This window comes from Corynebacterium gottingense (assembly GCF_003693265.1).
GTDB lineage: Bacteria > Actinomycetota > Actinomycetes > Mycobacteriales > Mycobacteriaceae > Corynebacterium > Corynebacterium gottingense.
In genome coordinates this window covers 1-56,950 of record NZ_RDRE01000004.1, presented here as the reverse complement: position 1 = coordinate 56,950, position 56,950 = coordinate 1, and the positions used below count along the sequence as shown (strand labels likewise).

At 61.9% G+C, this 56,950-nt stretch carries 53 protein-coding genes and 1 pseudogene (1 of these 54 cut by a window edge); 32 read left to right on the top strand and 22 right to left on the bottom strand.

From position 1 onward, the window contains the following. Positions 1–696: the 3' portion of a pyridoxal kinase gene (gene pdxY / locus EAW56_RS03770; RefSeq protein ID WP_122085166.1), read on the top strand. 150 nt of this gene lie to the left of the window's left edge; 696 of the gene's 846 nt are visible here — the last part of the coding sequence; the start codon falls outside the window, past its left edge; its stop codon occupies positions 694–696. Here the strand turns inward: pdxY and fmdA are convergent. Together fmdA and EAW56_RS03760 are read right to left on the bottom strand one after the other, a co-directional pair. Next, a complete protein-coding gene (gene fmdA / locus EAW56_RS03765; protein ID WP_095275496.1) occupies positions 693–1,946 on the bottom strand; it encodes a formamidase in 1,254 nt (417 codons plus the stop codon). The genes pdxY and fmdA overlap by 4 nt on opposite strands. 8 nt (positions 1,947–1,954) lie before the next feature. Further along, entirely contained in the window at positions 1,955–2,242 is a 288-nt protein-coding gene (locus EAW56_RS03760; RefSeq protein WP_122085164.1) for an FmdB family zinc ribbon protein, read from the bottom strand. Positions 2,243–2,371: 129 nt separating this feature from the next. Here EAW56_RS03760 and EAW56_RS03755 point away from each other — a divergent pair, with 129 nt between their 5' ends. The 4 genes from EAW56_RS03755 to EAW56_RS03740 are packed head-to-tail and all read left to right on the top strand — an operon-like array spanning position 2,372 to position 6,704. After that, positions 2,372–4,156 carry an ABC-ATPase domain-containing protein gene (locus tag EAW56_RS03755; RefSeq protein ID WP_279629692.1) on the top strand — a complete coding sequence of 595 codons (1,785 nt, stop codon included), beginning with the start codon at positions 2,372–2,374 and terminating at the stop codon, positions 4,154–4,156. Between the two features lie 11 nt (positions 4,157–4,167). After that, positions 4,168–5,178, top strand: coding sequence for a GTPase Era (gene era, locus EAW56_RS03750; protein ID WP_122085162.1), 1,011 nt, complete (start codon positions 4,168–4,170; stop codon positions 5,176–5,178). Continuing rightward, positions 5,168–5,950, top strand: coding sequence for a DNA repair protein RecO (gene recO, locus EAW56_RS03745; RefSeq protein ID WP_122085160.1), 783 nt, complete (start codon positions 5,168–5,170; stop codon positions 5,948–5,950). Before era ends, recO begins: the two co-directional genes overlap by 11 nt. A gap of 7 nt (positions 5,951–5,957) precedes the next feature. After that, positions 5,958–6,704: an isoprenyl transferase gene (locus EAW56_RS03740; RefSeq protein WP_095547371.1), complete on the top strand. Its 747-nt coding sequence runs from the start codon at positions 5,958–5,960 to the stop codon at positions 6,702–6,704. A 2-nt stretch (positions 6,705–6,706) separates the two neighbouring features. On the opposite strand, the gene EAW56_RS03735 is transcribed toward EAW56_RS03740, so the two are convergent. Together EAW56_RS03735 and EAW56_RS03730 are read right to left on the bottom strand one after the other, a co-directional pair. Beyond that, positions 6,707–7,156, bottom strand: a complete 450-nt coding sequence (locus tag EAW56_RS03735) for a Fur family transcriptional regulator (RefSeq protein ID WP_095275502.1) — start codon at positions 7,154–7,156, stop codon at positions 6,707–6,709. Positions 7,157–7,176: 20 nt separating this feature from the next. Beyond that, on the bottom strand, positions 7,177–7,692 hold the full coding sequence (locus EAW56_RS03730; protein ID WP_244213343.1) for an ArsR/SmtB family transcription factor: 516 nt from the start codon (positions 7,690–7,692) through the stop codon (positions 7,177–7,179). Between the two features lie 199 nt (positions 7,693–7,891). Between EAW56_RS03730 and EAW56_RS03725 the strand changes: the two genes are divergently transcribed. Genes EAW56_RS03725 through EAW56_RS03715 form a run of 3 tightly spaced genes read left to right on the top strand, consistent with a single transcriptional unit; the run spans position 7,892 to position 10,211 of the window. Beyond that, positions 7,892–9,274, top strand: a complete 1,383-nt coding sequence (locus tag EAW56_RS03725) for a glycine--tRNA ligase (RefSeq protein WP_122085158.1) — start codon at positions 7,892–7,894, stop codon at positions 9,272–9,274. A 5-nt stretch (positions 9,275–9,279) separates the two neighbouring features. Beyond that, positions 9,280–9,786 (top strand): hypothetical protein, encoded by a 507-nt coding sequence (locus EAW56_RS03720; RefSeq protein ID WP_095275504.1) that lies wholly within the window; start codon positions 9,280–9,282, stop codon positions 9,784–9,786. Then, on the top strand, positions 9,783–10,211 hold the full coding sequence (locus tag EAW56_RS03715; protein WP_095275505.1) for a hypothetical protein: 429 nt from the start codon (positions 9,783–9,785) through the stop codon (positions 10,209–10,211). Before EAW56_RS03720 ends, EAW56_RS03715 begins: the two co-directional genes overlap by 4 nt. Before the next feature lie 7 nt (positions 10,212–10,218). Here the strand turns inward: EAW56_RS03715 and EAW56_RS12660 are convergent, their stop codons facing one another. Both EAW56_RS12660 and EAW56_RS03710 read right to left on the bottom strand, forming a co-directional pair. Continuing rightward, on the bottom strand, positions 10,219–10,386 hold the full coding sequence (locus tag EAW56_RS12660; protein WP_158221617.1) for a hypothetical protein: 168 nt from the start codon (positions 10,384–10,386) through the stop codon (positions 10,219–10,221). 140 nt (positions 10,387–10,526) lie between these two features. After that, entirely contained in the window at positions 10,527–12,548 is a 2,022-nt protein-coding gene (locus EAW56_RS03710) for a TPM domain-containing protein (protein WP_122085156.1), read from the bottom strand. A 56-nt stretch (positions 12,549–12,604) separates the two neighbouring features. Here EAW56_RS03710 and EAW56_RS03705 point away from each other — a divergent pair, with 56 nt between their 5' ends. After that, positions 12,605–13,876, top strand: a complete 1,272-nt coding sequence (locus EAW56_RS03705; RefSeq protein WP_122085154.1) for a deoxyguanosinetriphosphate triphosphohydrolase — start codon at positions 12,605–12,607, stop codon at positions 13,874–13,876. Positions 13,877–13,882: 6 nt separating this feature from the next. Here the strand turns inward: EAW56_RS03705 and EAW56_RS03700 are convergent, their stop codons facing one another. The 4 genes from EAW56_RS03700 to EAW56_RS03685 form a co-directional block, all read right to left on the bottom strand. Next, positions 13,883–14,812 (bottom strand): ArsA family ATPase, encoded by a 930-nt coding sequence (locus tag EAW56_RS03700; RefSeq protein WP_208636482.1) that lies wholly within the window; start codon positions 14,810–14,812, stop codon positions 13,883–13,885. Further along, positions 14,803–15,057, bottom strand: a complete 255-nt coding sequence (locus EAW56_RS03695) for a cory-CC-star protein (RefSeq protein ID WP_095275508.1) — start codon at positions 15,055–15,057, stop codon at positions 14,803–14,805. The genes EAW56_RS03700 and EAW56_RS03695 overlap by 10 nt, the downstream gene beginning before the upstream one ends. Next, entirely contained in the window at positions 15,044–16,729 is a 1,686-nt protein-coding gene (locus EAW56_RS03690; protein WP_122085152.1) for a carbon starvation CstA family protein, read from the bottom strand. The genes EAW56_RS03695 and EAW56_RS03690 overlap by 14 nt, the downstream gene beginning before the upstream one ends. A gap of 109 nt (positions 16,730–16,838) precedes the next feature. Further along, entirely contained in the window at positions 16,839–18,074 is a 1,236-nt protein-coding gene (locus EAW56_RS03685; protein WP_122085150.1) for an esterase-like activity of phytase family protein, read from the bottom strand. A gap of 144 nt (positions 18,075–18,218) precedes the next feature. Here EAW56_RS03685 and EAW56_RS03680 point away from each other — a divergent pair, with 144 nt between their 5' ends. After that, entirely contained in the window at positions 18,219–19,070 is an 852-nt protein-coding gene (locus EAW56_RS03680; protein ID WP_122085148.1) for a hypothetical protein, read from the top strand. Here the strand turns inward: EAW56_RS03680 and EAW56_RS03675 are convergent, their stop codons facing one another. Further along, entirely contained in the window at positions 19,071–19,334 is a 264-nt protein-coding gene (locus tag EAW56_RS03675; protein ID WP_095535455.1) for a hypothetical protein, read from the bottom strand. Beyond that, the gene (locus tag EAW56_RS03670; RefSeq protein ID WP_122085146.1) at positions 19,327–19,728 is read right to left on the bottom strand and encodes a guanyl-specific ribonuclease; all 402 of its coding nucleotides are present in this window, start codon (positions 19,726–19,728) and stop codon (positions 19,327–19,329) included. Before EAW56_RS03670 ends, EAW56_RS03675 begins: the two co-directional genes overlap by 8 nt. A 23-nt stretch (positions 19,729–19,751) precedes the next feature. On the opposite strand from EAW56_RS03670, the gene dnaG reads away from it, so the two are divergent. The 3 genes from dnaG to EAW56_RS03655 all read left to right on the top strand — a co-directional run bounded on the left by dnaG (position 19,752) and on the right by EAW56_RS03655 (position 23,395). Further along, entirely contained in the window at positions 19,752–21,644 is a 1,893-nt protein-coding gene (gene dnaG / locus EAW56_RS03665; RefSeq protein WP_122085144.1) for a DNA primase, read from the top strand. 108 nt (positions 21,645–21,752) lie between these two features. After that, positions 21,753–22,811: an HNH endonuclease signature motif containing protein gene (locus tag EAW56_RS03660; RefSeq protein ID WP_147453250.1), complete on the top strand. Its 1,059-nt coding sequence runs from the start codon at positions 21,753–21,755 to the stop codon at positions 22,809–22,811. 101 nt (positions 22,812–22,912) lie between these two features. Further along, entirely contained in the window at positions 22,913–23,395 is a 483-nt protein-coding gene (locus EAW56_RS03655) for a hypothetical protein (RefSeq protein WP_122085140.1), read from the top strand. A gap of 68 nt (positions 23,396–23,463) precedes the next feature. Here the strand turns inward: EAW56_RS03655 and EAW56_RS03650 are convergent, their stop codons facing one another. After that, positions 23,464–24,099: an 8-oxoguanine DNA glycosylase OGG fold protein gene (locus tag EAW56_RS03650; RefSeq protein WP_122085138.1), complete on the bottom strand. Its 636-nt coding sequence runs from the start codon at positions 24,097–24,099 to the stop codon at positions 23,464–23,466. A 43-nt stretch (positions 24,100–24,142) separates the two neighbouring features. Between EAW56_RS03650 and EAW56_RS03645 the strand changes: the two genes are divergently transcribed. Then, a complete protein-coding gene (locus EAW56_RS03645) occupies positions 24,143–24,745 on the top strand; it encodes a MazG nucleotide pyrophosphohydrolase domain-containing protein (RefSeq protein ID WP_122085136.1) in 603 nt (200 codons plus the stop codon). A 6-nt stretch (positions 24,746–24,751) separates the two neighbouring features. Here the strand turns inward: EAW56_RS03645 and EAW56_RS03640 are convergent, their stop codons facing one another. After that, positions 24,752–25,189 carry a hypothetical protein gene (locus EAW56_RS03640; protein ID WP_233125598.1) on the bottom strand — a complete coding sequence of 146 codons (438 nt, stop codon included), beginning with the start codon at positions 25,187–25,189 and terminating at the stop codon, positions 24,752–24,754. 161 nt (positions 25,190–25,350) lie between these two features. Here EAW56_RS03640 and EAW56_RS03635 point away from each other — a divergent pair, with 161 nt between their 5' ends. The 7 genes from EAW56_RS03635 (at position 25,351) to EAW56_RS03600 (ending at position 32,800) form a co-directional block, all read left to right on the top strand. Continuing rightward, positions 25,351–26,163 carry a lytic transglycosylase domain-containing protein gene (locus EAW56_RS03635; RefSeq protein WP_244213342.1) on the top strand — a complete coding sequence of 271 codons (813 nt, stop codon included), beginning with the start codon at positions 25,351–25,353 and terminating at the stop codon, positions 26,161–26,163. A 132-nt stretch (positions 26,164–26,295) separates the two neighbouring features. Beyond that, positions 26,296–27,573: a phosphopyruvate hydratase gene (gene eno / locus EAW56_RS03630; protein ID WP_095537285.1), complete on the top strand. Its 1,278-nt coding sequence runs from the start codon at positions 26,296–26,298 to the stop codon at positions 27,571–27,573. A gap of 164 nt (positions 27,574–27,737) precedes the next feature. Beyond that, entirely contained in the window at positions 27,738–29,867 is a 2,130-nt protein-coding gene (locus tag EAW56_RS03620; protein WP_147453249.1) for a CAP domain-containing protein, read from the top strand. A 12-nt stretch (positions 29,868–29,879) separates the two neighbouring features. Next, positions 29,880–30,491: a hypothetical protein gene (locus EAW56_RS03615; RefSeq protein WP_122085129.1), complete on the top strand. Its 612-nt coding sequence runs from the start codon at positions 29,880–29,882 to the stop codon at positions 30,489–30,491. Between the two features lie 54 nt (positions 30,492–30,545). Further along, entirely contained in the window at positions 30,546–31,226 is a 681-nt protein-coding gene (locus tag EAW56_RS03610; RefSeq protein WP_122085127.1) for an FtsB family cell division protein, read from the top strand. Positions 31,227–31,277: 51 nt separating this feature from the next. Beyond that, positions 31,278–31,847 carry a DUF501 domain-containing protein gene (locus EAW56_RS03605; RefSeq protein WP_095535472.1) on the top strand — a complete coding sequence of 190 codons (570 nt, stop codon included), beginning with the start codon at positions 31,278–31,280 and terminating at the stop codon, positions 31,845–31,847. Beyond that, positions 31,844–32,800, top strand: coding sequence for a Ppx/GppA phosphatase family protein (locus EAW56_RS03600; RefSeq protein WP_415528560.1), 957 nt, complete (start codon positions 31,844–31,846; stop codon positions 32,798–32,800). The genes EAW56_RS03605 and EAW56_RS03600 overlap by 4 nt, the downstream gene beginning before the upstream one ends. 5 nt (positions 32,801–32,805) lie before the next feature. On the opposite strand, the gene EAW56_RS03595 is transcribed toward EAW56_RS03600, so the two are convergent. Continuing rightward, positions 32,806–33,078, bottom strand: a complete 273-nt coding sequence (locus tag EAW56_RS03595) for a hypothetical protein (RefSeq protein ID WP_095537277.1) — start codon at positions 33,076–33,078, stop codon at positions 32,806–32,808. Between the two features lie 126 nt (positions 33,079–33,204). Here EAW56_RS03595 and wecB point away from each other — a divergent pair, with 126 nt between their 5' ends. From wecB to EAW56_RS03570, 5 genes are all read left to right on the top strand, one after another. Then, positions 33,205–34,347: a non-hydrolyzing UDP-N-acetylglucosamine 2-epimerase gene (gene wecB, locus EAW56_RS03590; protein WP_122085125.1), complete on the top strand. Its 1,143-nt coding sequence runs from the start codon at positions 33,205–33,207 to the stop codon at positions 34,345–34,347. Between the two features lie 118 nt (positions 34,348–34,465). Next, positions 34,466–35,728, top strand: coding sequence for a UDP-N-acetyl-D-mannosamine dehydrogenase (gene wecC / locus EAW56_RS03585; protein ID WP_122085123.1), 1,263 nt, complete (start codon positions 34,466–34,468; stop codon positions 35,726–35,728). 166 nt (positions 35,729–35,894) lie between these two features. Beyond that, positions 35,895–37,208 carry a glycosyltransferase family 4 protein gene (locus tag EAW56_RS03580; RefSeq protein ID WP_122085121.1) on the top strand — a complete coding sequence of 438 codons (1,314 nt, stop codon included), beginning with the start codon at positions 35,895–35,897 and terminating at the stop codon, positions 37,206–37,208. A gap of 52 nt (positions 37,209–37,260) precedes the next feature. Then, positions 37,261–38,625, top strand: coding sequence for a glycosyltransferase family 4 protein (locus tag EAW56_RS03575; RefSeq protein ID WP_167457385.1), 1,365 nt, complete (start codon positions 37,261–37,263; stop codon positions 38,623–38,625). Positions 38,626–38,736: 111 nt separating this feature from the next. Further along, entirely contained in the window at positions 38,737–40,548 is a 1,812-nt protein-coding gene (locus tag EAW56_RS03570) for a glycosyltransferase family protein (RefSeq protein WP_244213341.1), read from the top strand. An 8-nt stretch (positions 40,549–40,556) separates the two neighbouring features. Here the strand turns inward: EAW56_RS03570 and EAW56_RS03565 are convergent, their stop codons facing one another. Then, the gene (locus EAW56_RS03565) at positions 40,557–41,384 is read right to left on the bottom strand and encodes an ABC transporter ATP-binding protein (RefSeq protein ID WP_244213340.1); all 828 of its coding nucleotides are present in this window, start codon (positions 41,382–41,384) and stop codon (positions 40,557–40,559) included. Then, positions 41,374–42,309, bottom strand: coding sequence for an ABC transporter permease (locus EAW56_RS03560; protein WP_122085116.1), 936 nt, complete (start codon positions 42,307–42,309; stop codon positions 41,374–41,376). The genes EAW56_RS03565 and EAW56_RS03560 overlap by 11 nt, the downstream gene beginning before the upstream one ends. Before the next feature lie 124 nt (positions 42,310–42,433). Between EAW56_RS03560 and EAW56_RS12530 the strand changes: the two genes are divergently transcribed. Next, positions 42,434–43,195 (top strand): DUF6270 domain-containing protein, encoded by a 762-nt coding sequence (locus tag EAW56_RS12530; protein WP_147453248.1) that lies wholly within the window; start codon positions 42,434–42,436, stop codon positions 43,193–43,195. 20 nt (positions 43,196–43,215) lie between these two features. Further along, positions 43,216–44,769, top strand: a complete 1,554-nt coding sequence (locus EAW56_RS12525; RefSeq protein ID WP_147453247.1) for a hypothetical protein — start codon at positions 43,216–43,218, stop codon at positions 44,767–44,769. On the opposite strand, the gene EAW56_RS12520 is transcribed toward EAW56_RS12525, so the two are convergent. From EAW56_RS12520 to EAW56_RS12655, 3 genes are all read right to left on the bottom strand, one after another. Further along, entirely contained in the window at positions 44,766–45,809 is a 1,044-nt protein-coding gene (locus EAW56_RS12520; RefSeq protein WP_133065198.1) for a hypothetical protein, read from the bottom strand. The two genes, EAW56_RS12525 and EAW56_RS12520, sit on opposite strands and share 4 nt — an antisense overlap. 90 nt (positions 45,810–45,899) lie before the next feature. Beyond that, the gene (locus EAW56_RS03545) at positions 45,900–48,545 is read right to left on the bottom strand and encodes a glycosyltransferase family 2 protein (RefSeq protein WP_167457384.1); all 2,646 of its coding nucleotides are present in this window, start codon (positions 48,543–48,545) and stop codon (positions 45,900–45,902) included. 1 nt (position 48,546) lies between these two features. Then, positions 48,547–48,855, bottom strand: a complete 309-nt coding sequence (locus tag EAW56_RS12655; protein WP_167457383.1) for a hypothetical protein — start codon at positions 48,853–48,855, stop codon at positions 48,547–48,549. A 282-nt stretch (positions 48,856–49,137) separates the two neighbouring features. Between EAW56_RS12655 and EAW56_RS03540 the strand changes: the two genes are divergently transcribed. Beyond that, on the top strand, positions 49,138–50,325 hold the full coding sequence (locus tag EAW56_RS03540) for a glycosyltransferase (protein WP_095275536.1): 1,188 nt from the start codon (positions 49,138–49,140) through the stop codon (positions 50,323–50,325). 38 nt (positions 50,326–50,363) lie between these two features. Here EAW56_RS03540 and EAW56_RS03535 read toward each other — a convergent pair whose 3' ends face one another. Beyond that, the gene (locus tag EAW56_RS03535) at positions 50,364–51,635 is read right to left on the bottom strand and encodes a hypothetical protein (RefSeq protein ID WP_122085111.1); all 1,272 of its coding nucleotides are present in this window, start codon (positions 51,633–51,635) and stop codon (positions 50,364–50,366) included. A gap of 715 nt (positions 51,636–52,350) precedes the next feature. Here EAW56_RS03535 and EAW56_RS03530 point away from each other — a divergent pair. The 3 genes from EAW56_RS03530 to EAW56_RS03520 all read left to right on the top strand — a co-directional run bounded on the left by EAW56_RS03530 (position 52,351) and on the right by EAW56_RS03520 (position 56,280). Continuing rightward, positions 52,351–54,528: a glycosyltransferase family 2 protein gene (locus EAW56_RS03530; RefSeq protein WP_122085108.1), complete on the top strand. Its 2,178-nt coding sequence runs from the start codon at positions 52,351–52,353 to the stop codon at positions 54,526–54,528. A gap of 65 nt (positions 54,529–54,593) precedes the next feature. Further along, positions 54,594–55,208, top strand: a complete 615-nt coding sequence (locus EAW56_RS03525) for a hypothetical protein (RefSeq protein WP_147453245.1) — start codon at positions 54,594–54,596, stop codon at positions 55,206–55,208. Continuing rightward, positions 55,195–56,280 carry a glycosyltransferase gene (locus EAW56_RS03520; RefSeq protein ID WP_122085104.1) on the top strand — a complete coding sequence of 362 codons (1,086 nt, stop codon included), beginning with the start codon at positions 55,195–55,197 and terminating at the stop codon, positions 56,278–56,280. The genes EAW56_RS03525 and EAW56_RS03520 overlap by 14 nt, the downstream gene beginning before the upstream one ends. 264 nt (positions 56,281–56,544) lie before the next feature. Here the strand turns inward: EAW56_RS03520 and EAW56_RS03515 are convergent. Then, a pseudogene (locus tag EAW56_RS03515) lies at positions 56,545–56,739 on the bottom strand (transposase); the annotation flags it as partial. Positions 56,740–56,950 lie beyond the last annotated feature (211 nt).

The following is a 56,950-nucleotide window of genomic DNA, read 5'->3' as shown; positions in this document are numbered from 1 at the left end:
CCCGTGCTGGGCGCTGACAACGTGCGCGAGATCCTGCGCGGCATGGAGTTCGCTTTCCCGCAGGTAGACCTGTTTGTCAGCGGGTACCTCGGCACTGCCGAGATGGCGGAGGTGGTGCGCGACGCCGTCGTGGCAATCAAGGAGGCCAACCCGCAGGCGCGCTACGTGTGCGACCCGGTGATTGGTAACTCGGAGGTCGGCTCGTTTGTCAGCGCGGACATCCCCGATGTGTATACGGAGACGCTCATCCCGCTTGCCGACGCCATCACGCCCAACCAGTGGGAGCTCTCGCTGCTGACCGGCCGGCGCCTCGACCCGGGCGACGCTGCGTACGCCGCGGACGCGGAGTACGCGGAGTACACCGAGGCGCTGGCGGACGCCGCGCGGTCGCTGTGCAGCAACGCGCTCATCACCTCGGTGGAGACGGGCAACCCGGAGACGATTGGGATGGTCGACGTGGCGTCGACAAGCGTCCTGCGCACGGACGCCCCGCGGCTCGGCGGCAACATTGTTGGTGCGGGTGACCTAGCGACGGCGCTGTACGCCGCGCTCATCGACGTCGCGCCGCAGCAGCGCCTCGACCACCTCGCCGGGACGATGGGCGCGATGGTGCGCGCGGTGCGCGAGCGCGGGCTCGACGAGCTGCCGCTCGTTGAGCTGCAGGAGTGCATCGTCGACCCCGCACGTACCGCCTAGGCGAAGGACGAGCGCGGCGCGCCGATGCCCGGGTCGATGCGCGGCGGCTCACCGGCGCCGGGGCGGATGTCAATGTCAAAGATTTCCGTCGGCAGGTACACCGTGGCGCACGCGTTCGGAATGTCCACCACACCGGAGAAGCGGCCCTCGATCGGCGCCGCGCCCAGCAGCAGGTAGGCCTGCTCCGGGGACCAGCCGAACGTGGTGAGGTAATCAATGGCGTGGAGGCACGCGCGCTGGTACGCCAGCTGGGAATCCAGGTAGCGCTGCTCGCCCTCGAGCGTGACGGAGGTGCCGGAGAACGCGAGCCACTGGCTGTACTGCGGCTCGACGTTGCCCGGCATGAAGATGGCGTTTTCGGTCACGCCGTACTTGGCCATGCCGTCCTTGATCACGTCGACGTGGAAGTCGATGAAGCCGCCCATCTCGATGCCGCCGCAGAACGTGATCTCGCCGTCGCCCTGGGAGAAGTGCAGGTCGCCGACGGAGAAGTTCGCGCCGTCGACGTAGACGGGGTAGAACACACGCGTGCCCTTGGACAGGTTCTTGATGTCCTGGTTGCCGCCGTTTTCGCGCGGCGGGGCGGTGCGGGCGCCCTCGCCGGCGACGCGGTCGAAGTCAGCGCCGGTGAGCGAGCCGAGGATGGCGTGGTCCGGCTCCGGCGGCAGCGCGAGCGGAGGGACGCGCTCCGGGTCGGTGGCGATGAGCGCGGCCTCGCGCTGGTTCCACTTGCCCAGCAGCTCGTGGGACGGGGCGGTGCCCATGAGGCCCGGGTGGATGATGCCGGTGAAGCTCACGCCCGGGATGTGGCGCGAGGTCGCGGTCTGGCCGGTGAAGTCCCACACGGCCTTGTACGCGTCGGGGAACTGGTCGGTGAGGAAGCTGCCGCCGTTCTTCTTGGCAAAGATGCCAGTGTAGCCCCAGCCCTGGCCGGCGAGCGGGCCCTCCTCCTGCGGGATCGGCCCCACGTCCAGGATGTCCACAACCAGCAGGTCGCCCGGCTTCGCGCCTTCGATGCGGAACGGGCCGGACAGCGCGTGGACCTTGTTCAGCGGCGCGTCGCGGATGTCGTCGGCGCTGTCGTCGTTGTGGATGTCGCCGTCGAACCACTCGCGGCAGTCAACGCGGAAGGTGTCACCGGGCTGCACCGTCTGGATCGCCGGGATGTCGGGGTGCCAGCGGTTGTGGCCGACGGTCTCCTGATCCGGGAACGGCTTGGCGGAATCGAGTGGGAAAAGATTCTTCGGCATGCTGCCTCCTAAGGCTTCGGAAGTTTGGCGTGTTGCGGGTTGTGCGAGACCGGGGTGGCGCGCCGGTTGCCGGCACGCGGGACCGAGTTCACGACCGCGGGTTCGTATGCGCTCTTCTGCGTTGCCTCCACCAGCTGGGCCTTTCGCTTATCGACGCTTCCCACAGCCGGTGCACTAATCACCCTCGTCGCCTCCTCGCCGCAGTCCTTGCAGTCCGTCGTGCGCGACTGGGAGGACATGGGAAGAAGCCGCTCGGTGGTGTGGCCGGTTGGGCAACGAAATTCATAGAAAGGCATCTGCTTCACTTTCTTTTTCAGCAGTGGGTTCAAGCACAAAAGCACGGCCAGTGTAACGCATACCGAGTAGGGGTACGCGGACACCGGCCGCCGATCGGGGGTGGCGCGTCCCCGACTACGGTGGCGGGCATGGCACAGCAACGCAGACACCGGAACCACCGAACCGACGCGCGGAGCTCGCGCCCCGCACAGCGGCGCGGCACCATCGACCAGCTGGATCGGATGTGCCGCGACATCGACGGCGCCGGCTACGGCGCGTACAAGAAGCTCGCGGGCGAGTACGAGGGCGGCGAGTTCCGCCTGGTGGTGGACAAGGTGCAGTCGGACCCGTTCGCGTCGCCGTCGAAAATCCGCGTCATCGTGCCGCGCGATGCGCTCGATTTGGGTGGCGAGTTCACCGCGACGCGCGGCGACCGCATCGCCGTCGCCGACGTGCTGGCGCGCGAGGCTGCGGCACTCCTGCGCTCCGGCGGCGCGCCCGGCCGCGGAGGGGGAAGCGGCAAATCCAACACCATCAGCATCGGGGCGCTCGGCCAGGAGGTCCTCGAGCGCACCAACGTGCTGGTGGGGGAGCGCGACGTAGAATTCCGCCTGCTCGTCGGGCTGCCCGCGCGCGGGCGGCGGGTGCTGGGCAAACAGGCGGCGCAGCTGCTCACGCAGGACGTCCCCCAGCTCGTGCAGCGGGCGGCGGCGGTGTCGCGCCAAGCCCTGGAAGACGCGGTGTGGCTGCTCCGGGACCAGGAGGCGCTCCGCGCCGAACTGCCGGGCCGCGGGCTCGTCGCGTTCGTCGCCGACGGCGCGAACCTTCCCCGGAAGTCGGGCGCGAGCGACCTGCCGCTCGACGGCGGCGTCCCGTTCCGCAGTCCGGAGCCGCTGCGTGTCACGTTCGACCTGCCTAGCGGCCGCACCGTCACCGGGATGGGCGTCCCGGAGGGGCTCACCGTCATCGTCGGCGGCGGCTACCACGGCAAGTCCACGCTGCTGCGCGCACTTGAGCGCGGCGTGTACCCGCACACGCTCGGCGACGGCCGCGAGTTTGCCATCACCCGCGCCGACGCCGTGACGGTGCGTGCGGAGGACGGCCGCCCGGTGACGTCGCAGGACATCTCCACGTTCATTGCCAACCTGCCCAACGGCGCCGACACCGCGCACTTTTCCACCGCCAACGCCTCCGGCTCCACGTCCCAAGCAGCCAACGTTATCGAGGCTCTCCAGGCGAGTGCGAGCACGTTGCTTATCGACGAAGACACCTCCGCCACCAACTTCATGATCAGAGACACCGTGATGGCGGAGCTCATCGCCGCCGACCGCGAACCGATCACGCCGTTCAGCGCGCGCGTCCGCGGGCTCTACGAGGCACTCGGCGTGTCGACGGTGCTGGTCGCCGGCGGCTCCGGCGCGTACTTGGGGCTCGCGGACACCGTGATCGCCCTGGACGCCTACGTGCCGAGCGACGTGACAGAACGGGCCCACGAGGTCGGGCGCGGGCACGCGCCCGCGCAGCTGCCGGTCACACCGGAGATGTTCGCGCCGGATGCCCGCACGCTGTCGGGCCCGACCTTTGTCTCCGGCGGCTCAAGCGGCTCAAGCGGCGGGCGGCGCCGCGGGCCGAAGGCGCGGGGGCAGGACACCATCAGCGTGGGCAAGAGCGACATCGACATGTCCTTCCTGCCGCAGCTGGCCGGGGCACCGCAAACGGCGGCGATCGCCGCCGCGCTGGAGCGGCTGGACGAGTGGTGCGGCCGCGGCGGGGCACCGGTGGCGGTGGGCGTCGAGAAGCTGCTCGGCGAGCTCGAGTCCGGCGGGCTCGCGGCACTCGTGCCGGGGCGCGCGCACCCGGGGCACCTCACGGCGCCGCGGCGGTTTGAGATCCTGGCCGCGGTGAACAGGTACCGGGGGCTTCGCACCGGGTAGGATTACGCGCCATGAGCACTTTCTTCCCCGACGAGGCCGACCTGCCAGACGACGCGCGCGCCGATACCACCGGTGGCACGGACGCGGCGCCCCGCTCGACCGTGCCCGGCTTCACCGACACGCCGGAGGGCTTCCGCTCCGGATTCGTCAGCTTCGTCGGCCGGCCCAACACCGGCAAGTCCACGCTGACCAACGCGCTCGTGGGCGAGAAAGTGGCCATCATGGCGGACCAGCCGGAGACGACGCGCCGGCCGATCCGCGGCATCGTGAACCGGGAGGACGCGCAGGTCATCATCGTGGACACGCCCGGCATGCACCGCCCGCGGACGCTGCTCGGCGAGCGGCTCAACGACGTGGTCAAGGACACCTTCGCAGACGTCGACGTCATCGGGTTCACCGTGCCCGCGGACGAGAAGATCGGCCCCGGCGACCGTTTCATCCTGGACCAGATCCGCCGCATGAAGCCGAACACGCCGATCGTTGGCATTGTGACCAAGTTGGACAAGGCATCGCGCGATATGGTCGGCGGGCGCCTGCTCGCGCTGCACGAGCTGCTCGGCGGTGACTGCGAGGTGGTGCCGGTCTCCGCCACGGACGGCGTGCAGACGGACGTGCTGATGGACATCCTGGTTGGCCAGCTGCCGGAGGGCCCGCGCTTCTACCCGGTCGGCGACGTCACCGACGAGGACCTCGAGGCGCGCATCGCCGAGCTGATCCGTGAGGAGGCGCTGCAGGGGCTTCGCGACGAACTGCCGCACTCCGTAGCCGTCCAGATCGATGAGATGGTGCCGGACCCGGACAACCCGAACCGCACCATGATCTACGCCGTGATCTACCTCGAGCGCCCCGGGCAGCGCCGGATCCTGGAGGGGCCAAACGGCCGTCGCCTGTCCGGGATCACCCACCGCTCGCGCCAGCAGATCATAGACCTGGTAGGCCACAACGTGTACCTTGACCTGCGCCTGAAGGTGCTGAAGAACTGGCAGCAGGACCCGAAGGCGCTGGGCCGCCTTGGCTTCTAAGGCGACTCGGCCTACTCGGTCTTCGAGGCCTTCGCGCCCGGGCCGCCCGTCCTGGCGCGACCGCGCGTTCGTCGTCCGCACCTACGACTTCGGCGAGGCCGACCGCGTCGTCGTCCTGCTCACGCGCTCCCACGGCCTGGTCCGCGGCGTGGCCAAGGGCGTGCGCAAGGCGCGCTCCCGGTTCGGCTCCCGCCTGCAGCCCTTCGTCGACTTGGACGTACAGATCTACCCGGGCAAGGGATTGTCTACAATCACCGCCGCCGATACCGTGGCCTACCACGGCGCGCGCATCATCGAGGACTTCGAGCGCTACGCCGCGGCGTGCGCGATCCTGGAGGCGGCGGACAAACTCGCGTACGAGGAGGCGGACCCCGAGCTGTTCGACCTGGTCAAGGACGGCATCCGCCAGCTACAGACGACGGAGGCGCCGACGCAGGTCCTCGACGCGTTCATCCTGCGCGCCACCGACCACGCCGGCTGGGGGCTGTCGCTGTACAACTGCGCGAACTGCGAGAAGCCTGGCCCGCACCGGGCGTTCAACGCCGCCGTGGGCGGGGCGGTGTGCACGAACTGCCGCCCGCCGGGGTCGATGACGGTGGCGGAGGAAACCCTGCACGCGATGTGGCTGCTCGCGCGGGGCTATGAGTACACGCCAGACTCGGCGACAGCGGAGTCGACGGTGGAGGCGCAGGTGCACCGCGCGGCGACCGCGCACCTGCAGTACCACCTGGAGTCCGGGTTGAAGAGTTTGCGAATGATGGAACAGGCATAATAAGGGCATGACTTTGCGCCAGATCGATCCGGAATTCATCCCCCGCCACATCGCACTCGTGATGGACGGCAACGGCCGTTGGGCGCAGCAGCGCGGCATGAAGCGCACCGAGGGGCACAAGCGCGGCGAGGCAGTGCTCATGGACTGCGTCGATGCCTGCATCGAGATGGGCACGGTCGAGTGGCTGTCGGCCTACGCGTTTTCTACGGAAAACTGGCGCCGCGCGGCGTCCGAGGTCCGCTTCATCCTCGGTTTTTCCCGCGACGTGCTGCACCGCCAGCGCGACGAGCTGAACGAGAAGAACGTCCGCATCGTCTGGGCCGGTCGGCGCCCGCGCCTGTGGCGTTCGGTGCTGCGCGAGCTGGAAGCGGCCGAGGAGCTGACCCAGGACAACACCGGACTGACGCTCGCGATGTGCATCAATTACGGCGGCAGGGCAGAGATTATCGACGGCGCACGCCAGCTCGCCACTGACGCTCGTGACGGCAAGATCCGCCCGCAGGACATCAACGAGCAGACGTTTTCCAAGTACCTCTACCGGCCCGACATGCCGGACGTGGACTTGTTCCTGCGCCCCAGCGGCGAGCAGCGCACCTCGAACTTCCTGCTCTGGCAGTCGGCCTACGCGGAGATGGTCTACCAGGACAAGCTGTTCCCGGACTTTACCAAGGACGACCTGTTCGAGGCGGTCTACGAGTACGCCAAGCGCGACCGGCGCTTCGGCGGCGCGGTGGATAAGTTCGCGGAGAAGTAAGGCTACGCGTTGGCGTCGAGAAGCTTCCTGCACTCGGCGCAGATGCCGTAGATCTCGGCGTCGTGGGCGACGAGCTGGTAGCCAAACGAGTTCGCGGTTTCGCGCGCCCAGGCCTCGATGGGCCCGCCGTCGATCTCCTCGCTGCAGCCGCACTTCGTGCACACGAGGTGATGGTGGTGGTGCTCGGTGATGCAGTGGCGGAAGAGCGTCTCGCCGTCGGCGTTCTGGAGCACGTCGACGGCGTCGATCTCCGCGAGCGACTGCAGCGTGCGATACACGGTGGTCAGGCCGACCTTCTCTCCACGCGCATCCAGCTCGGCGTGGATTTCTTTGGCGGTGGCAAACTTATCGACGTCGCGCAGCGTCTCCACCACCGCCGTGCGCTGGCGCGTCATGCGCGCTCCGAGTTTGGGGATGGGCTCCTTCGGCGTCCTCTGGTGCTGCTGTGCCATACTTATCTACGGTAGCGCGGCTACTCCACCGGCTGCCGCGGGGTCTGCGGAACGATCCCGGGGTCCGCGGTGGGAGCCACGGTGGGGGACATCGTTGGTGGGGCCACGATCGCCGCGCCCATGCCGGCGCCCACGCCGGGGGAGGTAGGCGCGTCGCTGTCCCCGCCGTGCTCGCGTTCGCTGCGCTTCTCGGCCAGATCGTCGCGCTCGGCGTTCGCTTCCTCTGCCTCCTTGGTCACCCGGGTGGCGGCCCGGGAGAGCGCGAAGATGACATCTCCGGCCTCCGGCACCACAAGGCTGTAGATCACCTCGCGGCCGGAGCGCGAGGAGGTGACCAGCCCGGCGGACTTGAGCACGCGGAGGTGCTGCGAGATCAGCGGCTGAGACTTCTTCAAGTTGGCCACCAGCTCGTGGACCACGTGATCGCCGTTGTACAGCATGAGCAAAATCTGCAGCCGCAGCTCGGAGTTCAGCGCGCTGATGAGCTCCGCGGTTGCGTCGAGGTTTGCTGGGGCGCTTCGTTTACGTCGTGCCAAGGCGCCGCCCCTTTCTAATCGCTGTGGGCGTTCTCAGAATTCTCAGTTTAGGAAATTTACGAGGCTTTTGCCAGTTTCTTGCCCAAGGGCTTGAGCGGGCGTGGGGCATTCGCGCGGTGCGCGCCCCATGCGCATACGCCGGGCGTGCGCTGGGCTACACTAGCACCGTTACCCGAAACCGGATTACAGGAGGCTATCCGTGCCCGCCAGCAAGATCGATACCGTTGTCAACCTCTGCAAACGCCGTGGACTCGTGTTCCCCGCGGGCGAGATTTACGGCGGTACGCGCTCGGCATGGGACTACGGCCCGCTGGGCGTAGAGCTGAAGGAAAACATTAAGCGCCAGTGGTGGCGCCACATGGTGCAGTCCCGCGACGACGTCGTGGGCGTGGACACGTCCGTGATCCAGCCGCGCCAGGTGTGGGTGTCTTCCGGCCACGTCGAGGTCTTCACGGACCCGCTGGTGGAGTCCCGCCATACCGGCAAGCGCTATCGCGCCGATCACCTCATCGAGGCGTACGAGGAGAAGCACGGCCACGAGCCGGAGAACGGCCTGGCAGACATCAACGACCCGGAGACCGGCCAGCCCGGCGACTGGACCGAGCCGAAGGCGTTCTCCGGTCTGCTCAAAACCTTCCTGGGCCCGGTGGATGATGAGCAGGGCCTGCACTACCTGCGCCCCGAGACCGCCCAGGGCATCTTCGTCAACTTCAAGAACGTGATGACCTCGTCGCGCATGAAGCCGCCGTTCGGCATCGCCAACATTGGCAAGTCCTTCCGCAACGAGATCACCCCGGGCAATTTCATCTTCCGCACCCGCGAGTTCGAGCAGATGGAGATGGAGTTCTTTGTCAAGCCGGGCGAGGATGAAGAGTGGCACCAGTACTGGATTGATGACCGCTACAACTGGTACGTCGACCTGGGCATCAAGGAGGAGAACCTCCGCCTGTACGAGCACCCGAAGGAGAAGCTGTCGCACTACTCCAAGTGCACCGTGGACGTGGAGTACGCCTTCGGCTTCAAGGGCTCCAAGTGGGGTGAGCTGGAGGGCGTGGCCAACCGCACGGACTACGACCTCTCGGTGCACGCGAAGGGCTCCGGCGAGGACCTGTCCTACTACGACCAGGCCAACGAGGAACGCTGGATCCCCTACGTCATCGAGCCGGCCGCCGGCCTGGGCCGTTCCATGATGGCCTTCCTGGTGGACGCGTACGACGAGGAAGAGGCGCCCAACGCCAAGGGCGGCACCGACAAGCGCGTCGTTCTGCGCCTGGACCGCCGCCTGGCTCCGGTGAAGGTGGCAGTGCTGCCGCTGTCCAAGAAGGAGGAGCTGTCCGTCCCCGCCCGCGAGCTGTCGAACACGCTGCGCAAGTACTGGAATGTCGACTTTGACACCTCCGGCGCGATCGGCCGCCGCTACCGCCGCCAGGACGAGATCGGTACGCCGTTCTGCGTCACCTACGACTTCGACACCCTCGAGGACAACGCGGTCACTGTCCGCGAGCGCGACACGATGGAGCAGGAGCGCGTGAAGATTGACGAGCTCGAGGCCTACCTCGCCGCCCGCCTGATCGGGGCATAAGCGCGATGCACTACGTCAGCTGGGACCGCTCGGATCGGGACAACCTGAAGTTGCTCGCCGAGGCAGGCCCCGAAGTGCTCGGCGAGTTCACGCACGACCGCGCCGTCGTGGCGGGGCAGCAGTGGGAACTGCTCGCGTCGCCGGAGTCGGGTGCGGTGGCGTCGCGAGGCGGCAGCGAGTTCGTGCGCGCGCACGATTCGCTGAAGCGCGCGAAGCAGATCCGCGTCGACGTGGAGGGCCGCACCTACCAGATGGTCGCGGAGACCTCGAAGAACTGGATCGTCGACGATGCCTCCGGCACGAAGGTCGCCCAGTTCACCTCCGATCACAACGGCGTGCGCAAGGCCATCCTGGAGTTCGAGGGCGAGACCGAGCTTTCGCTTCTCGACGTCGCCGCGCTCGCCTGGGTATCCCGCGAAATCTTGGAGGCGCGCAAGATCGTCTCCTCCAACGTGCTGATCGCAACGCTCCTGCTCTTCTCGCTTGTTGCCGTGCTAGTGTTCGTGCTGTGATTTGGCGCGACAACCTGCTGATCCGCGAGGACGATGACCCGCCCGCCGAGGGCGGCGCGCGCCTCGCGGCGGTGGAGGACGGCACGCTGCGCTTCGGCGCCACGCCCCTCCGCTTCACCAGCGGCAACCCGGCTGACCTGCGCGCTGAGGGCGCGCACGGCGAGCAGTTCGCGGTCCGCAAAACGTCGTTCACCGTCGCGCGCTACGCCGCGGACTGCAACGGCGCCGCATACGAGCTCAACCGGACTGGGCTGCGCCCGCGTCGCGAGATCGTTGACGCCCAGGGGAACATCGTCGCGCTGACCGTCGCGCGCGCGAACGGCGATCTCGCGGTCACCGTCCCGCGGGAGATCACCTTGGACATCGTGTTCATGACGTGGTGCTTGACGCTTATCGACGCCCCCGTGCGCCGCACCCGCTACTAATCCACCCCTACTCGGCGTCGTCCGGCGAGCCGACGTAGATGCTCTCGCCCCTGCGCAACGCCGACACGAGCTGCGCCAGTGTTTCGCGCGCCGCAGCCGAACTGGAGCAGCGGCGGAGTGCGTCGAGCTCGTTGAGGTCTTCAGGGGTGAGTTGCTTGGTGATAAGCGCCCTCATCGTGAAAACCTCCCGCTTCCGCTCGTGGTGGCTGGCTGATGTTTGCCAACCAAAGCTTATGTGGATCTAATGTATCGCAGCTGTGATTCAGACACTACGGAACCCCGGCCGTTCTAGCAACGGGACACCTGTCTGTGCTGCTAGAACGTGCCGCCGCGGCTAATGTTGCCGCCACCGCCACCGCCGGAGAAGCCGCCGCCACCGCCACCGCCGCCAAAGCCGCCGCTGAGAATCGCGCCCCACATGGCTGCGCGCGCGATGTCGCCGGCGGTCTGGCGGTTCTGCTGGGAGCGGTAGTGGTCCACGTCGTCCTTGGCCGCCTGGTAGGCGCGCCGCGCGGTGTCCGTGGCGGCGCGGGCGAAGTCGATCGCGCCGCGGGTGTCGCTGGTCCGCCGCTGGTGTGCCTCGGCGTACTGGCGCTGGGACTCGGCGAGCAGGGAGCGTGGGTGCGAGCCGATGATGCGGCCGCGGGAGCGGATGAGGTCTTCGGCCGACTGGATCTGGGTCGTGGCTACCTGCATCTGCTGGGTAAACAGCTGGAGGGCGCGGGACTGGTCGTTGGCAACACCCTTGGCGCGGTCCAGCTGGGCGTCGATGCGCCCATCCAGGTCCGTCAGCTCGGTGTAGAGGGCGAGCGGGTCGGTCTCAGCGCGGTCGCCCATCTGTGACAGGGCCTCGCGGGCCTGCGCGGCGATGGCGTCCAGGGATGCGACGTCGATACGCGCGCCCTGCTGCGTGGAGTCCTTAACCTGGTCGATTTCGCGCAGCTCGCCCTCGATCTCCTTGATCAGCGCGGGCAGGTTGTGCTGCGCCTTGGCCAGGTTGTCCTCGGCGTGCTCGATGGCGGCGAGGTTGGTGTCGGCGACCTTGACGGCTTGGGTGGCGGTGGCGAGGACGTCGATAAGCGCGCCCTGCTGGCCCGCTGGCTTCGCGGCGAGCGCGCTGGCCTCGCTCAGCTGTTTCTCGGCTTCCGCGAGTGAGGACTCGGCGACGTCGACGTTTTCATCGATCGAGTGCAGCATCCCCTCGTTGTGGCGGCTGCGCAGCTCCTCCAGCGTCGCCTTCGCCGGCTCGATGCGCGCGCGGATGTCGATGGTGCGGGCGCGAAGCGCGTTCACCTCTTCGTCGGCGCGCATGAGCGTGCCGCGCATGGCGTTGAACTCATCCGTCTTCGCCTTGAGCGCCTCCTCGGCCTTGCCGCAGCTGGAGATGATGTCAATGAGCATGGTGCGCTTTTCCGGCTCGGTCTCCGGGATGGCGTCGTAGAGCTTCTGGTGGGTGTGAAACGCGCGCTGCAGCGTGGAGGTCGCCTGGTTCATCGCCGAGGTGAACGGGCGCACGCGCTCGGCGCCGAACTCCGCGGACGCCACCTGCAGCTCCTCCTTGCCCTGCGTGATCGACTCGTCGGCGGCGACGAGGGCGTCGCGCGCCACCTGCTCGAGCGTCGGCGTGGGCAGGCGGCCGAGCGAATCGGTGTCGCCGGGCGTGAGCGCCTTGGCGGACTCGAGTTGCTTCGCGTTCTGCTTCTTGGTGTTGCGGCGCGACGCTACGTAGGCGCCGCCGCCGGCGAGCGCGAGCACGCCGACGCCGCCCGCGGCCCAGCCGGCGCCCGAGCCGCCATCGGAACCGCCGCTCCCGGAACCGCCCTTGCCGCTGATTGCGGCCTCAGCCGCAGCGGTGCCGACGCCCGCCCAGTCCTTGGCCGACAGCTTCTCATAGGCAGCAGCGTCCATCGCGTCGATGTCCTTCTGCGTCCAGTCGTTGCCGCCGAAGACGCCGTAGGCGCGCTCGTCCGGCGCGACGACCAGCACGGCGGTGTTCGCGCCGTTCGCGGCGACGGCCTGCTCCGCCCACTGCGGGCCGGTCAGGGTGCCCAGCGAGCTGGCGTACACCACGCGCAGCGAGAGGTGCTTCTCCTGGCTCACCTTCGTCACGGCGTCCTTGACGCTGGCCAGCTCTGCATCGGAGAGCACACCCGCGTCGTCCGTGACAGGCTGCGCGAGCTTGCCCGGCGCCGTCGCGGTGTCCACGGCCTGCGCGAGGACGGACGGTGCGTCGGGGGTTGGCGGGGTGGCGTGGGCGGCGGTCATGGGGGCGTCGATAAGCAATGCCCCGGCGATGAGCGGCGCGGTTGCCACGATGCGTAGATAGCGCGAATTCATGCCAACTAGGGTAGTCGCAACCGGGGAACGCGCGCTGCAGCCTTTACGCTTGGGGCGTGTACACCTATACAACTGAGGATTTCGCCCGCCGCGCGCCGGAGGCCCCGAAGCAGGCGCAGATCGCGCCGGAGCAGGACACGCGCGACGCCTTCGCGCGCGACCGGGCCCGCGTGCTGCACTCCGCCGCGCTGCGCCGGCTCGCGGATAAGACGCAGGTGGTCGGCCCCCGCGACGGCGACACCCCGCGCACGCGCCTGACGCACTCGCTGGAGGTCGCGCAGATCGCGCGCGGGATCGGCAGCCGCCTCGGCCTGCACCCCGACCTGTGCGAAATGGCCGGCCTGACCCACGACATCGGCCACCCGCCGTATGGCCACAACGGGGAAAACGCGCTCAACGCCGTCGCGCCCTGCGGCTTCGAGGGCAACGCGCAGACCCTGCGCATCCTCGCGCGCCTCGAGCCCAAAGTGCTTATCGACGCCACCTCATACGGACTCAACCTCACCCGGGCCTCCCTCGACGCCGCCGTGAAGTACCCGCGCACCCGCACCAACGCGGACGGCACGATCAACCGCAAGTACTCGGCCTACGACGAGGACGCGGACGTGCTCGCCTGGGCGCGCGCCGGGCACACCGACGACCGCCCGCCGATGGAAGCCCAGGTCATGGACTTCTCCGACGACATCGCCTACTCCGTGCACGACGTGGAGGACGGCATCGTCTCCGGCCGCGTCTCGCTGCAGGTCCTGTGGGACTTCGTGGAGCTTGCTGCGCTGGCGCAGAAGGGCGCGGACGCCTTCGGCGGCACGGCAGACCAGCTCATCGACGCCGCCGATCGCCTCCGCTCCCTGCCCGCCATCGCCGCGGCCGCGGACTTCGACTTCACGCTGCAGTCCTGGACGGGGTTGAAGTCCCTGACCTCGCAGCTGGTGGGGCGCTACGTCGGCGCGGTCACCGAGGCCACGCTTGCGAGCGCAGCGAACCAGGAACTCGTCACGGGGCTCGGCCGGGCCCACGGCAACCTCGTCGTCCCACCCGACACGGAGGCAGAGGTCCGCCTGCTCAAGACGGTCGCCGTCCTCTACGTGATGGACCTGCCCGCCCACATCGCGCGCCAGGACCGGCAGCGCGAGCGCATCTTCCGCGTCCACGAGTACCTGCGCGCCGGCGCGCCCGGCACGCTGGACACCGTGTTCCGCGCCTGGTTCGAGGCCGCGGACACGGACCTGGAGCGCGAGCGGGTGATCGTGGACCAGATCGCGTCGATGACGGAGTCGCGCCTGGAGCGCGTGGCGGACAAGGCGGCCGCCTTCGACGGGTTCCTGTAGCTCCGCCTAGAGCCGCTCGGCGATCTGCCCGAGCGCCTCGCGCGTGCCGATTTCGCCCGGGAGCCACGGCAGCTCCACCACCGGCACCGGTAGGTCCAAGAGCGCGAGCGCTTGTTGTTCCACGCCCCGCCGTCCCTCCAGAAACGTCCCCGCCTCATCCGGCGTGCGCCGGTTCACAATCGCGCTTCCCACGTGCACCCCGTTTGCGGTGAGCTCCTCGTAGAACTCCATCGACTCCATCACGGGAAGGCGCTCGGCGGTGAGCACGATGTGGAAAACGCACTTGGTGGGATCGGTGAGCATGGCGCGCAGGCGCTCGAACTTGCGGCGACGGGCGAGCAGCGTGGCGCGGATCTGCTGGTTGCGGCGGTCGACGGGCGAGCCGCCGATGCTCGAGCCGCCCATGCCGCGGACGAGGTCGCTGAACTTGTCCGACTTGTCGCGCCGCTCGAGCAGCCCGTCAGTGTAGGCGGCCATGAGCTCCGGCAGCGCCACGAGGCGGGAGGTGTGGCCGGAGGGCGCGGTGTCGAGGATGAGGTTGTCGTATTCGGACCCAGCAACCAGGTCGGCGATGCGCTCGAGCAGCGCCGCCTCGTGCATGCCGGGGGAGTGGCGCGACATTTCCAGGTGCCGGTCCACTTCGCGGTGGAGGCGCTCCGGCATCATCGCGCGCATGGAGTCGCCGACGGCGCGCAGGTGCTGCTGCGTGATGGCGGCCGGGTCGAGCTCGATGGCGTCGAGGCGTGGCTCGAGGGTGACGGGGGCGTCGTGAAGCGCCTCGCCCCAGATGTGGCCGAGATTGTGGGCGGGGTCGGTGGAAACGAGCAAGACGCGGCGACCGCGCGCGGCAAGACGCACGGCGGTGGCGGCGGAGATGGTGGTTTTGCCCACGCCGCCTTTGCCGCCGAAGAACATGACTGGTGCGTCTAGCAGCATGAGATCCCGTCGAGTGGTGAGCGTTCCATGCCCATGCGGGTGTGCCAGGCGTGGAAGTCGTCGTACAGCAGCGGCAGCAACTCGAGCGTGTAGTAGCTGGCCGGGTTGGGGATGCCGAGCGTTTCCGACGCCACGAGCAGCGTAAACAGGTCGTCCTCCTCGCGGGCTGCGCGGGCGAACTCGCGGCGGTACGGCGCCTGGTAGAACTCGCTGAGGCCCGCCCCGAGGCGCTTAAGCAGTTGCATACTCGTCGTCCCAGGTCATCGCGGGCTCGCGGCGCGCCTTGCTAATCGACGCCACCGCCTCAACCACCACCCACACGGCCGCAACAATGATGACGACGTCGATGCCCAGCAGCAGCCAGTTGCCGGCCTCAAAGAGCGTGCGCAGCTGCAGCACGGCGGCCCAGAGCGACATGAGGGTGACAAACACCAGCGGGATGAGCAGCGGCAGGGTGGGGCGGCGCAGCTTGGTCAGGATGACTACCAGGACGGACAGGGTGAGGCCGGCCATGAGCTGGTTGGTGGTGCCGAACAGCGGCCAGATGATCATGCCGCCGGAGCCGTCCATGCCGGTGGAGAACGTCAGGCCCAGTGCGGCGCCGACGGCGATGATGGTGGCGACCAGGCCGGAGAGCTTCACGCCCATGATCTCGGCGATCTCGCCGACGACCATGCGCTGCAGTCGCACGCCGGAGTCCATGGTGGTAGCGGCGAACAGGACGGCCATTGTGGCCAGGATGGTGGCGGACAGGGACGTCGGGATGCCGAGGCCCTCGTTCATGAGCGCGCCGCCGCCCTCGACGAACGCGTTGACGCCGCCGGCGTTCCACTCGTTGTACACGCTTTCCCAGTCGGCGAGCGTCTTGTATCCGGCGGTGGTGGCCACGATGGTGCCCAGGGAGAGCAGGCCCTCGCCGACGGCGCCGAAGTAGCCGACGAAGCGCGCGTCCGTCTCCTTGTCCAGCTGCTTGGCTGACGTGCCCGAGGCGACGATGCCGTGGAAGCCGGAGACGGCGCCGCACGCGATGGTGACGAACAGGAGCGGGAAGATGCTCGGGGTGCCGGCGGGGACGGCGTCATTGAGCGTCGGCGCGACGATCTCCGGGCGGACGATGAAGAACGAGCCGTACAGGATGATAAGGCCGACGAACAGCTGCAGGCCGTTGATGTAGTCGCGCGGCTGCAGCAGGACCCACACCGGCAGCAGCGAGGCGATGAAGGCGTAGACAAACAGCAGGATGATCCACACGCCTCGGTCCGGGATGCCCATGACGGTTTCGGGCAGGGCGACGGGGAAGCGGTCGCCGAGCACGATGAGCGCGTAGAGCGCGGCCACGCCGACCAGCGAGACCAGCGGCAGGTTCCACTTGAGGCGGTAAATCGCCTGGCCGATCAGGACGGCGACGATAATCGCGCCCCACGTGGGGATGACCGCCGACGGCGTGGCGATGAGCAGGTTCGAAATCACCACGGCGAACGCGGTGTTCACCATGAGCAGCAGCAGGAAAATGACCACGAGGAAGAGGTTGCGCCCGCGCGCGCCGATGTAGCGCCCGGACAGCGTGCCGATCGACTGGCCCTTGTGCCTTTGCGACGCCCACAGCGCCCCCAAGTCGTGCATCCCCGCAAAGAACACGGTGCCGAGCGTGACCCACAAAAACGCCGGCAGCCAGCCCCAGATCACGGCAACGGCCGGTCCGATGATCGGTGCCGCGCCCGCCACGGAGGTGAAGTGGTGCCCCCACAGCACGTACTTGTTCGTGGGCACGTAGTCCACGCCGTCTTCCATGGTGTGCGCCGGCGTGCGGAACGCGTCCGACAGCTTGAACACGCTGCGGCCGAGGAACCTGGAATACAGCAGGTAACCGGCCACCATCATGGCGAGTCCGATGATGACAAGGAGTAACGAGTTCATACGCCAACTTTCTTTCCGTGGTTCGTGTCACAACTGTGAGAAGTATGCCACACATCACACGGCGTGGTGCAAAGTGGGGGGCGTTGCTTATCGACGCTCCCCCGCCCCCTTACGGCACAAGAACTGTGTGAAATAGTGTTGACTGTGTGTCGTTGAAATTGTCGTCGACAGCAATGTGGAGGGTACGGCGGCCGTCATCCAGCATTGGCCCCCATGAAAGTGCCTCGACGTTGTCGGGCTGCGGTGGGTTGTCGGCGAAGTCGTACACCAATTCTTTAGTTGCGAGCTGCTCAGTCCCGTCGAGCGTGTCCTTGCCGAGAACATCGTCCGCGCCGCTGAGTGTGAGTCGGTAAATCTCTCCGCGGACTTCGCCGCTTTTTCCCAGCTCAGGGTAGAACCCGCGCTCAAGGACATAGAGCGACCCGTCTTCTGCCTCGAGCACGGATGTGATTCCGCGACCGGGGTTCGCGCGTACCGCGTACTCGTGAGTGGCGTTTCCGTTGGCCAGGTTATATTCGGTGATGCGATTGACTGAGCTGTGCTTCGGATCGTTGCTGGTCCCGTCTTGCGCGAGCGCATTCTCATTGATTGTCAGCGCGGTTGTACCACCATCCGCCAATGTCATTGCTTCCGGTCCGTTGTTGTGGTGGATGCCCTTCGTGTCGTGTCCATCGGGGAAGTGGTATGCGGGTGGATTGATTCGGCGGACTTCGCGACCAGCAGCGGTCGACTCAATCAGTTGCGGTGGAGCGACCTGTCCCTCGCGCGCGTCTCCCTCGGTGGTCCACAACAAGTTGCCATTGGGCAGCTGGCGAATCTCTTCCGCGTCGATGAATTCGGTGTAGTCGGAGCCGTCAGGAAGCGTGAGGCGCACCTCACCTTCATGCGCGAACCTGCGATGATCCTGAGTAGTGAAGATGTATGCGCGGATAGGGCCGTGTTCATGCTTGTCATCGGAAATTGCGATGTATCGCCCATCCTCGAGCTGATCCATGCCGCTGAGCCCGCCGATCGCGGGGTCATGCTCAGTCGCACTGAAGTCAAAACGACTGACGTACTCTGCACTTGGGAGATCGCTGGATGACACTCCCTCTTCGTTCTTCTCTGCCCCTGCGGCCAGAAGCACCTGAATGGCTACAGTGAGCGCGCCGCCTATGAGCACGCCGATACCGGCAACGGCGGCGACAGCCGCCGTAACCGGCACCGTTACATCGCCTACGTGAAGCGAAGTGCCGTTCTGGCCGACCGTGACCGGAACCGCAGCACTCGGGTCTGCAGTGGCTGTGACTGGCGAGAGCGCGATCGAGGCTGAGACCCCTAACGCGATGACGGTACGACTACGCATGCGTGACTCCTTTGAGAGATACAAATGTAATATCTCACACCTTAAAGCCGTCCCTGGAACATGCAACTTGGCCACAGCCACCGTTACGCTCCTACCGCAACTCCCGATACAACAAGTAGACGGCTCACAGAAAGGACACGCACCATGCGCACTTCATACCTCCCCGCCTTCTCCGCCGCGGCCCTCGCCGCCGCAGCCCTTGTCGCCCCGCACGCCACGGCCGCGGAGCTCGCGCCCAAGGGCGAGGCGTCCTGCACGCTCACGATGACCGCCGCCGAGCGCGCCTACGCCGACTCCTTCAAGAGCGAGGAAAAGGACCTGGGCGGCAAGCGGATCGCCGGCACGTGGGTCCGCGCCATCGAGGACGTCTACCCCGAGGCCAGCGCCTACAACGACCTCGACCTCCTGCAGAAGGTCATGCCCCGCAGCCTGGCGGAGCACTACCTGGCGGTGCGCGGGTCCGAAGCCGCCGCCGACGTCCCGTTCGGCCCGACCGCCGAGGCGGTCGCGGGCCTGGGCACCGTCAACGTCGCCGATACCACGGCCACCACCACTGCGGGGGACCGCGAAAACGGGCGCTCGCTGACGCAGCAGCTGCAGGCCGCGTTCCCCGGGCTGGCCAAGGAAAAGGCGGATTCGCTGGCGTACGTGCTGCAAAATGACGCCACCGGCAAGTACTTCAACGACCGCCTGGCCTACCACCAGGCGCTCGAGCAGGCGGAGCTGCGCTGCCACAACCTGCTTGCCGGTAGCGCGAAGCTGGCTAACGTCGACCTGCCCACTGCGGATCCCGTGCAGAGCGCGCCCGCGCCGGGCAGCTCGCAGCCCCACCGGGGCGAGGCGTCGTCGGCAGGCGCGACCGCCGGCGTCGTCGTCTTCTCGCTGCTTGCGGCGCTCGGCGTGTCGCTCGCGACCGTGGCCGCGGTGGGTCCCCAGCTCGGCATCGCGCTGCCGGAGTTCCCGGACCTCTCGGACCTCGCGAACATCCAGGTCTAGCTAGCGCACCAGCTCGACGCGGTTGTCGCGGAAGACGGCCGCGACCTTGCGCGTCTCATCCGCCGGCAGGTGCCAGTCGCAGGCGACGACGCGCGCCGGCCGCGCCTCGCGCAGCAGGTCGGCGAGGCCGTCGAGGTTGCGCGGCGCCGGGCGCTCGGGCCCGAACACCGCGACGGAGATCGCCCCGGCAACGTCCGCGACCGTGTGCACCGGCGCGGTGAGCAGCACCGGGTTTCGGTTGCGTCCGTGTCCTGTCCTATACATCTTGAACCTCCTCCACCTGGCAGAAGCTCTCGTAGTGGTCGGCGGTGTAGTACCACACCTCGGGGGTCTCGTCGCCGGCGCCGCCGTCGTTGTCGCGGCTTCCGGTGATGATGCGCCGCGCGCCGCGGTGTGACACACCCGGCGTGTCCACGGTGAACTCGCGGTAGAAGCCCAAGTCCTCGTCGGGGAGTACGCCCTCGTAGTTGCCAAAGCGGGCGTTGTCGTTGTCGGGGTAGGGGAACGGCCCGCCACGCTGCACGAGCGAGATCGTCTCGCTGGCCTCTTGCGGGAGGTTTTTGCAGGTTGGGATGGTGGGGGACGCGGGGGCGTCGATAAGCGAGCATGCGCTGAGCACGCCCGCGAGTGCGACGACAAGCTTTTTCACGCCACGCATTGTTGCACACTACGATTGGGCGCATGGCAAGGGGCAGGATTCCGGAAAGCGACATTGAGGCGATCCGCGAGCGCGCGGCGATCGAGGACATCGTCGGCGAGTACGTCCAGCTCAAACCGGCGGGCCACGACTCGCTGAAGGGACTCAGCCCGTTCAAGGACGAGAAGACGCCGAGCTTCCACGTCCGCCCCGCACGCGGCTACTACCACTGCTTTTCCACCGGCAAGGGCGGCGACGTCTTCAACTTCCTCATGGAGTTGGAGCAGCTCACGTTCCCCGAAGCCGTCGAGGCGGTCGCGGACACGATCGGCTACCACATCAACTACCAGGGCGGATCCACGGGCGCGCGCGACGTCAAGCCCGGCACCCGCCAGCGCCTCCTGGCCGCGAACAAGGCGGCGCACGAGTTCTACCGCGAGCAGCTCGAGACCCCGGAGGCTGAGCCGGGCCGCAATTTCCTGCTTGAGCGTGGCTTTGACAAGGAGCTCATCTACCGCTTCGAGTGCGGCTACGCGCCCGACGGTTGGGACACCCTGACGAAGCACCTGCTCCGCCGCGGCTTCGAGGTGCAGGAGCTTATCGACGCCGGCATTTCCTCCATGGGCCGCCGCGGACCCATCGACAAGTTCCGCCGCCGCCTCATCTGGCCGATCAAGGACGCCGCCGGCAACACCATCGGCTTCGGCGCCCGCAAGCTCTTCGACGACGACCCGATGGGCAAGTACATGAACACGCAGGACACGCTCCTGTACCACAAGTCGAAGGTGCTGTTCGGCCTGGACCTGGCCAAACGCGACATCTCGGAGCGGCACCAGACCGTGATCGTGGAGGGCTACACGGACGTTATGGCCATGCACGCGGCGGGCGTGACCACCGCCGTGGCGGCGTGCGGCACGGCGTTCGGCGCGGACCACCTCTCCGCGATCCGCCGCCACATGCTGGACGACAGCTACTTCCGCGGCGAGCTCATCTACACCTTCGACGGCGACGAGGCCGGCCAGAAGGCGGCCATGCGCGCCTTCGAGGGCAACCAGCAGTTCACGGGGCAGTCCTTCGTCTCCGTCGCGCCGGACGGGATGGACCCGTGCGACCTGCGCCTGGCCCGCGGCGACGTGGCGCTGCGCGACCTGGTGGCCAAGCGCGTGCCCATGTTCGAGTTCGTCATCGAATCCCTGCTCGCCGACTACTCGCTCGACTCCGCCGAGGGCCGCGTGCAGGCGCTGCGCCGCACCGTCCCCGTCGTTGCCTCCATCAAGGACACCGTCCTGCAGCAGGAGTACGCGCGCCGCCTCGCGGGCTGGGTCGGTTGGCCCAACCCGGACGAGGTGCTCGACCAGGTGCGGAGTGCTTCTCGACGCCCCCAGAAACCCAACCGACGCCCCCGCCCCACCCCCTCCGGCTCCGAACCGGCCCCCGGCCAGCCCCCGGCCCTGCAACCGCCGAACCCGCAGGACCCGCTCCTGTGGCCGCAGCGCGAGGCGCTGAAGATCGCGCTGCAATACCCGGACAAGGCGGGCACCTACTTCGAGGGCATCAACCCGGACGCGTTCACCAACGACGCCTACCGCCAGGTCCGCGAGGCCATCGCCAGCGCGGGCGGCGTCGCCTCCGCCACCGAGCACGGCGCGAACTTCCTCGCCGCCGTCGCCGCGGAGATGCGCGACCTGGCCGGCCGCAACTTCGTCTCCGAGCTCGCCGTCGAGCCGATCCACGCCGACGACATGGACCGCTACGTCGACTCCGTGCTCTCACGCCTGCAGGAGACGCGCGTGGGCGACCAGATCGCGCAGCTGAAGTCCCAGCTCCAGCGCATGCGCCCCGCCGAGGAGCCGGAGGCCTACAACGCCCTGTTCTCGGACCTCGTGGCGCTGGAGCAGGCGCGCCGCGAGCTCAACGACCGCGCCTCGCGCGCCTAACCCCTTTTAGACGCAGCGAACACCGCCTCGGTTCCCTTTCGGCGGCAAAGTCGGAGAAGAATCACAAACCCTTGTGACCTGCCCCGATGGGCCCATAGTGTGGTCGGCATGGACACCTTGACAGACATCGACGCGCTCATCGACCTGGACCGCCGCGCCATCGCGCTCGCGGGCCTCGTCGCGGGCATGACCGCCGCGGAGCTCACCGCGCGCGGCATGGAGGCGGATCGCGCCGAGCAGTTTGTCACCGTCGCCGCCACCTTCTATGGCCCGACCTCCCACAGCGCCTACCAGCGCCGCTGCCGCGACAAGGCGCTGGAGAACGGCCACCGCCTGGATACCCTCGCGTACATCGCCCGCGCGTCGCGCACGATCACCGACCCCACGGAGCGCTGGCAGTTCCGCGAGGCGTTGTGCGCGACGTCTGGCGACGGGGCGGAGGTGCGTCGTCAAGCGCGAGTCCTCAAACGCACACCCACGCCGCCGCCCGCGCACGGCTACCGCGTGGCGCGCTACGCCGACGGCACAATGCGGCTCTCCTTCGTCGGGCCCTCGGCGCAGCTCCAGGACGTGGTCGACTCGATGGAGGCCGACGCGCAAAGCGATTCGCTTTTCGACGCCACCGCCTGGCTCCTCAGCCGCAAACCCGTCGCCGAAACCACGGCCGTCGCCAACGTTGTGCTCACTGTGACCGACTACGCCCGGATCCTCACCGGCGACGGCGACGACATCCGGGTCGAGATGTCCAACGGCGCCGTGCTCACGGGCGCGGAACTGCTCGAGCGCAAGCTGCAGGGCAACGGCTACATCACGCTTGTCTCGCCGATGGAGGGGCCGCTCAACACGTACCGGGCGCGATTCGCCCACGACAAGCACCGGCGGATGATCGACACCGACGGCGCCCGGTGCTGCTGGCCGGACTGCCGCGCGCCGGCCGCGAAGGCGCAGGCGCACCACATCCACGAATACCGCGACGGCGGCGAGACGCACGCCGGGAACCTGTGCTGGCTGTGCTCGTTCCACAACGGAGTCAACGGGTTGCCGCAGTTCGGGCGGGTGGAGCGGCGCGCCGGGCGGATCGTGTGGATCAGCCCGGGCGGCCACGTCGTACCGACGGGGCGCGCCTACTCCGCGGTGGACGGGGAGCCGCCACCGACGTCCCCGTAAACGCTCACGCCAAGGCGCGCCGGTGAGGCCGCGCCGCTTTGGCGTGCCAAAAACTTCCGAACAGCTGTAACGCGCGCCGCATACACGTAGATTAAATGAGTATGAGCACACAGCACCGCGCGGCCCGCGTCGCCGCCCTCTCCGCAGTCCTGACCCTGTCCGCAACTTCCGTCATCAACGCCGCCCCCGCGTCCGCAGAAGAGCCGTTCGAAGGCACCGACTGGACCGGCGGCTACTACGTCCCCGAAGAGGAGTTCCCGTCCGACCCCGGCTACGCCACCACGTGGCGCAGCTACGACGTCATCCGCTTCGGCGACCCCCGCTTCTTCGACTACGGCGCCGACGGCGTCCGCGTCCTTGGCAAGTTCGAGGGCGACCGCGTCCTCTGCCTGTCCAACGCGAAGGCCGGCATGCAGTCCTGCGAGGTCGAGGGCCAGAAGGTGACGGAGTTCCAGGGACTTCCGAAGACCATCACCACGGACCCGACCGTCGCGATGCTCGCGCCAGTCGTCGGCATCGTCCTGGCGCTCGGCTACAGGTTCAGCAACCTCGGCCTCACCGGCATCAGCGGCCTGAGCAGCTAACGCCCAAAAACGAACGGCGCCCGTCCCCGAAACATTGGGGGACGGGCGCCGTCTGCGTTGCGCGGGCGTTAGGCGTCGGCGTGCTTGCGCAGCGCGTACTCTACCGCGTCGAGCGGCAGGGAGGAGTCGTGGGCGTCGCGGGCCTCGCGAAGCGCCGTGAGGTACTCGGCGTAGTCTTCGGCGGTCAAGTCGGCGTCCTTGGGCAGCCCGGCGCCGGCGGCGCGCTTGGAGCAGATGATCACCGGCTTCTCGTCGCCGGCCTCCTGCGGCCCGGCGAGGAAATAGGCCACGTGCGACGCGAACTTCGGCGCCAGCCCGGTTTCAACGAGCGACGCGTAGGCGTCCACCGCGGACTTACCGCCGATGTTGCGGATCGCCTGCAGCAGCTGGTTGGCCTTGTGCTTGTTGCGCAAGAACTGCTGCAGCTGCATGACCTGGTTCGACTGGCCGGCCGCGAACGCGAAGGCGGCGCCGAGGAAGTCGATGATCTGGTCGCGGTTGTACTCCGAGTCGACCACGTCCTGAGCGAAGAGGAACACGTCGCGGCGGGTCAGCGACGCGGTGGCGTCGTCGCGGAACGGCGGGACGCGGCGGAGGTGGTGCGGCCATCCGGTTTTCCAGCGGATGGGGGAGAAGGTCGAGGAGTCTGCGGCGACGTCCTCGGGGGTTGGGGTGGCGTCGTGAAGCGCTTCTGCGATTGTCATGCGTCCATCCTTGCATGTCCGGGTGGCCGCTACAATGCGCGGTATGACTGTGTTGGTGCTTGATGCTCGGTGGCCGCAGATGGTGCCGGTGGACGTGGTGCAGCGGCTGGTTGGGCCGCTGGCGTTCACCGGGGAGGTGCCGGTGTCGGTGCGGTGGTCGCTGAGCGCGCCGTCGACGGTGGGCGAGCCGTGGCTGGTTACGACGGATCCCGCCGACCCGGAGGTGCGCGAGCGCGTCGCGGCCGGTGAGGAGGTCGTGCGCGTGCCGTCGCTAGAGGACCCGCTCGTGGAGGCCCGCCGCATCATGCGCGACGCCCGTCGCCGCGGCGAGTGGGAGCGGCAGATGACGCACGTGAGCCTGCTGCCGTTTCTTCGCGAGGAATCAGCCGAGCTGGCGGAGGCGATCGAGCAGGGCGCGGGTGATGAGGCGTTGAAGCATGAGCTTGCCGACGTCCTCCTGCAAGTCCTCTTCCACGCCGAAATCGCCGACGAGCGCGGCGCGTTCGATTTCGGCGACGTGGCTGCGGCGTTCGTGGCGAAGATGCGCTCGCGGGCCCCGTATTTCTTCGACGGGTCGACGGGGATCGTGGATCAGGCGACGCAGGACCGCCTCTGGGCGGAGGGCAAGGCCCGAGAGGCGGACTAGCCGCGGTTACTGCGCGGCGACGGCGGGCAGCAAGTTGCGGATCTCCGGCAGGCCGGCCTGCGAGGACATCTGCGAGCTCATCGCGATGGCCTGGGAGAGCGGGGTGGCCTGGTCCGGCTTGACCACGCCGCACTCGAGGGCGCGGTCGCCGAGCGTGTTCACGGTGGGGGCAGCGACGAGGCGCAGGGCTGCGTCCTCGCCGACGGCCTTGTTGACGTTGCCGACGAACTGGGAGCGGGTGGTGTTTTCGTCGGCAAGCCCGGTGCCGCGGACGACGGTGCGCAGGGCGTTGCAGTCCATCGTCTTGACGTTGCCGTTGAGGACGCGGACCAGCTCGACGTAGTTGGTGTCGGCGCCGGCGGTGGCGGGGGAGATGAGCGACGTGGCGACGAGGACGCCCGCGGCGGCGAGAGCGGTGCGGCGCAGGGCAGCGATTGCGGTCATGGGGGTTCCTTCCGGGAAGCAAGAATTTTCGGGTACGTGGCGTGGGCCGTTCGGCCGTCCGCGCAACAGCCTACACGTTACGCAAGTGACGCGTGTGACTCATGTGACTCACGGCCTGTCCGTTCCTTTCTGGCACCGCGGGGCCGGTATGCTCGGCAGCTATGGCAAATTCGACTCACGCCCGTCGCGCCGCCCGTGGCTGCGGCTGCGTCGGCCTCCTCGTCATGACGCTCGCCGTCGTGCTGGCCATCTCCGTGGTGGCGTGGGTCCTCTCGTTCCTGGGGCAGCCGATCCCGCGCCAGACCCGCACCCCGGTCCCGGACACGATCCCCCCGGCGGCCGCCGAGGCGCCCCCGCTCATCGACGTCCACGCCCCCGGCCGCACCTCCGACCAGCTCGCCGAGTGGGCCGCCCCGATCGCGGAGCAGACGGGCGTCGACGCGCAGGCGGTGCGCGCCTACGGCAACGCGGCCCTCATCGCGGCGGAGGCGTGGCCGGCCTGCCACCTGAACTGGAATACGCTCGCCGGCATCGGCTGGGTGGAGACGCGTCACGGCACGTATACGGGGCACACGTTTGATTCTGCCCGGTTGGGTGAGGATGGGGTGGCGGTGCCGTCGATAATCGGCCCCCAGCTTGACGGCAGCGAATCCTTCGCGGTGGTCCACGACACGGACGGCGGCGAGTTCGATGGCGACACGACGTTTGACCGCGCGCTCGGGCCCATGCAGTTTATCCCGGAGTCGTGGCAGCGCTACGGGCGCGACGCGAACGGCGACGGCTACCCGGATCCGCAGCAGATTGACGACGCCGCCCTCGGCACCGCCAACCTCCTGTGCGCGAACGGGCGCGACCTGGACACGGAGGACGGATGGTACGACGCGGTGCACGCCTACAACCAGTCCAACGAGTACGTGCGCAAGGTGCGCAACGCGGCGGCGAACTACGCGCTGAACCAGTCGGCGCCCCGCTAACACCACACAACCGGGCGTATCCAAACACAAACGGGGCTACCGATTCCCCGTCGGGGCGAGCATTCTCGGCAAAACTCTGGAAGAATTGGGAGGCGGAAACTTCAATGTCCACTCTCAAGGAGTTGAGCCCCAATGGCTATCATTATCCACGCCTTCGCCCGCGAGATTCTTGATTCCCGCGGCAACCCCACCGTCGAGGCAGAGGTGCTGCTCGACGATATGTCCAGCGGCGTCGCTGGCGTTCCCTCCGGCGCGTCCACTGGTGTGCACGAGGCCCACGAGCTGCGTGACGGCGGCGACCGTTACAACGGCAAGGGCGTGCAGAAGGCCGTGGAGAACGTCAACGAGGAGATCGCTGACGCTGTGGCCGGCATCGATGCTGATGACCAGCGCCTGATTGATAAGGCCATGATTGACCTGGACGGCACCGACAACAAGTCCCGCCTGGGCGCCAACGCCATCCTGGGTGTGTCCATCGCCGCCGCGAAGGCCGCTGCGGAGTCCGCCGGCCTGCCGCTGTACCGCTACATCGGCGGCCCGAACGCGCATATCCTGCCGGTCCCGATGATGAACATCGTTAACGGCGGCGCTCACGCTGACTCCGGCGTGGACGTCCAGGAGTTCATGATCGCCCCGATCGGCGCCGAGTCCTTCGCCGAGGCGCTGCGCATGGGCGCCGAGGTCTACCACGCGCTGAAGTCCGTGATCAAGGCCAAGGGCCTGTCCACCGGCCTGGGCGACGAGGGCGGCTTCGCCCCGTCCGTCGACTCCACCAAGGCTGCGCTCGACCTCATCGTCGAGGCCATTGAGAAGGCCGGCCTGAAGCCGGGCGAGGACATAGCCCTGGCGCTCGACGTCGCGTCCTCCGAGTTCTTCGAGGACGGCGTGTACAAGTTCGAGGGCGGCGAGCACTCCGCCGAGGAGATGGCGAAGGTCTACGAGGAGCTCATTGAGCAGTACCCGATCGTCTCCATCGAGGATCCGCTGCAGGAGGACGACTGGGAGGGCTACACCAAGCTCACCGCCGCGATCGGCGACAAGGTCCAGATCGTCGGCGACGACTTCTTCGTCACCAACCCGGACCGCCTGGCGCGCGGCATCGAGGAGAAGGCTGCGAACGCCCTGCTGGTGAAGGTTAACCAGATCGGTACCCTCACCGAGACCTTCGACGCAGTCGACCTGGCTCACCGCAACGGCTACCGCACCATGATGTCCCACCGCTCCGGCGAGACCGAGGACACCACCATCGCGGACCTCGCCGTCGCCCTGGGCTGCGGCCAGATCAAGACCGGTGCTCCGGCCCGTTCCGAGCGCGTTGCCAAGTACAACCAGCTGCTGCGCATCGAGCAGGAGCTTGACGACGCCGCCGTGTACGCCGGCCGCTCCGCGTTCCCGCGCTTCAAGAAGTAAGCGCTTTTCGACGCCCCCTTGCACCCCGCCCAACGCTGCGGAGCGCAAGGGGGTTTCGCGTGCGCGCATGTTCTTCCAATTTTCTTGGGTAATGCTTGGGGTTTTCTGTGCACGGGCGGATAGAGTTATGTATGCAACTTCCCGTGCCGAGAAAGGCCGTTCCCGTGTATTCCCGTACTTTCGTCGCCGTTGCTGCGGCAACCTCACTTTCCCTTGCCCTCGTCCAGGCGCCGACGGCGCTCGCCGCCGTCTCCGACACCGCCAGCGCCACGATCGCCACCACCGCTGATCCTGCGGACCAGTACCAGGCCGACCTGGCCGCCTGGAAGCAGGAACTCGCCGACGCCGAGCGGGCCGTCACCGACGCCGACGCAGCGCTCGCCGCCGCGCAATCGGAAGCCCAGCAGCAGCAGGCGAAGGCCGACGCGGCGCAGGCGGACCTGGACGCCGCCACGACACGGTACGAGCAGGCGAAGGCCGACCTAGCCGACCTTGACGTGACCGCGCTGGAGCGGGACGTGCAGCAGGCGAAGGACGCGCTCGCTGCTGCGGAGGCCGCCGCGTCGGCAGCCGCCCAGTCTGCCCAGGACGCCGCGGCCGCGGAAGCTGAGGCGGCAAAGCGCCTCGGCGAGGCGGAACAGCGGCGCGATGCGCAGGCCGGCACGCTCGAGGAGCGCGAGCGCACGCGCGACGAGGCGGAAGATGAGCTCTTCTCCGTCGGCGCGGAGCTCGACGACCTTGAGCGCCGCGACATCTCCGGTTCGGATTACTCCGTCCAGGACTGGAAGCGCCTTGCCTCCCAGTCCATCGAGGAAATGATCAATGAGTACCGCGAGGCCCACGGCCTCCACCCGCTGACGGTGCACCCCGTATTTACCGAGCAAGCCGAGGCCTGGTCCGAAGTGATGGCGCGTGACTACGACGAGTCCGGCGACCTCGACGCCGCGTTCCGCCACTCCAACGGAGAAGAGTGGGGCCGTTCGGGCGAAAACATCATTTTCACCTATGAGCCCCAGCGTGGTGAGGACGTCAACGCATGGACGCGCCAAACCTGGGAGTCGGTGCCGTACTACCTGTTTGACGGGTGGCGCCACTCGCCCGGGCACAACCGCAACATGCTCGCGCCGCAGATGCAGCGCATGGGCGTGGGCATCGCGACCGACAGCAAGGGCGGAATTTTCGCAACCACGATGTTCTTCATCGAGGACACGCATTCGGACGACAGCTTCTACCCGACTGACGCCATGACCCGCAAGGCGTTGGAAAGCGGCGAGCCGTTCTACCTCCCCGCGGGCGCGACCGACCTCATGCGAGCAGAATCCCTGGCCAACCCAGAATTCAACCCCGGCGACGAACGAGATTACGGCGATCTAATCCTCGACGGCTTGGACAAGTCCGAGTACACCGATGCAGGACTGGATCCGTCAGTTGAACCGGTTGACCTTACCGAGGCGATCGAGTCCTTCACCCAGCAGTACATCGCGCTGGAGCATCGTTCCACCGAGGCCGCGGAAGAGGCGGCTGCGGCTTCCGCGGAGCTGGACCGCCTCACTAGCCAGTTCGACGAGGCGAACGCCGCGCACGACGAGGCCACCGCCGCGCAGCAGAACGCGGATCAGGCCGAGGTAGACGCGGACGTCGACGTCGTCAGCGCGAAGGCCCGCCTGACCTCCGCATCCACAGCGCTGGAGCGCAAGCGTGCGATCCCGCGCGCGCCGTATGAGCAGTCGCTTGCCGACGCCACCGTCACCCTCGACCACGCCAAGTCCACCCTCGAAGCGGAACGTGCAGCAGCCGCCGAACTCTCGGACGCGCAGGGCCCCGCGCGCAACGCCGTCGAATCCGCCCGCGCTGCCCTCGCGCAGGTGCGCGCCCGGGAACCGCAGCCGCCGGCACCGGCTCCCGCACCAACGTCGGAGGACGTGACACCGGCCGAGACAACCATCACGGCGGCCACGCCGACCGAGACGACCACGGCGGCCGAGACGACTACGGCAGCCACGCCGGCCGAGACGACCACCACCGCGGCCACGCCGGCCGAGGCGGCCACCACCGCGGCCCATGCACCCGCGGAGCCCGGGGCAGCAGCACGGCTGGGACCGCCATCGCGGTCGTCGCCAGCCTGCTGGCAATCCTCGCCGCGGGAATCGCGTTCGCCCCGCAGCTGGGTATCGACCTCTCCCAGTTCGGTATCCAGCTGCCCTGACGCTAGGGAAGGGGCGCAGTACCCGCCCGCCTTGGGACAAACTGTGGGCGGGCGCTTAGGCTTGTGCGTGTCATCCCCATGCTCGTAGAAAGGCCACCCCGTGTCTTCCCGCTCCGCGCGCGCCCTCGCCGTCGCCACGGCCGGCTCCGTCATGCTGGCGCTCGCACCTGATGCCGCTGCATCCACCCACGCCACCCAGCTCGCCGCCGCCGAGCAGGCCGTGACCGATGCGAAGGCCGCGCTCGCGGAGGCGAAGCAGGCGGTTGAGGCGCAGCAGGCCAAGGTTGACGCCGCGCAGGCAGCGCTGGACCGGAAGGTGGAGGCGCGCAACGTCGCAAAGCGCAAGCTCGAGGCGCTCGATGCGGACGCCGCTGACGAGCAAGCGCTTGCCGACGCCACCGACGCAGTCAACGATGCCAACATCGACGCCGAAACCGAACGCGTCGAACTCTCCGTGCGCACACAGGCCGTGGAGGACGCGCGGGAGGAGCTGCGGCGCGCCACCGTTGCGCTGGCGAAGGCGCGAGCGGACAAGCCGGAGGAGCCGGCTGCGCTGGAGACACCTGCCGCAGGCACCGGTACCGATGGCAGCACTACCGCGGACACGGCCGTCGCAGTGGTCCTGGGCGTCCTCGCCGTCCTGGGCGCCGGTGTGGCGCTCGCGCCGCGGCTGGGCATCGACCTCTCCAAGTACGGCATCCAGCTGCCTTAGTCGCCCGCGCGCCTACACGCGTGCCTGGCCCGGAGCGCTACACTTCCAATCACTATGTCCTCACGCGTAACGCAGGAGCCCGGCCGGAGACGCGGGCGCAACAAAGCACCCAGGCGGGTGCCGGTGGCTTCGCGCGAGCGCGAGCAGCGCCGCCGCGCCGAAGAGGCCGCCGCTGGCGTGAAGAAGCGCCGCCTGCCCGCGCTGTTCCAGCAGGACATCACCAGCATGGCCATCCTCATCGCGTTGGTGATCGCGGTCCTCATCGCCATCGCGGTCCCGCTGCGCAACTACTACGAGGGCCGCGCCGAGATCGCCCGCGCGCAGTCCTCCATCGAGCAGCTGGAGCGCCGGAAAGCGCAGCTGGAAGAGGACATCGCCAAGTACGACGACCCCGCCTACGTGGAGCAGGAGACACGCCGCCGCCTGGGCGTGATGGCGGAGGGGGAGTCCGCCTGGCGCATCATCGACCCGCGCATGTCCCACAGCCCCTCCATCACCACCGATGAGCTTCCCGACGAGCGCTCCTGGCCCGCCGTCATGTGGGATTCGCTCCGCGAGCTCCCGGAAGCCCCGGAGTCACCGGAAGCCCCGGAGTCACCGGAGTCCGTGGAGCCCCCGGCAGGGGAGGAGCAAGCTAATCAGCCCGTCCCAGCGCCGGACGCCGCGAACCCGGAAGCCGTGCCGCCGGAAGACGCTGTACCAGCGGAGGCTGCAGACGATTGGAGAGCTCAGTAGCTGCCTCCCACTGTGGCTCAGCATGTTGCAGCCTGTGACACAATGTGCATCATGCTGCAACACGAAACCCCCACGCAGGACGACCTCGCCACCGTCGCCGAGCAGCTCGGCCGCGCGCCCCGCGGCGTCCTCGCCATCGCCTACCGCACGCCCGACGCCCAGCCAGCTGTGCTCAAGACCGCGCCAAAGCTTGACGACGGCACGCCCTTCCCAACCCTCTACTACCTCACAGACCCACGCCTCACCGCCGAAGCGTCCCGGCTCGAGGTCGCCCAGGTGATGAAGTGGATGGAGTCCCGCCTAAACGAGGACTCCGACAACGGCGAGGCGCTGCGCAAGGACTACCTCGCCGCGCACGAGCACTACCTGGCCGAGCGCAACGCCATCGAGGACCTGGGCACGGACTTCTCCGGCGGCGGCATGCCGGAGCGCATCAAGTGCCTCCACGTGCTCATCGCCTACGCGCTTGCAGAGGGCCCAGGCCGCGTCCGCTTCGGCGACGAAGCCGTCGCGCTTGCAGCCGAGCACGGCAACCTCCGCGGCTCCGCGATCCCCGCGGACTGGCCCACGCTCGAGGACCTGGGCATCACCCTCGACGAGGCAGGGGAGGGGCTCGCATGACCACCCCACAGCACGCACCGATGACCGTCGCCGCGGTCGACTGCGGCACCAACTCCATCCGCCTGCTCATCACCCGCCGAGACGCCGATGGCACGCTTACCGAGGTCACCCGCGAGAACACCATCGTCCGCCTCGGCCAAGGCGTGGACGAGACAGGCCGCTTCAACCCGGAGGCCATCGAGCGCACCCGCCAGGCGCTTGCCACCTACACCGAGCGCATGCGCGCCGAGGGCGTGCAGCGCGTCCGTATGGTCGCCACCTCCGCCACCCGCGACGCCTCCAACCGTGAGGACTTCTTCGCCATGACCCGCGAACTCCTCGGCCAGATTCAGCCGGGTGCGCAGGCCGAAGTCATTTCCGGCGAAGAGGAAGCACACCTGTCGTTCCTCGGCGCCACGGCGGACATCGACCCCGCCCGCGGGCCCTTCTGCGTCATCGACCTCGGCGGCGGTTCCACCGAGTTCGTCATGGAGCAGGGTGCGCGCTCCACCCAAATGGGGTGTGTCCGCATCACTGAGCGCTTCATGCGCACCAACCCACCGACTGCCCAAGAAACCGAGTCCGCGCGCGCCTACATCCGCGATCGCATCGCCGAGGCCGCCGAGGTCGTCCCCTTCGCCCAGGCCCACACGTTCGTGGGCTGTGCGGGCACCTTTACGACGCTTTCCGCACTCGCCCAGGACCTCGACTCCTACGACCCCGCGCGCATCCACATGTCGGAGATCCCCTTCGAGCGTATGCGGGAGGTCACCGCGGACCTGCGCGCCCGCACCGCGTCGCAGCGCCTCGAGTACGGCCCGATGCACCCCGGCCGCGCCGACGTCATCGGCTCCGGCTCCACCGTCGTGGAGGAGATGATGGATGCATTCGCTGGCGATGCCGGCGCGTCCTCCTTCATCATCAGCGAAAAGGACATTCTCGACGGCATCGTGTCCGGCCTACTGGCCGCCTAGCCGCCTTAGTCCTCGTCCGGCTCGAGAATCTGGTCCTCGAGCTCCGGATTCTTCTTTCCCCGCAGCCTGCGACCCTTGCGTAGGTCCTTGACCTCGCGCATGCGCGGCTCGGGGTCAATCTTGTTCGCGATGGCTTTGCGGGTGGACTCAACGACCTGTTTGGTCACTGGCGAGTTCACCGCCGCTTGGGTGGCGTTGACAATCTGGTGGTAGCGCTTGCGGCCGGCCTTCGTGCCGAATACGTACCCGGCGGCTGCTCCGACAACGAATTGATACATGGCCCCCACCTTACTGCTTGATGGCACTGGCACAACGTGTTGACGGTTGTTGCGATAGATTAGGGGGAAGTACATTATCCCCCAACATCACAGCGAGGAATCGTGTCTTCCCCCAAACCGAAAGTGATGACTGTCTACGGCACCCGGCCCGAGGCAATCAAAGTCGCGCCAGTAATCAAAGCACTCGAGAACGATGACCGCTTCGAGTCTGTGGTGGTGTCCACAGGTCAGCACCGCGAAATGCTCGAGCAGGTGAACAAGCGCTTCGGGATCGAGCCTGATCACGACATGGGACTGATGAAGCCGGGACAGTCCCTCAATGAGCTCGTCTCTAGGGCAATTCAGGGACTTGACCCAATCATTAAGGCCGAAGCCCCCGACGTCGTCATCTCCCAGGGCGACACCTCGACGGCCATGGCCGCTGCTCTCGCGGGCTTCCACAGTGGGGTTAAGATCGTTCACCTCGAAGCAGGGCTGCGTACCGGCAATATCCTCTCCCCGTTCCCGGAGGAAGCAAACCGCAAAATTATTGGCCAGCTCGCCAGCCTCCATCTCGCGCCGACCGAGCAGTCCAAGGAAAACCTTCGCCGTGAGAACTTCCGAAGCAAGGACATCGTGGTCACGGGCAACACGGTGATCGACGCCCTCTTGGCTGCCAAGGAATGGGACGTTGCATTTGATGACGAGCGCCTCCAGGGCCTGCAGGACAATGATCAGAAGGTCGTTCTGGTGACCACCCACCGTCGCGAGAACCTCGACGCGATGACCGAAATAGGAGGTGCGGTGCAGGACCTGGCGAAGGCATACCCCGATTACGCGTTCGCGCTCCCGCTCCATCTGAATCCGAAGGTCCGTGATGCGGTGCTTCCTGAGGTTGAGGATCTGCCAAATGTGATCATCACAGATCCGCTCCCGTATGACCAGTTCACTGCGCTACTGAATCGTGCGTACCTCGTGCTCACGGACTCGGGCGGAGTACAGGAAGAGGCGCCCTCGCTGGGTAAGCCGGTTCTGGTCATGCGCGAGAACACCGAGCGCCCTGAGGCAGTCGTCGCCGGCACCGTGAAGCTGGTTGGCACGGATCGGGGACGCATCGAGGCCGAGGCCAAGAACCTCCTCGATCAGGATGCTGCTTACGAAGCGATGGCCAACGCAGTCAATCCATATGGTGATGGAAAAGCTGCTGAACGCGCGGTTGCGGCGATCGCGGAGCTCACAGGCATCGGGGAACGGATTGAGGAATTTAACCCAGAGCTGTCCGAGCAGTGATTGGACTGCCGTCGAAGATTACATGTGCTTCCGTGTATCTTTAACACTTGAGGTCTAATACCGGCAGTACTGCAAGCTAGGTAGCTATTAGTTGTCAACGAAAGGGATTCTTCCAAACATGACTAACGCGCAACAACAGTTCAATGACGTCTGCGTCGTCGGATTGGGGTACATCGGTCTTCCGACTGCAGCATTCATTGCGTCAAAGGGGATTAAAGTTACCGGTGTTGACGTGAACCCCGCGTTTGTTGAGACCATCAACAAGGGCGAAGTTCCGTTCGTAGAGCCCGGGTTCGACGAGATGTTGAAGGACGTTGTCAACCGTGGTCTGTTGACCGCTCGCTTTGATCAAATCGAAGCAGACGCGTACATCGTTTGCGTTCCCACTCCGTTTAAGGGTGAGAATCACGAGGTTGACACCAAATTCATCAACTCGGCGGTTGATGCGATGGCGCCCCACCTGCGACCTGGTGCTCTCGTAGTGCTCGAGTCGACTTCGCCTCCGGGGACCACGCGTGCCATGGCTGACTACATTCTGGAAAAGCGTCCGGACCTCGCGGTTGGTGACGATGAGGAAAATGCAATCTTTGTCGCCCACTGCCCGGAACGCGTATTGCCGGGACAGATCATGGAGGAGATGGAGAACAACGACCGCGTCGTCGGTGGACTCACGCCTCGCGCGACCGAGCTTGCTCGAGACCTCTATTCGACGTTCTGTACTGCGGAACTGCTGACGACCGATGCTACAACCGCAGAAATGGCAAAGCTCACTGAGAACTCGTTCCGTGACGTCAATATCGCGTTTGCAAACGAGCTCTCCCTTATTTGCGATCGCCTCGGCATCGACGTGTGGGAACTGATCGAGCTCGCCAACCACCACCCGCGTGTGAATATTCTCCAACCGGGCCCGGGCGTGGGCGGACACTGCATCGCGGTCGATCCGTGGTTCATCGTGTCTGCCACACCAGAAGAAGCAAAGATCGTGAAGATGGCTCGCGATGTGAATGACGGCAAGCCACAATGGGTTATCAACAAGGTCGTCGACGCGATGGAGGGCCTGGAATCCCCTGTAGTTGCTGCATTGGGGATCGCCTTCAAGAACGACATTGATGATCTGCGTGAATCGCCCTCACTGAATATCGTGCGCCAGCTGGCCGAGGAGAACCCGAAGGCAGATATTCGAGTCGTTGAACCGAACGTGGATGAACTGCCCGAGTCGCTCGCGGAGCTTTCGAACATCCAGAAGCAGGACCTCGACGACGCGGTAGAGGCTGCAGATATTGTCCTGTTGCTGGTCAACCACAAGGAGATCCTGGCGTTCGATACCTCAAAGCTTGGATCGAAGACGGTCATTGATACGAAGGGCGTCTGGAGCGTCTAGTCCTCCCGCCCCTACACGAGGCACACGCCTTGTATTGACGCGCACTACCCAGTCGGCGGCTGTTTTCTTTCCTGGCCCTGGCTGGGTAATGTGTGTAATGCGGTGAAGACATAGAGAAATGCTGTCCATCCGCCAAGCTCGCGGTTTTGATAAATAGGTAGAATCGGTGAAGATACTCGTTCTTTCGCAGTACTGGCGGCCTGAAAACGGCGTCCCGCAGAGGCGCTGGGCTTGGTTCACCGAAATCTTGGCCCGCGAAAACGTAGACGTTGACGTCGTGGCTCCACCGTCGCACTATATGCGCGAAGAATCCCTTCGTGAATGGATTCGCAATAGCCGGACGAGGAAAGCAACGGCCATTGAGACTGGGGCCAATGGCGAAACTATTTTCCGCAGTGCATATTTCCCGTCGAGTCACTCGCTGACGTCGCGTGCTGTCAACCAGGCAGTGGTTGCTGGCGGAATCGGCCTCGAGGTACTGCGCCGTTTCAAGCATGGGGACCGTGAGCTTCCCGATGTCATTGTCGGCACGGTTCCTGCATTGCCGGTAGCTCCTATAACCGCGCTCGTTGCCTCTGCCTTGCGCATTCCCTACGTCATTGATTTACGCGACGCATGGCCAGATTTGCTGTCGGAAGCGGATTCTTGGAACGAAAGTACTGGGCGCCGATCACTGCGGGAAAAGATTCTCTCGAAGGGGCCACTCCAGCTGCTCGTTCGATTCACGGAAGCCATTTTGCGGAAGGTACTTCGGGAAGCGGATGGAATCATTGTCACGTCGAGCGCACTCGAAGAGGAACTTCGTACTCGATACGGGCTCAACAAGGGCTCGCTGCGGATAGCGACTATCCGCAACGTCTTTCCACCTGAGACTAAGTTCCGCCGTTCGACTCCTGATCCCCGCGATAGCGGGACACTGAGAGTCATTTACGCAGGAACACTTGGTCGAGCTCAGCACCTGCAAAACGCTGTGAAGGCTGCAGCCATTGCGAAGGACAATGGAATCGATATACGGCTTCGGTTTATTGGTGCAGGCGCAGCTCGGGACTCGGTTTCAAAGCTCGCCGATTCGCTTGGCGTCGACGCCGAGTTTGCCGTTAGAAAGCCGGCTGATGCGCTTGATGACGATTACGCGTGGGCAGACACCGCTCTTGTGCATCTCACGGACTGGGACGGACTGAAGAGGGCGGTGCCTTCAAAGACCTATGAGCTCATGGAAGTTGGCCTCCACATTTCGGGAGTCATCGATGGCGAAACAGCTCAGCTTATCCGAGACCAGCAGGCAGGAGATGTTGTCCCGCCTGAGGACCCAGAAGCATTGGCGGCGCTTTGGGAGCAACTCGCGCGTTCGCCTGAGCGACTCGAAATGAATATGCGAGCGAGCCAGTGGGTCGCATCTGTACGCGAAAAAGAGGCGCCGGCTGCGTTAATTCAACTTCTGAGCGCAGTAAGTAAGAAGCGCACCAGCGATGAGACGTAGCAACTGTTCCAAGCCGATAAAGAGAGCCCTGCTCCTCGGATCTGTCGTTTTCGTGGAATCGACGACAAACCTTCCCGCATTCCTGAAGAAGATTTTTCAGCGGTTTTCACTAGCCCGTTTCGTGCACTTTCCGTCATGCTTAAATAGCGCATCGGAGCCAAAGCGCTATCGGAGCACGCACGACATCATTCCGAGTTGTGGCTGGCAGGATTCCAGGATCACGAGGATTTCTTACTACGTGACAAATTCATTTCCGCAGACCGTTTCCGGCTACTCGGTGCGCACCCATGGAGTGGCCAAAGGTCTATTGGAAAACGGACTAGAGGTGGAGGTAGTCACTCGGCTCGGCTACCCGCTTGTCATTGGTAAGGGAATCCTTTCTGAAGAAAGCTTCGTCACTGGGGGAGTCGCCTATCGACGCCTACTCCCAAAGCTCTATCCGAGAAATGCTCGTAGAGCAACCGAGAAGGAAGTCGAGCTGCTTGTTTCGGCTGCACGCAAGCACGGCGCGCAATTTCTTCTCACCACTACGGACTACAAGAACGCGGTGGTTACCTCTCATGCGGCTTTCCAATTGCAAATTCCCTGGGGGTACGAGATTCGCGGCGAACGTGAAAATACTTGGTTAAGTGCATGGTCTTCCGCTGAGAGCGCGACGAAAAAGGCAGCCCCGTACTATGTTTACGCGTCAAGAATGGAACGAATGGCCGAGGCTAGTGCCGCACTGTGCATTGTATTGAGCAGCATCGCACAGCGGCGTCTTCTTAGTGACGGAATTGCGGCGGAGAACCTGTTCGTCATTCCAAATTCCATTGGACACGTAACTGATGACCAAGATCTGGCAGACAAGGTAGAGGTACGAAAGCAGCTTGGGATCGACGACGACTACGACTTTGTAATCGGGACCGTGAGCAGCTTGGTTGACTACGAGGGCGTTGATCTCCTCATTGATTACGCTGCAAAATCCAACAGTCGATGTCTCGTTGTCGTAGTTGGCGACGGGACTTCCCGGAGGTCTCTGGAAAACAGGGCAAAACAGCTAGGGATAGAGTCTCGCGTGCGATTCGTAGGCACACAAGATCCCTCTTCAATCCAGAATTGGTATCGGAGTTTCGACGTCTTCGCGTTGACGCGAAAGGCAATCGATGTAACGAAGCGAGTAACCCCCATCAAAGCGACGGAAGCTTTGAATCAACGTGTACCCGTCGTCGCCTCTCGCTTGCCTGCCGTAGAAGAGGCAACAGGCGGGTGGGCGCACTACTATGCACCTGAAGACTTAGAATCTTTCGAAAGGGCGGTTGCAAACGCTCTCGATTCTGGGCCACCTAGCTCTATGGAGTTTTCGCGCTGGTTGAAAAGCAGAACATGGAGTTCGAGTACGCAACAACTTGCTAATGAGCTAAAGCGCGAAAAGTGACGGCAGAAGAATATTTCAAGGATGGATCGAAAAGTGACTCGGATCTTCACCACAACTAACCTCCAAAGAACACGGAAAAACTTCCAAAACAAAGGTCTCAAGAATACTGTCTTGAAGATCAGCAGAAGCGTGCGGAAAGAATTTCTCAATTCTGCGGTAGGTGGCAGCAAGATTGCTCTCAATCCGCTTCCGCCAACATATCGACAGAAATCATTTCCAAACGTAAAAGTGGCAGGGGTATTCGATGAGTTTTCTGCAACCGTGTGGTCGGAGGAGTTTGACCTGACGCTCATCACCAAGGCGACGGCGGAACAGATTGCAGCAGGAGATCAAAGCATTTCTCATTTTGACTTGCTATTTGTCGAATCCGCCTGGAATGGAAACAGCGGTGAGTGGCAATATCAACTCACGGGCCAGTCCGCGCCATCTAAAGATCTGGTTGCGCTCGTCTCAGCGTTTCAAGCCCAGGGGATCCCGACAGTATTTTGGAATAAGGAAGACCCGACTCACTTCGAAGAATTTATCGACACGGCCGCACTTTTTGACCATATCTTTACCACTGCCTCCGAACGGATCGAGGACTATAAGCAGCGGACGAACGCAACGTCGGTTCACCTACTACCATTCGCAGCGTCTGCGTCACTGCATAACCCAATCCGTCGGAGCTCAACGGTGCGTGATGGCGAGATAGCGTTCGGGGGAATGTACTTTGCCCATAAGTTCCCGGAGCGGCGCGAGCAGATGGATTTGTTACTGGGGGCAGCGGCTAATGTATCGAAAAATGACCGAGATAAGTTTGTAATCTTCTCCCGCTATGTGGGTGGAGAGAAGAAGTACCAATTCCCAGCCCCGCTCGATGGCTATGTCGTTGGTTCGTTACCTTACGATAAGATGCTTCGAGCGTATCGAAAGTTCAAAGTCTTCCTCAACGTAAATTCGGTCGTGAACAGCGAATCTATGTGTGCGCGCCGTGTCTTTGAATTAACCGCAGCAGGGGCATTGGTGGTGAGCACCTCGAGTCCCGCGATTCGACATTTTTTCGATCCAAATGAACTGTTTGTCGTGGAGGCACAACGCGAAGCGGAACTCCTTCTTCGATCAGTCCTTAATTCAAAGCTCCTCCGAGATCGGCAAATTCACCGGGGACAGCGCAAAATTTGGGGCCAGCATACGTATGCGCACCGTGCGGCTCGTGTTGTGGAAGTTGCCTTAGGCACATCGACGGAACTCCAAAAACCCCCTCGCGTTTCCGTCATCGCGTCGACGAACCGTCCTGACCAGCTCGGTCATCTATTCAACCAGGTGGGTCGGCAGCGCGGCGTTGAAGTTGAGCTATGTCTGATGCAACACGGATTTGATCTCGGTGAAGCCGAACTTCATCAACTTGCATCTGAACACGACATCGATGTGCTGAAGATTCGCTCGGCCGATGAATCTTTAACGCTCGGGGAGTGCCTAAATGAGCTCGTAGCCATCTCTTCGTCGCCGTACATTTCGAAAATGGATGACGACGACTTTTACGGTGAACACTACCTCTTCGACTTGGTACAAGCACACCGATTTTCAGGTGCCGACCTCATCGGGAAGCAAGCGGTGTACGTCGACCTTGTGGAGTCAGGGGCCAAAGTACTGAGGAGCCCGGAAAAAGAACACCGGTGGACTGAATTTGTTGCGGGGCCCACCCTCTTCGGTCCGCGGGAAACGTTCGAGGAATTTCCCTTTGCTTCCAAAACGAGGGGAGAGGACTCAGATCTCTTGAACCGTCTCGTACGAGCAGGAAAGCGGATCTATTCAAGTGATCGATTCAATTTCGTCCAGGTGCGACACGGGAACTCGCACACGTGGGAGAGCGGAGACCTCGAATTTCTCGCAAACGGGACCGTTGTCCAATTTGAAGACTTCCGGCGATCTGTAGAATTCTAAGCCTTAGCCTAGCCAGACATTTTCGGCGGCAGCTCATCCTCAAAAACGATCGTAGGTTCGCGGAACCGGCCTTTCATCTGCTCGATGATTTTCGCAGCTTCATCGTCTTTGCCCGTGGCTCTTCGATTGCCCCATACGCGGTAAGACTTTGTGATTTGCTCGGCAGGACCGTCAGCAATCATCTCTCCTTCATGAAGCCAGATGGCTCTTGTACAGTGCTCTTGAATCGTCGTCGCACCATGAGAGACCAAAAAGACAGTGCCTGCGGTATCGAGAAACTCTTTCATTCGGTCCTTCGCCTTTGCGGTGAAGGTGCTGTCTCCCGTAGATAGCGCCTCATCAACCAACAAAATCTCGCGTTTTACGGAAGTCGCAATCGAGAACTTCAGTCGAGCAGTCATGCCCGAAGAGTATGTCTTTAGCGGACGGTCGATTGCGTCGGTAAGCTCAGCCCATTCAATCACTTCTGGACTTTTCTCCGCGACTTCTTCGGGCGATAGTCCCATGGCCAGCAGTCCAAGACGTACGTTGTCTCTGCCGGACATTTCGCGCTGAAGCGCAGCAGAAACGCCGAGCAGCGTTGGTTTAGCCTTGACGAATACTTCACCGCGTGAGGGAGATTCCGTACCTGCGATCAGGCGGATAAGCGTTGACTTCCCGGAGCCATTCTTTCCCAAAATGCCGACAGATTCACCCGCGCTGGCAATGAACGATGCTGACTGAAGCGCCTTTACTTCCTGCATGCGGCTTCGAAAGAGGCTTTGGTAGTTACCGTTTTTCGCGATGTAGTAGCTCTTCCCAAGACCTCTTGCTACAACGGTGGTTTTATTGGACACCTGCGTACCTTTCCTCCGCGAACCAGAAGTAGATGAATCCAAAAATGGTGAGTCCAAGAGTCCAGCAAAGCAGGTGTACCCAAATGCTCAGCGACGGCAGAGTGTTGTAAATAGTGACGTCGCGGCACGCCTGCAGGAAAATATATCCTGGATTGTTATTCATGATGGCTGCTGCAGTAGGACTGGAATCGAAACGGTCGATAGAAAAGAACACACCAGAGGTGAAGAACAAAGCGCGTGTGAGCACACCGACGATGGCCCTCAGATCTGGGATGAAGGCGGTAGCCCGCGCAACGATAAACTCACACCCCAAGATCATGATATGCAGGAGCACATATAGGGGCACAATGAGGACTACGTGCCACGACGGGCCCGATGGAAACTGGAATAGGAACGCCAGAATTACTGCAACGATCGCGGGAATAAGGTTGTCAATAAATTGCCGGATCGTTGTGGCGATCGGAAGCGCAGCCTTCGGAAATGAAAAGGAAGAAATCAAACCCCTCGAGGACTGGATCAGGTTGCTACCAGAACTAATTCCGGAAGAGAAGAACTTGAAGAACACAACGCCAATAGTGAGATACCCCAGGAAGTTATCGATTCCTCGAGACGTCTTCAAAACGATTCCGAATATCAGAGCGTAGATCATGATGTCGAGGAGTGGCTGAATAATGAGCCATGCACGCCCGAGAATCATGTTTCGGGAGGATTTGAAAGCTCTGCTGCGCGCATCGAACACAATGAAGTGTCGGCGCTCCCATAATTCCCCGAGGTATTGAGCGATCGGCGGGCGAGCAGCGACCGTCGTCAGATTGGCACGTGAAACTACAGTTGCGTCAGGGTCGAGTTCCTTCGACGCCTTCTGTCTGACTTGCGATACAGGGACAGTGTAGGTGTTCGCCGCATCTTTACGATGTCTGCTCACGGTGTACCTCGCTTCTTTCTATATTGCCCGGTCTATCTTACTTTCCCGCTACTCACGCGCATAAGCTTGGCTCTTCAGCTTTGGTTGCCGTAGTCCGAATTCCCCTCTTGGTATGCTGCTTAGCATGCAAGATTCTGCTAAAGCGAGCTATAAGGTCGGCCACCCGATTCGGGTGTTCATCCACGGAGGCTGCGTAAGCAGAGACAGCGTGGAGTTCGCGGAGCCAGAGACGTATCGACTGATCCGGTACATTGCTCGGCACTCTCTATTGTCTGCGGGTAGCGATGCTGCTGCAAATATCTCAGCGCTTGAGATCCCCGGTAACTTTCAACGACGGATGGCCGAGTTTGATGTCCGCGGTAATCTCATCGGCGAACTTCGTCGGATACGACATTGCGATATTGTCTTGTGGGACCTTGTAGTGGAGCGTTCCGGTGTGTATGAATTTGGTGACGGCAGTGTGGTCACCAACTCGGCTGAGCTGAGGAAAGCGAATCAGAATCAGCAGTTTTTCAAATCGGCTCGCCACATACCGTTCGGTAGCGACGAGCATTTTGCCCGATGGGCGGGCAGTGCTGCCATGTATTCCAACATTGTTCGAGAGCTCGGGCTCCAGGAGCGATTTCTCGTCCTAGCTCCAGATTGGGCTGAAAAAGACCTTAATGGCAAGAAGACAGGACGGACAGCCGGTCTATCTGCCGCAGACTTTAATGACCTTTATAAGCGCTATTATCAGCGCCTCGAGACCCTCGGGTTCAAGGTGCTCCGCATTCACGACACAGTCGCAGATCCGAACCATAAATGGGGAAGCGCGCCCTTTCACTATGAAAAGGGATTGTATACACGAATCAACAACGCGGTTGTTTCGATGTCAACCCGCGGTTAGACGAAAAAAGGGTAGTTACCGTGAGAGACAGCGTAAGGAAAGCAGCTTCCATCACTGCTGCAGCAAGAAAGGCTGCTGCATTAAGTCGAAAGCTGGTTGCGAAAGGCAGCAAGCGTACACGCCAGGCCCTTGTCTCGCCGCTTGAAAGGGCTGCTGATGAACGCAACAAAGTTCGAGCTTTTTCTCGCGGCTATCTTATTTGCTCAAGCGACCTAGAGGTCGATGCCCCGCATGGGTGGAAGTTAGTCGAAATGGGGAACTGGAAGGCTTTCATTGATCCCCTGCTTCCACACCGGTATTCAATGAAGGGTGACTCGGTCGTCTTAGTCGTGGGGGAGCCCGTCAGCAGCTCAGGCGACAACGAGCAGGGGCCTCTTGACCAGGTGCTGCTCAGGAAGCTCGAGGGACGGGATCTCTCGGCGATTGATGACGAAGTGTGCTGGCAGGGCGGAAGATACGTTGTCTTTGTGGCTCGTAAGTCAGATGCTCGCGTGCATGTGGATGCGACGGCGAGCCGTTCCGCATTTTGGTATTCGAAGGACGGGGTGCTTGTAGTAGGTTCGCACGCCACACTTGTTGCAACAGTGGCAGGCGAAGTGTCGAGTGAAAGAGCACGATGGTTTTTGACCCACCCAGACTACGACAGCCCAGCCGGAAAGTGGCTGCCGGGAACGGTCTGCCCACATGATGCGATCAATATGGTGTTCGCCAACTGTTGTCTTGAGTTTTTCAATGGTAAGGCTACCCATCGTCGCTTCTATCCTGCACCAGGTCATCGACTACCCAAGTTGACGCCGGGCGAGGCAGCGCGCGTCATGATCGACGAATCCTCAGCAATGACGAGGGCTGCGCTGAAGCGGGGCGGTGAACCGTATCTGGCGCTTACAGCGGGAGCTGACTCGTATGTCATGCTGAGGTCTGCGTTACGGGACTTTAGAGCCGCGCGAACCATTGCAATCACGTACCATAAATTCAAAACGAATCCCAGGCATTCATATTTGGACTTGTTGGGTGCCAACAAGCGCGCATTAGCGCTTGGGCTCCCACACCTAATTCTAGATTTGGTTCCTGCCTCGAACGAGCGAGGATTCCTTGACGCGTATCGCGAATCGTTTCGAGGATGGTCAAGGTTTCCTGCACTGGCTTGCCTATTTGCCAATGAGCTCAGGAGTGACGGAGTCTTGTTTTTGGGGATCGGTCCTGAAATCGGAACTGCTTTTTATCGGCAGCGCGACGCAGACTTGAGCGGAAGCGCACTGGCTGAAAAGTATACGCAGTCCAAGATGTCTACAAACGCGTCGCTTATCGAAGAGTTCGACCGATACATCTCCTATACGGAACTCGATAAAGTGGATTGCTCCGAGCTAGACTTCTACGATCTGTTCTACTGGGAAAGTCGGTTGAGCGGGTGGGCGGCCGGAGGCTACTCCGAGTATGAACTAGCTATCGACGTCGCGCTCCCATTCAACAGCAGAAGAATTTTTGAGGCCATGCTTAGCCTGCCTTTTGAGGACCGTAAGCAAAAGGAGGTGTATGCAAAGGCGCTAAGGCTACTTGACTCGAGAGAGCATTAATTCGCCGTGGTGAGTGTTAATTCGAGGTCTAAACTGCAAGATTTCGACGCTTCGATGTCCCACCTCAATACCGAAACGGCGATTCGGCCACATGGAGCCTTTCCCGAAAACGAGAGTATTTCTTGTTGCTCGTTCGCCCGGGTAGCATCCAAATAGTAGAAGTGTCTGTGCAGTCCTGGCGACCAGTGGAGAAACGGGCTGAACTCATGTATAGGGGGATCGGTCCAGCCGCTAAAGTCGACGACCACCGCAAGATCTTTTGCGTCCAAATCGACATAGGACACCATGCTGACTGAAAAGGCGTAATTCCTGTTGAGAAGATCTAGCTCAACGGTTCGTACGGGAAATTCTTTATCCTTTGGCCCTAGGATTGAGCCAAGGGATTCAGCATAATGATCTACTTCAGAACATACCTCGTTCCAATCGGGGAATTCGATAGCGAGTCTTACGAACTCCACTTGGGTAGCCCGCGTGATCCCTTCGGTGCAATCCAAAACTGCCGTATGTGCGTCGACATTCAGCGGCAGAGACTCGACGAATCGTTCCGACAGCAAGTCCCGCTCAGAGTTGGTGTCCCAAATTGAAAGAACTCTTGGAGGTGTATCGATGTCACGACGTTGACCTCCAGTGAATTCAGCTCTATCGGGAACCGACGAGAGACATGGCGTGAACAGAACCGTAGTTGCCTGGGGGAGCGCACCCCCTAGCACAGTCGCGCTGGACGCGGCATCGCCTTCGGCGACGATGATACATCGCTGCGTGCCACAGACTTTAAAAATGGTGCGGAAGCACGCGTCGAGGAGCTCAGAATGGTGAATCTCTCTTGACATTAGCTCGCCCAGCGGGGTAGCGACGCCACAGAGAAGAACATTGGCATCGATTCTGTCCGATGCAAGGGCGGCTGGCAGGTCTGAGTTTTGAAGTTGGTTTACCAGACAAACTACGGTACGACCACTCCCTTTTGGGATCCATCGAAACGCTATGGGTGAGGGTTCGACCAGCAAAAAATCCGTCTGTGCATCAGATTGGATTTCAGTCAAGTCGAACTCTTCGATGTTGCTAAAAACTCTCGGCAATATTGCTACTTCCCGTGAACTGGGCTCCTATGTGGCGACTCGGGATTCCAGGGGTCACTGTGCGCAAAGCTCCTCGGCTGCCTGCATAATTCGGGCAGTTTCAGGGTTCGTCGCCTCGCTCATCCCATAGATCTCAATAATCTCTCGGATAAGGGTCAGGCATTCATTCAAATCTGCGGGTGCAACATTTTCGAGCTTCTTGACGTACCAGTGCTCCAGGAATTGATTGAACCGGGTCGCTTGATAGCTCTCAAGGAGTCCGACTTCTTTGAGCCATGCTGCACGTGATTTTTCAAGAGGCAGATACTTACGGTAGTAGTTCGGCGAGATGGAGTTTACAGTCGAATTTGCGACATCGGCGTAGTAGATATGCGCAGGCAACCTAGAGATGAGGATCTTGTCCGCGTAGTACAACATTTGCTGGAAGAAGTAAGAGTCTTGCCCGACGGCGCCTAGCGGCTGTTCGATTCCAAGAGAACGCAGCCAATCGGTATCGGCCACGAGGGCCTGAATACTCATAGGTTTGAAGTTGAGCGCTTGGAGTAGCTCGTTGTTCTTCCCGTTAAGCTGCCCTGTCTTTGCGATTGCATTTTTCAAAAAACGCGCGTTGTTAAACGTGCTTCGCTTGTCTTTGAAGCGAACCATGTTTCCTATTGCAAAGTTTGCGTCTTCGTCGCCTTCGATCATTCCGAGAAGCGTGGAATATGCGTCGTTTACTTGTTCATTATCGGGATCAAGATAGGTGACCCAAGGCGTCCGGACGAGTTCCAATCCTTTGTTTCTGGGGCGGGAAGCGCTTCCAGAACCGCCTTCAGGGAAGCTATAGACTTTGACGTTTTCATGAACCGAATCGAGCAGCCGCAGGATCGCCTTTGTTTTCACATCTGTAGACCCGTCGTCGACGAGAAGAATCTCTGACTTGGGATAGATAGAGCTTCGCCTGAGGGACTGCATACACTTGTGCAGGAGGTGCTTCCCGTTGTTGTAGACGGGCACGATAACGGAGATGTCAGGATTTTCCGCTGCCGGAATCTGGTCCGCCTTGGTGCGTCCACTTGTCCGGATTCGCAATGAAAGTTTTCCAGCATCGGTTGGAGTGCTACCGTGGTCGAGCCATAGTGCGTGTGGCGGTAGATCCTCGGAATCAAACCACTCGTAGGCAGGGAGGTCAGAGTCAAATCCATCAATGTACAACCTGGATGGAGCAGAATAACGGTATGCACATACTGCGTCGCTGACGATGTCGGGGCTATCGAGGTTGATCCTGTCCGGGAAAATGACCAGATCTCCGTCCGCCGTCCCTCGAAGTGAATCCACCTCGTCGGAGGGGACGAACGTGAGTGGAATATCAGTCGCCTGCGAACGCTCAAATTCCTCAAATGATTCGCGAGAGTTTGCCACCACGTATACACGGTGGCTATCTACCGGTGCCTCAATACCTGCAGCATCCAAAATTGCATCCACGCGTTCGAATGCTGTGTCGCCCAAAAATACAGAGCGAATTCCCTCGACTTGGCAGTACTTGATGTAGTCATCGGACAACGTGCGCAAGAACTGCTCGGTGTCAACTTTTGAGTCAAGCATCGTGACGTTCGGGTAGTGCGTGTTTACCCCGGCGCTGTAGTTGGAGAGAAGCAAGGTTCCCATAGCCTGTAGTTCAACGACTCGGTTAGCGAACATAGTCTGACTTGCAACCACAGAGTTGAGGTTTATTGCTAGCGGCAGGAGCCTTTGAATCTCTTGAAGCTCCCGGTGATCGAGAGGCGCGTGAAGATGGGGCACGAAGCGGTCAGGGAAATTATACCGCTCCAAATTGCTGAAGGCCTCTGGGTCAAGCTCCAAATTTCGGTCGAGAATTACGAACTGCTCGTCAGAGGCGACGACGCCATCAAAAATCTTTTCCGCTGCGGCCCGCCGTTGGGAGTACTTATGATTGAGCCACGAGCCGGCGAACAAGACTTCTCTGCCAATGTGGCGCGCAGACCCCAGGGGATTGTGGTACTGGTAGTTGACACCGAACCGAATCGCGGACACCTTGGCGTCATCGCCGAGATCGTTCTTGTACTTCGGAATCATTTCTTCTGCAGAGGTGAAGACGTGGTCTGCCAGCCGCGCAAGCCCCAAGAAGTTTGCGTAATTCGGTGGATCCTCCTTGGAATAGAAAATGACGGGAAGATCGTGTTGTTTTGCGAACGGGATCAGTTCTTCTTCGGCAATGCGCCGAGTCTCCCAGGAGGGTTGAGCGAGTCCGAGCCATTCTTCTTCAAGGCCACGCCACGCGGAAACGATGAGGACAAGGTCCAGATTAGGAATCTGAGATCTAAAATTGTCAGGAGTGAGAGGGTAGAAATCTGCAGCGCACTCTAACGAATTAAACAGAAATTCGTCCGCAATAATGCCGATTTTGGTCTTGCGTCGCGTGTTCCACTTTTGACCATTGCTGTGCGGCAAGCTCTTCGATTCTTCAATCAATTGTTGAATCTGCGCAGCAGGCTTATCCCGGAACTGTTCGTATTGCGCTAAGTAGTCTTCGCGGGAGCGAATGGGCTCGAGGAGTTTGATTTGGCCAAGCAGATATTGCTTGTAGAGATCGGCTGACGTCAGCTCGACAAGGTGGTCTGCCCGTGCCTTTCCAGCGGCTGCGTCAGCTTTGAGCTGCTCGAGTTGCTTACGGCGATTAGTGATTGCAGATTTACGCATCTTACTTTCCAGAAATCTTCTTGCGGACCGACCAGTACTTTTTTTGGTATCGAATTGCCTTGGTTGCTTCGAGCTTTTCGATGTGCGCCTCGAGTCTGTGCACTTTCGATTCGAGTTCTTTGATCCGGGACTTGTGTTTGGCAATTGCACTATCCCTTTTCTCGATACCTGTGAGGAGTTTCCCATCACGATCGAGTTCGTCGGTCAAAAGAGCATAGACGTCGCTAAGCTCCCTTGCTAATTCACCAATTTTCCTATTTGCCCTGTCGGCTATTGCCAAAGCCTCGGGTTCTTGGCGTGGTGTGGTCAAGGTGGCCCCGTTCGCTAGATTGATTCAGTGTTAGATGTTTGCATCGGTACGTCGAATATATCACCAAGGCATGGTTCGCTTCCGGGGGCTGAGAATTGGTTGATCCGCAGCGTGAGTCGTTTGCCTAACTCGCAATGGTCTTCCCCGCAAATGGGGGAAGGGGTGGAATGAAAAGTCCATACTCATCCGAGCATGGTTAGAGTCAGTACGATGGAATCATGTAGGCGCGTAGGACGTGCGTTTGCCTGATAGAGCGATTGATCAACAACGTAAAGGGAATTCATGTCTTTGAGCTCAGTACCTATCGTCGCTGTTACACGCTGTGGCATCGGCATTTACGACCAGAAGTGGTGGGAGTCCAGACTTGAGCTATTGAAAGCGATTACTTTCCCAAGTCTCACTCGCTTCGGAGACCTCGATTTTACCTGGCACATCCTCCTTGACTCTGCGGTGCCCAACAATGTGTACGCAGCGCTTCAAGAGATGGTCCAAGAATCTGGGTGTAGGTTTGTGCGGTTCAGTTTCGTTGACAACCCTGCATTCGTGCGTGAGGGAATGTTTAATGCAGTGAAGTCTGTCGCCGCTCCAGAGCAGCGTTGCCTTGCGATGCGCATCGACGACGACGATGCTGTGAGTTCCGACTTCTTCGAGAACGCGTTAGCTCTTGCGCTCGAAGATCCCGAGAAGCCTGCCGTCATTTCGCTTTCCAGAGGATTCGCGTTTAACGCACCTGATCGTGCTATTGGTGAGCTCTCGTATCCGTCCCACCCATGTAACACGGTATTCTACGGAACACGCGCGGAATTGGACCGGATCATGTTCCGCAACCACGTGAAGTGGCTGCAGTCCGCTGAGGCCCTTGGCTTCAGGTCACTTGATGTGACGTCAAAGTCCGGTCAATTCTTGTATACGTACCATAAACAAGGTGACGGTTCTTATGAGAAGCGAGTGTCCCGGGTGGAGAAGTGGCGTGAGCTGAATTCTCATGACGTAGATCGGTTTGGACTCAAGGTAGCACCCCTTGAGGCGTGGGTGGAGAAACAAAAGTCGTTGCCGAAGACGGTGGGCCTCACGTGGCGACGCGCGCAGGGAGAGCGGTGGCAACTGGATAGTCTCAAAGCAGAAATGCAACGGCTCAAGCGCGAGATTATCAAGACTAACTCGAAGATTTTTGATCCAGCGGAGCCCTTCTTGTACATGCTGAAGCCACTCAATGGCACCAAGGTACGTGCCGGCACGGTTTCGTTCACTGGAACTAGCAACGCGGGCGCCACGGTTTCAATGAGTGTTACCGGTAAAACGGGGATCTACCGCACAGTCCAGGAAGTTACTGCAGACGAGACTGACGGCAACTTTAAACTCGTCGGCAGGTTCAAACCCGGGACCTGGAACATCCGGATTCTCTCGACGATGACTACGAATGGTGAAGAGAAGCGGAAACAGCTGGACTACCAAATCGTCGCCTCGTAGTCACCGTGGGGCGGTAGACGACACCTCCGCGCTAACAACTAGGTGGTCTGGTCGTGAACTGTTGGGGTCGTGTGAAATGACAGTCGGGTGCTAACTTTCGCCAAATCATACTGCGCCGATCTATTCCACTCGCGCGTGGTCACCGTGACCGTTTTCGCGCCCGCGGGGATGTTGATCTCGTTTCCTCCAGTCCACCCGCTTCCTGAAACTGCAGGGGAATACTGAAACGGTGCGTGGAATGCGGGGGACCAGCTAAGCCCGAGGGCCTTGGCTGATGATCGCGAGAGTTCGACTCCGCTAAACGCCACTTCGAACAGCAATGCTTTTGGTTCGAGGTGGTGAGGGGAATCGACCTCGATAGTTAAAGTCTCAGTAGAAGGTAAAAGGGGGATCGATTGCGTAGAGAGCACTGGGTAGCGCTTATCCAACGACCTTTCTTGAGCCTGGAGCTCCTCAGCCTTTGCTTCTTTGTCTACTCCGCTGGAACGCAGCTGTACTTTGTCGAGTGAGGTTGACAACGCGTCGAAGTTTGTCGATGTCGTCACAATTTGGAGGACGATCTGGAGCGACTTCTTGTCTGGCGCTATGTGACCTTGCCCCAAGTTCGGCGTTAGCGCTATGAGATGCTTTGAATTCCCGAGTTGTTGTTGGAAGGGCTGAAAGTGATCCTCATAGTGGTGAGCGTCGCCCTTGTTCTGGATATAAACGACTGTCGTTGTGCTATCGCTGGTGTATCTGTTGGCAGCATTCCCCTCGAATGGAAGTTCTACCGATTCGGGTTCTGAAGCCCAGGCCTTTCTGGTGTAATAAGGGAAATAAATGTAGCGAGATATATCAACCTGAGGGTTGATCGGGACGGCAATCGCATTCTTAAATTCTGCCGCGTAAGTTAGAGCCGCCCAGCCGCCCGCGGATGCTCCGAAGAAAATTGGCGTGGTGTTGCGAACAATGGTTTTGAAGATTTCAGCGAGCGTCGTAATGAGATCTGGCTGCTTTTTGCTTCCCGCGTACCACCCTAGATTAAGCGTGCGATCCATCGATAGGGAGGGATCGGACACTAAGAGAACATTTGCGTCAAGGTCTGCTACGAGACTTCGCCCAGTCCAAAAAGGAAGCTCGCGGATCTTTTGTGAGGCGGCGCTGAAACAAATGATTGTGGATGCAGATTGATTGTTTTGCCAATCCAGCAGAATGGGTAGCTCATCGTCGATGCGAATCGGGCCTTCAAGATCGGGCCGCCACAAAGCGCGGAAATCCTCTACTGATGCAAAGCGATTAAAGTCCATCTTCTTGATGGGCCTAGTCGTCATTTAAGAGCTCCAAACATTCTTTCGCTTGTGGACTTAGGCGGCTGCAGCGTGCCCTTGTGAACACGGCTCAACGGCGGTATATGATTCCGTTCTACCACCTGTGCCAGCTTTAGTATGAAAAGATCCGTTTGGTGTCGAGGCGTCGGTGCTTCTTCAGCCGTGGGATGGGGCCACAAGTATTCGATGCTATGGGCGACGTCACTAATGTGATGTATTCACAAACGATAGGCTGGATAATGTTATAGAATATCCGCAAAGTTGCCAGAATTGCGTCGTTGGCGCAGCTAAATGAAGTTGTTGACTAGAGGGATACCGAGATTTTGTCAGGGCACTTACGGAGGGTTGTATTCCCGAGCGAATTCACAGAATTCCGACTTGTTTTAGGCGGGCCGGCACCATTCGAGCATCGGGACTTTGTTGCTACTTTTCGCTTCTTTAGTCACGCCGGCGACCTGCTCGGCGACAGCGACTTGGACGCAAGCTACTCAAACAAACTTGGCGCGTACTTCAGGTATCTCCATTCTTCCGACGCGGGGGTCGGGCAGAGCGTCATCAAACCAATCAGATTGATCAGACCGGCAAAATCGGTCGAAGTGGACGTTCTACCGTGGAAGTCGCGGGACGGTGCCAAAGCTCGTGCGGTGCAAAGTCAACTTTTTGCAGTGGCAGCAGACACAGATACGAATTTCATCTGGACTGGAAGGATTAGGGCGAAATGAGCGTTTCAGTGATCTTGCAAGCGCTCCCGGCTGATCAGCGCCTGTGGAGCCCATACATCGAGCATCTCCGTTCGATTGAGCATGTTTCAGAGTGTCGGATCGCCGTAAAGGATGGGTCGGCCTCGGAGTATTCAAGAATGTTTTCGCTTGCAGACGACTTTTTTGAGGTCATCGTTTCTAGTGAAGCAGACAATGCCGCTCAACTGCTGAATCAGGCCGCAGCATCTGCGAAAACGGATACCCTCTTGCTGCTTGAAAAGCCATTTTGGTTAGCGTTCCGAGCGGACGAGCAACGAGCTTGGCATGAGCTGGATGATGCCCGTTCTATTCGGCAAATTCAGCGAACCATTTCGGATGGTGTCGCTGGTGTCGCGGGTGTCGCAGACGAAAAGGCATCGGTTTTTGAAATACCCGTCCCTGACGAAGAAGTTGGTCTGGCGTTCCTGATCACAAAGAAGCACTTTCTTGAGATGCGTGGGTACGACGAAAGTGACGACGTCTTCGGTGCACTCGGCTACGATCTCTTGCTGCGGCAGCGTCGCGCTAGTTTGCCGGTCGATCAGAAGTTGGCAGGGTACAACGCTCTCATCGGGCAAACCGACTTCCATAGTGAGACGGGATCGGAAACGGACTTTAAAAAAGCCGCCATTGCCACGCACACTTTGTATAGAAATTTGAACGCATGGTCTGTCGACCCGGTCCTGCGAGAGCCACTCGTCTCAGTCGCTATTGCTTCGAAAGACCGCGGCAACATGCTGATCGAAAGCATTAATTCGGTTCGTTATCAGAGCTTCCAGGAATTTGAAATCATCGTGGTCGATGATGGTTCCGAAGACCAGGAAGGCACCCGGAAGTCAATTGAAGCGCTGAACGACCCTCGGATCAGATTCTATGCGCACTCGGAGAGCCAAGGCGTCGCGGCGGCGCGTAACACCGCGGCAAGTCACTCGACGTGTCTGCTTACCGCGGTGCATGACGACGATGACATCATGCTGCCGGATCGACTGCTCGAAGGCATCAAGCCACTGAGCGATCAAATTGACGCGACGTACGGAAGCTGGATCAACTTCGATGACGAAACTGGCGAGCTAAAGGGCTTCCTCACTCGAGTCGGCTTTGACGCAAATCTGATCGCGTTTAACGGCTCTGGACCTGGGCACAGTACGTGGACGGTGCCTACACGATTGGTGCAGCAATTCAAATACGACGAGCGTTTGACTTCGTCTGTTGACCACGAACTTGCAGCCCGTATGGCAAATGCGGGCGTTCGGTGGCACCACGTGCAGCAATTTATGTATCTGCGGCGAGTGCACGATTTGCAGATCACTGCGCAGGACACAGATAACCAAAAAGCCGGGCACACGCTATCTAAGCTGGCCAACCGATTCCTTACCGTGAAATCTGGTCTGGAAAAGATGTCGGAGAAAGGCTCAGCTTCCGCATACCCCAAGGTGAAGGGATCCGGTGCCCTCAATCAAGAATTTGCTGGCTACCTCCCAGACCATTTGGTTCGCCGAGAGTTGGTCTTTAAAGGCAATTCCGTGACAAAGTCTCGAGCGGCAGACATGCCGGAGCGTGTTTCCTCCATCGTGACGGACCGCGATCTGCTGAGCGGACGCCTCATCTTTGAGGAAGGCACTATCAAAGATGTGCGTCAGGCAGATTTGGTCGCGTTGCGGAAAGCCGGAGTTACAAATTTTGAGGTGCGAAGCACTGGACCTCGTGCAGGGTTTGAAGATCATGAGCATGTCGTTGAGGATGAAAAAGTCCTCGAACTTGAGATTGGGCAACGAGTTCAGCATCTCATGTTGACGCGTCTGCGCGACGCCGCCGATCATATCTCAAAGCAGAACGGACGGACCCATTTCGTAGTTGCTACCTCGAATGACGCGGGTCCGCACTTTGAAAGCCATCTTGCAGCATGCGAACCTACGGTCCTGCGGCGAATTGTCGCATCTGCTGAATTGGGAGTGTCGGCAAGCGCGTACCTCTTGGGCTTTGAATCTTCGCGTGCTTCGATACAGGCCCTGAATAGACTGTCGGAACTTGATTCATCCGCCGGGGTGTTTTTGATGAATGAAGATCCCGCCACGGTTTTTGCGGAGATCGGTCAGGAGATTGGTGACGCGGTGGTCCGTGATTCTATCGACGACTCTGGATTGGCGGGTGTGTAAGAATGCATTTTGCGTTTGAGAATCGAGACAGTGGCAAGTTTTCGCTCACGCAGATTAGTGACGGAGTGACTGACGTCATCAGTTTTCCGCGCGAGTTTCATGTTGACCTCACACTCATTGATGTAGACCCGCTCAAAGCATTAACGGCAGCGCTCCTATTATTCGGGGTCAATGATGGAAGTGGGCTGATCAATGCGCCAAGCGCTAGCCTGCAGCTTGATCGGACACTCCGGCGCCAGCGCGGAGAGTATTCGCCGCACCTCGTTGTCGACCCGCTGGCTGAAAGCACACACGACAATCACACCCAGCTTTTGCTGGCGGACCACAGAGACAGCGCGTTTCCAATTCAACCGGATGGCAAGGGACGGAACGTGCTTATCCAATGCCGGGATAGCTCACGCTGGGCGGGAAAACTGTTCTCGCTTGACAGAGTTGAATTTGCGTCGAATTACAGGATGTTCGTCGACCAAACCGGTATTAACACGACTACGGCGTTGGTTGCCACCGGCCTTCTACTCGCCGGTGATTGGAAGTCTACGATGCTCATTGTCGAAAATGTTGGGGCTCTTTCTAGAGAGGAATGCGCAGATCTTATAGAGATTTGCGCGGCTATCGGCGTGAGAACTCGCATTGTTGAAAAGAGTGCGATGGAAGGGATGCTGAAGTATGGCGAAGCGTAAGATACTCATGCCTGTTCGAACCGTTGCCGAGTGGGGCGGCGTGCACGAATGGACTGTGGATGCGGCGTCGGCGTTAATCAGAGATGGACACGAAGTCACCTTTATCGGAAGTGGCGTCGTATTCAAGGAGCGAGCCGAAGCAACGGGAGCCAAGTTTCGCGTTGTGAACTGGCATCGAGATTGGGAGCCGATTGCCCGCGAAATCGGTGAGAAGGCCGACTTCGACCTTATCTTTTCGCACGCGCCAGCTGGTAGACAATTCGGGCTAGTTGCGAACTCAATCGCGCAAAAAGAACATATCGTGATGGTGCACGGCGCATATCACGACTATATGTACGAGTGGTCAGACCAAGTGGACGCGTTTGTTGCTGCGAGCCCATCACTCGTGCACTTTACGCAAACATTCGGCAGGGTAGCGCCATGGAAGGTTACGAGCCTTCCTAATGCTGCACCAGATGAAGTGTTTGAGCTTCCTCTGCTCAGCCATGACGAAAAGCTCGAGAACGGAGTCGGGCATATCGTGACAGCGTCTCGACTTTCGAAGGATAAGGTCCCGCAGATTGATTCAGTTGAAGAAGCTGTACGGGCGCTTACGGATCTGTACCCCGACATCACATGGATCATTGACGTGTGCGGAGACGGGCCGCTCCGCGACTACTTCAATACGCGCTACGAGCGACTGAGCCTCTCAATTCCGAATGTTTCGCATGTAATGCATGGCTGGGTAGAGCCAAGTGAAGTTCCGAAGATGATGAATCGTGCATACCTATCTGTGGCCGCGGGCATGGCAGGCATGCGTGCCCTAGCGTCTGGCTCGTTGTGCTTAGGGACAGGTGCTCGTGCGACCGTTGGAATTCAGACCAAGCAAAACCTGCGCGCCGGGATTTGGAGCAACTTAGGGGACCACGGCCTGTTCCGATTCACCCCCTCAGACGTGGCCGAAGATTTGAGAGCGCTCTCTACACCCGCCGCCTACGACGATGCGGTTTCAGTGGCACGATCCGTAGTGAAACTTGGAAATTCGCAAACGATTGTCGACGAGAAGATGCGGGCGGCTCTGCAGTGCGGGTAGGGCTTTGTACGGTCTTGGTGGGACGTTAGACTAGCAATCACTTTCAGTATCCCGATCCCGGTTTCCAAGGTTAAAAGCATCTTTCTCGAAGCGCAGTTTTCATCGTGGCTTCGCGTGCTATTCAGCCCTGTACCGGGTCTTGTCTGCATGCATCGGTCATATATAGGTGATTCAAGTGTCGGTGACTGGTGCATTGCGCGATTCATCTTTTTCTGTAGACCACGTGTCTAGTACTGATGCGTTGGTGTTCTGGTGGTATCTGGGGTTGAGTCGATCCGGGCTTACATCCACCCCAAGGGTGGTGGTGAGATGATGGCAAATATCGCGTACTGTCATCCCGCCGGCGTAGAGCGAGACGATCATGTCGTCGAGCTCTGTGAGCCTGCGTGCGCCCTTGGGCACCATGCGGGGAGTAAACGTGCCGGCACGATCCCTGGGCACGGTCACTTCCACCGCGCCGTATCCAAAATTACGGTTGTGGTGTACGACCTGTTCAGAAGACTGAAATGGTAGCGGTGTGGTGAGTATCTGGTAGCGCCTGAGTGAAGCGTCCTGGGTTTGGTTCCTACCTCTGCTAAGGAAGGATTGGCACTATGCCCAGAAAATATTCCGCCGAATTCAAGGAGAAGGCGGTCCATCAGATCATCGAAATGGTCCGCCTGGAGTCTTG

Bases quoted from the DNA above. Each gene is read 5' to 3' on its own strand.
- fmdA (WP_095275496.1), bottom strand. From the start codon at position 1,946: ATGCCGAAGAATCTTTTCCCACTCGATTCCGCCAAGCCGTTCCCGGAT.
- EAW56_RS03760 (WP_122085164.1), bottom strand. From the start codon at position 2,242: ATGCCTTTCTATGAATTTCGTTGCCCAACCGGCCACACCACCGAGCGG.
- EAW56_RS03755 (WP_279629692.1), top strand. From the start codon at position 2,372: ATGGCACAGCAACGCAGACACCGGAACCACCGAACCGACGCGCGGAGC.
- era (WP_122085162.1), top strand. From the start codon at position 4,168: ATGAGCACTTTCTTCCCCGACGAGGCCGACCTGCCAGACGACGCGCGC.
- EAW56_RS03740 (WP_095547371.1), top strand. From the start codon at position 5,958: ATGACTTTGCGCCAGATCGATCCGGAATTCATCCCCCGCCACATCGCA.
- EAW56_RS03735 (WP_095275502.1), bottom strand. From the start codon at position 7,156: ATGGCACAGCAGCACCAGAGGACGCCGAAGGAGCCCATCCCCAAACTC.
- EAW56_RS03720 (WP_095275504.1), top strand. From the start codon at position 9,280: ATGCACTACGTCAGCTGGGACCGCTCGGATCGGGACAACCTGAAGTTG.
- EAW56_RS12660 (WP_158221617.1), bottom strand. From the start codon at position 10,386: ATGAGGGCGCTTATCACCAAGCAACTCACCCCTGAAGACCTCAACGAG.
- EAW56_RS03710 (WP_122085156.1), bottom strand. From the start codon at position 12,548: ATGAATTCGCGCTATCTACGCATCGTGGCAACCGCGCCGCTCATCGCC.
- EAW56_RS03700 (WP_208636482.1), bottom strand. From the start codon at position 14,812: ATGCTGCTAGACGCACCAGTCATGTTCTTCGGCGGCAAAGGCGGCGTG.
- EAW56_RS03695 (WP_095275508.1), bottom strand. From the start codon at position 15,057: ATGCAACTGCTTAAGCGCCTCGGGGCGGGCCTCAGCGAGTTCTACCAG.
- EAW56_RS03690 (WP_122085152.1), bottom strand. From the start codon at position 16,729: ATGAACTCGTTACTCCTTGTCATCATCGGACTCGCCATGATGGTGGCC.
- EAW56_RS03685 (WP_122085150.1), bottom strand. From the start codon at position 18,074: ATGCGTAGTCGTACCGTCATCGCGTTAGGGGTCTCAGCCTCGATCGCG.
- EAW56_RS03680 (WP_122085148.1), top strand. From the start codon at position 18,219: ATGCGCACTTCATACCTCCCCGCCTTCTCCGCCGCGGCCCTCGCCGCC.
- EAW56_RS03675 (WP_095535455.1), bottom strand. From the start codon at position 19,334: ATGTATAGGACAGGACACGGACGCAACCGAAACCCGGTGCTGCTCACC.
- EAW56_RS03670 (WP_122085146.1), bottom strand. From the start codon at position 19,728: ATGCGTGGCGTGAAAAAGCTTGTCGTCGCACTCGCGGGCGTGCTCAGC.
- dnaG (WP_122085144.1), top strand. From the start codon at position 19,752: ATGGCAAGGGGCAGGATTCCGGAAAGCGACATTGAGGCGATCCGCGAG.
- EAW56_RS03660 (WP_147453250.1), top strand. From the start codon at position 21,753: ATGGACACCTTGACAGACATCGACGCGCTCATCGACCTGGACCGCCGC.
- EAW56_RS03655 (WP_122085140.1), top strand. From the start codon at position 22,913: ATGAGCACACAGCACCGCGCGGCCCGCGTCGCCGCCCTCTCCGCAGTC.
- EAW56_RS03650 (WP_122085138.1), bottom strand. From the start codon at position 24,099: ATGACAATCGCAGAAGCGCTTCACGACGCCACCCCAACCCCCGAGGAC.
- EAW56_RS03645 (WP_122085136.1), top strand. From the start codon at position 24,143: ATGACTGTGTTGGTGCTTGATGCTCGGTGGCCGCAGATGGTGCCGGTG.
- EAW56_RS03640 (WP_233125598.1), bottom strand. From the start codon at position 25,189: ATGACCGCAATCGCTGCCCTGCGCCGCACCGCTCTCGCCGCCGCGGGC.
- EAW56_RS03635 (WP_244213342.1), top strand. From the start codon at position 25,351: ATGGCAAATTCGACTCACGCCCGTCGCGCCGCCCGTGGCTGCGGCTGC.
- eno (WP_095537285.1), top strand. From the start codon at position 26,296: ATGGCTATCATTATCCACGCCTTCGCCCGCGAGATTCTTGATTCCCGC.
- EAW56_RS03610 (WP_122085127.1), top strand. From the start codon at position 30,546: ATGTCCTCACGCGTAACGCAGGAGCCCGGCCGGAGACGCGGGCGCAAC.
- EAW56_RS03605 (WP_095535472.1), top strand. From the start codon at position 31,278: ATGCTGCAACACGAAACCCCCACGCAGGACGACCTCGCCACCGTCGCC.
- EAW56_RS03600 (WP_415528560.1), top strand. From the start codon at position 31,844: ATGACCACCCCACAGCACGCACCGATGACCGTCGCCGCGGTCGACTGC.
- EAW56_RS03595 (WP_095537277.1), bottom strand. From the start codon at position 33,078: ATGTATCAATTCGTTGTCGGAGCAGCCGCCGGGTACGTATTCGGCACG.
- wecB (WP_122085125.1), top strand. From the start codon at position 33,205: ATGACTGTCTACGGCACCCGGCCCGAGGCAATCAAAGTCGCGCCAGTA.
- wecC (WP_122085123.1), top strand. From the start codon at position 34,466: ATGACTAACGCGCAACAACAGTTCAATGACGTCTGCGTCGTCGGATTG.
- EAW56_RS12530 (WP_147453248.1), top strand. From the start codon at position 42,434: ATGCAAGATTCTGCTAAAGCGAGCTATAAGGTCGGCCACCCGATTCGG.
- EAW56_RS03545 (WP_167457384.1), bottom strand. From the start codon at position 48,545: ATGCGTAAATCTGCAATCACTAATCGCCGTAAGCAACTCGAGCAGCTC.
- EAW56_RS03540 (WP_095275536.1), top strand. From the start codon at position 49,138: ATGTCTTTGAGCTCAGTACCTATCGTCGCTGTTACACGCTGTGGCATC.
- EAW56_RS03535 (WP_122085111.1), bottom strand. From the start codon at position 51,635: ATGACGACTAGGCCCATCAAGAAGATGGACTTTAATCGCTTTGCATCA.
- EAW56_RS03530 (WP_122085108.1), top strand. From the start codon at position 52,351: ATGAGCGTTTCAGTGATCTTGCAAGCGCTCCCGGCTGATCAGCGCCTG.
- EAW56_RS03520 (WP_122085104.1), top strand. From the start codon at position 55,195: ATGGCGAAGCGTAAGATACTCATGCCTGTTCGAACCGTTGCCGAGTGG.